We start from the raw sequence: 53,525 nt of genomic DNA, 5'->3' as shown, positions 1-53,525 counted from the left end.
TCAGAAACGCGCGCTGATGAATGATCTGTCGCTGCTGCCGAACGCCGTCGACGAGCTGATCCGCATGATCAGCCCTGTTATCTACATGCGCCGCACGGCAACCGAAGATACCGAGATCGGGGCACAGAAGATCGCGGCCGGCGAGAAAGTCATCATGTATTACGGCGCCGCCAATCGCGACCCCGCGATCTTCCCGGACCCCGACAGGCTCGACATCCGCCGCGCCAATGCCTCAAAGAACATCGCTTTCGGCTTCGGCCCGCATGTCTGCATCGGCAAGCGCGTGGCACAGCTGCAGCTCGAGGAAGTCTATCGCCAGTTGCTGACGCGGCTGCCGGATATCGAGTACGCCGGCGGCATGGAAATGGCGCCGAACAATTTTGTTCATGCCATCCGCAAACTGCCCGTGCGCTTCACTCGGCAGCGCTCGATCTGACCGCTGGCCGTACCGAAGGCTGCGCGTCCGAGGCAAACACGATGTCTTGATAGCCCTTGGCGACGGCATCGTTGATGGCGGCGACGTATTTCGGCGTGCCGCCGTTGTAGACGAAGTAGCGGTACTTGCCGTGCTCGTGGCCCGGAACATTGGAATTATAGCCGGTGAACCACGACTTGGCCTCTCGCATCAGCATGATGGCGTACATCTTTTTCACATGCGCGCTCCAGCGCTCCTGCGCCATCAAGCTCGGGTCGGCGCTGGTGTAGCCGCGGTCCCACATGTGCTCGAGCAACGCCATGCACCAGTTGACGCCGGTCTCGATGCCGCGCGGAAAATTCGTTGACGCCGAGCCGCTCTGCGGTCCCGTCGGCATCAGCAGGTTCGGAAAGCCATGAACCAGCATGCCGAGGAAGGTCGACGGGCCGTCCTTCCATTTGTCGTACAACTTTTCCCCGCCGATGCCTGTGATGTCGATGTGATCATACGCGCCGGTGATGGCGTCGAAGCCGGTGGAGTAGATGATGATGTCGAAATCATAATCCCGCGCCGAGGTGCGGATGCCGGTTTCGGTGACGCGCTGCAGCGGAGTCTCGCTGATATCGACGAGATGCATATTGTCGCGGTTATACGCCTCATAATAATTCGTCTCCAGCGGCACGCGTTGCACGCCAAAGCCGTGATCTTTCGGGATCAGCTTCTCCGCGATGACGGGATCCTTGACGCGGCGGCGGATACGGTCGGCGATGTAGGCGGAGAATTCGGCGTTCGCCACTTCATCGGTGAATATCTCGCGGAAATTGCTGAGCCAGATCCCGAACCCCGGCTCGTCATAGAGCTTGTCCCACAGCGCCAGGCGCTCCTCGCGCGTTACCTCGTAGAAGCCGCGCCGGTCGGGTTCGTGCTCGAAGCCGCCGGGGCTGCGGGCGCAGGCGGCGAAGATATCGTCATAGCGCGAGCGGATGTCGGCCATCTCCGCCTCCGAGATCGGTCCGTTGTTGAGCGGGGCGGCCCAGTTCGGCCGGCGCTGAAACACGGTCAACTCGCCGACCTTGTCGGCGATCTCGCCGATGATCTGAATGGCTGTCGCGCCGGTGCCGATGATCGCGACCTTCTTGCCCTTCATCTCGACCGGCTCATGCGGCCAGTAGAAGGTGTGGAACGAGGGACCCTTGAACGACTCCACGCCTTCCAGCCGCGGCAGGGTCGGTATCGACAGCAAGCCGATCGCCAGGATGACGAACCGGCAGGTCAGCTCGCGACCGTCGTCGACCGTCAGACGCCAGATGTGCTGCGTCTCATCGAACTGCGCCGCCAAAACCTTTGCGTTGAACTGCATGTATTTGCGCAGATCGAACTTGTCGGCAACATGGTTGAGATAGCGGAGGTTCTCAGGCTGGCCCGAAAACCGTTCCTTCCAGTGCCACTCGTTGAGCAATTCCCGCGAGAAGGAATAACCGTAGGTGTAGCTCTCGGAATCGAAACGCGCGCCGGGATAGCGGTTCCGGTACCAGGTCCCGCCAAGATCGGGGGAGCCCTCCAGCACCGCGGCATCCACCCCGAGGTCGGCCAGACGCTTGATCTGATAGATGCCGGCCACACCCGCGCCAATCACGATCACTTCGTAATGCGACTTGTCGCGGGGAGCCTTATCGTGGGGAACGTTGGTCCCTTCGGTCATATTCCACCCGGTCTTTGTTGTTCTTGCCAACCACGGCGCTTGTGCCCACCATACCAACAATCCGCGCATTGCACTTGCGTCAGGATGCCAGGGTTGCGCCTGACGGCTTTACCTGGCGGGGGCCGTTCCGTACCCTAGCGGTTCCTGTGGCAATGAAAGCATCAGCATGCGCGACCAGTTCACCAACACCCAGCAGATCCGCAAACCCGCGGTCACCGCCAAGGGCGGCATCGTCGCCGCGCAATCCGGCAAGGCGGCCAAGGTCGGCGCCGAGGTGCTGGCGGCGGGCGGCGATTGCGTCGATGCCGTGATCGCGACCACGTTTGCTCTGGGCGTGCTGGAACCCTGGATGAGCGGGCTCGGCGGCGGCGGCGCGATGGTGCTCTACCGCGCCCGTGAGGACCGTTATGAAGTGATCGACTACGGCATGCGGGCGCCGCTCAGCCTTCGCCTGGAGGATTATCCGCTGAGCGGCGGCGCGGCATCCGATCTGTTTCCGTGGGCGCGGGTCAAGGACGACCGCAACATCCATGGCCCCGGTTCGATCGCGGTGCCCGGCGTGGTCGCCGGCATGGAGGAAGCACATCGTCGCCACGCCAAAATGCCGTGGCAGGAATTGCTCGCGCCCAGCGTCGCGCTCGCCGGTGAGGGCCTTGCGGTGGACTGGTGGACCACGCTGATGATTGCGAGTGCGGCGCTTGATCTCAGGCGCTATCCCGCCAGCGCCGCCGCCTATCTCGTGGATGGATTGCCGCCGAATGCACCGTGGGGGATCAAGACCAAGGTCCGCCTGCCGCAGGACAAGCTCAAGGCCACGATGGCGCATCTCGCCGCGCAGGGTCCGCGTGATTTCTACGAAGGCGATCTGGCGCGCAGCCTCGCCGCCGATGTGCGAGCAGCCGGCGGCGCGCTGTCGGTCGAAGATCTCATCCCGTTCAAGGCTTTTCTGCGCGAACCGCTGGCGATCCCCTATCGCGGCGGCAAGGTGTTTGCGACGCCGGAACTCACCGCCGGACCAACGCTGGCGCGCACGCTGCACCTGCTGCAGCAAAATCTGCAGCCCGCGAAAAGCGGACCTGACGCCGCGGCCTACACGGCCTATGCCGAAGCGCTGCAAACGGCCTACCGCGAACGCCTCAAGGACATGGGCGACGCCGACGGCCGCCGCGCGCTCGGCGCCGAAACGCTGGCGCCGGCCTGCACCACGCATTTCTCGGCCGTGGACCGCGACGGCAACATGGCCGCGGTGACGCAAACCCTGCTGTCATCGTTCGGCTCCAAATTCGTCTGCCCGCAAACCGGCATCACCATGAACAACGGCATCATGTGGTTCGACCCGACGCCGGGCACGACGAATTCGCTGGCGCCCGGCAAGCGCTGCCTCACCAATTACACGCCGGTGGTGGCGCAGGCGTCTGACGGCCGCCGCACCGCCATCGGCGCCTCCGGCGGCCGGCGCATCCTGCCCGCGGTGACGCAGCTTCTGTCGTTCGTGATGGACTACGGCATGGACCTGGACGCGGCGATCCACCAGCCGCGCATCGACGCCAGCGAAGGCGCCATCGTGATCGGCGACGTGCGCTTGCCGAAATCAACGCGGGAGAGCCTGCGTGCGCAGTTCGATTACGAGGAAGCGCGGATCCAGACCACGCCGATGAAGTTCGCCTGCCCGAGCGTCGTGCTGCGCGACGGCGCCACCAACAGCGGCGCCACCGAGGTGTTCCAGCCGTGGAGCGAGGCGGTCGCGGAAGCATAAGGCCGGCGGTCGCAGCGGATGCGGCACGTTGCAAGCTGACGTGCGCCCTAGCCGCTCAGGACTCAAGCGAGAGCAAGGGAATATCGAGGAAGTACACGAACCCGCTCGGCTCATAGGTCAATCTGACATTGCCTTTGAGTTGCCGGCCGAGCGTCTCGATCAGGCGCGTGCCGAAACTCTGGCGCGTCGGGGCCGCAACCGCCGGGCCATCCTGTTCCTTCCAGGTGAAATGCAGCCGCGATGCCGGCGCATCGATCGCCCAGCTGATGGCCACGTGACCGGCGGGCACCGACAATGCGCCAAATTTCGTGGTGTTGGTGCAGAGCTCGTTGAGCGTCATCGCGATCGCAATAACCGCGCCTGATGCGATCTGCACATCGGACCCGGCAATCGAAAAACGGGGCTTATCCGGATTGTCGAACGGCTCGGTCGCCCCCTGGACGATCTTTCGCAGCTCCGCACCGGTCCAGCGCGCCTGCAACAGCAGATCATGGGCCCGCCCGAGCGCCAGCAGACGGCCTTCGATCGCTTGCTGCGCATGCTGCGTGCTCGGCGCGTTGCGAAGACTTTGCGACGCGATGGCGCCCACGGTTGCCAGCGTGTTCTTGATGCGGTGATGAAGCTCCTCGAGGATCAGTTTTTGGAGCTTGTCGGCGGCTTCGCGCTCCTTGGCGTCGATGCCGGCCTGCTCAAGCAGCGTCTCGGCACTGAGCTTGGCCTGTGTCAGCAACAGCCGGAGACTGACGTTTTCAGCCGCCAGCTCCTCCTGCGGTGACGTCGGATCGGACGCATCGAGGGAGGCATACGGATCAGGGACTGTTCTGAACATCGACAACGAATACCACCATCTGTCCGGCTCCGGACATTTCTTTATGCCAATGATTCAGCCGTCTGACCGTTACGGTGCAGAGCCATCGGATGTCCATCTCCTGCCAAGCTCAGGCCGGGCCAAGCATTTCGCGCATTTCCGCGATGATTTCGTCGGATTGCAGCGGTTTGCCGAAAAATCGGCTGTCCAAGGGAATGTCGCTGCCGGACAGTTTGAGCTGTCCGGACGCCAGGATGATCTTGATGGGCGGCCAATTCTCGCGGACCGCGTGTGCCAGTTGCAGCCCGTTCATGCTACCGGGCATCTGAACATCGGTCAGCATCAGCGCGATATCGGACCGGGAGCGGAGGATGGCCATGGCTTCGTCCGCATCCACGGCCTCGACCGGGACGTAACCGGCGTCTTCCACCATATCGACCACGCGCATGCGCAGCAGCATCTCGTCCTCAACGACGAGCACGACGAGCGGAAGGAGGGAATGATCCAGCGGCATCATATGCGATTCAACGGCGCGCCGTGACCAGGCGCACCTCACGAACGGCCGCACCCGATTCTGTGTCGCGCAGGCAGGATGATGCGATGTTCGGCCAGTTCTGGCTGGCGCAGTCTCCAGCGACGTGGCCGGCCAGCCGGTCCGCCTTAGCGAGCACAACGACTTGCTCGGCTTTCACCGCTGGCGCGAAGCCCGGCAGAGCGATCACAGCCGCTCCCAAGAGCGCGAGTATCGCGAGGGCAGAAATAGATTTGATCATATTGGACTGCTGACTGTGGCGGATCGCCAATCCCGCTGCGCTTGGGGATCGGTTGGCAACGGCGCTACGGAGGCAGAGTTCCTCAACGACGACTTATATTTGTCATCTCCGCTTGCAACTTGAGGCCGGCCCGCGCAGCGGCGCTGCCAGTTATGGCCCGCGCCGCGGCCCCGGCCATCAGCCGCGAAAATCGATGCTGCGCAGGATGATGCCGGGAGGGGTGCCCTCGAACTCCCGCGCCTGGAACTTGCGCGAGGCGCATTGTTCGATCCGGTCGCGCAGCCGGACGAACTGTTCTTCACGCCGTTCCGGCGCCGTCCGCGACACCCGCTCAAGGTCGTCCATCGCCGACGCACTGACGGCGCAGGGGACTTCCCTGCCGTCGTCCATCATGGAGAACTTCAGCACCATGCGATCATATTCGTAACCCCCGATGCTGCCACGCGCGAGCGTCATCGGGCGGTTCTCAAAGGCCGGAACAACCGTACCATCGATTTCTCCCACTTAACCCACCACCATCTTCTTCTTGGCCGGCGGGGGATTGATTTCGGCAATCCTGCGCAGGCAGTCGGCTTCGGAATCATGCGGGCCCGAAACGAAGGTGCCGCTGACCTTGGTCGAGTACCAGCCGGACACGACACCGAGGCGAAGCGATTCTTCTGTCTTGACGTGACGGGGCGAGAGATTCTTCATCAGATAAGATACTTTCAGTTTGGCCGTTCGATCTTGCATCGAACACGCTGGATAAAGTCTTGGTTGGTCGAAGCCGCTTGTTCGTCTTGTTCAGGCATCATCGCCGGCGAGCCGGGTGAGATCCGCAAGCACCGCGCTCACGAGGTCGCGGTGATGCGTGTCCGATGGCGCGAGGCTGGCCGAATAGAGATTGAGCACGTAACGCGCCTTGGCCACCGCCTCGGGCCACGAGGCGGCCGGTACGGCCAGGAGCTGGATTTCGAGCTCGCCCTGCTTGTCGCGCAGCAGTTTCGCGTTGGCCTCGACGTCGGCCAGCACGCGGCGGATATCGGTTGCCTTCTGCGCCGCCATGCCGCGATGCTTGTCGAGCTCGATCGGGGTTTCAGTCACGAGGCGCGCTCGCGTCGATGCGCTGCGCATCGGACAGATCGACCGAACTGATCGAAATCATTTCCATCGAAGATCGGTGCGGCGCCGCTGCTGGGACCATGATCATGGTGGCGACACGCCGGAAGCACGGGAACGACAGCCCTTCGATCATCTCCTCATCGGTGACGACTTCGTAAGCGCCGGGCGCGAGTTCGCGATCGATTCCCTTGATGCGGAACGGGTGCCCGAAATGAATCGTTTCCCGTCGCGAGCGCATCGTCATGGCAACAGACCTCGTCTGTGCACGGAACCATCGGGTTGTTCGGACATCGGCGCAGCGTGCGCGCTTTTGCGGCAATTAGCTATCGTTTTCTCTGTCGAGAGGCGCATTTGGTCGAATAAAGCAGCAAAAGCCTTGTATTCGGTGGTTTCGTAGCCATTTCGAGCAGGTATTCAGCCAAGAAAGTATTTCGAATGAAGCTGCGCGTCGGATTCGAAATGCTCTACGATTTCCCGCAGCCGACCCCCATGATCATGGTGCTGGGCACACATTTCACGCGCGCCTCCGATGTCATCGTGCCGGACTTCCTGACCACCACGCCTGCGGTCGAGATCACGCCCTATCGCGACATGTTCGGCAATTGGTGCAGCCGCATGGTGGCGCCTGCGGGGCGCCTGCGTCTTGCCGCCGATGGCGTCGTTCGCGACTCCGGCCTGCCCGATCCGGTGTTTTCCTCGGCGGTCCAGCACGCGGTCGAGGATCTGCCTGCGGACACACTGGTCTATCTGCTCGGCAGCCGCTATTGCGAAACCGACCGGCTTTCTGACATCGCCTGGCAATTGTTCGAGAAGACGCCGCCGGGCTGGGCGCGGGTGCAGGCGATCTGCGATTTCGTGCATCGCCATATCGCGTTCGGTTACGAGCACGCCCGCGCCACCAAGACGGCGTGGGAGGCCTATAGCGAAGGCAAGGGCGTCTGCCGCGACTATGCTCATCTCGCCATCACGTTCTGCCGCTGCATGAACATTCCGGCGCGCTATTGCACCGGCTATCTCAGCGACATCGGCACGCCAAAACCCTGGGCCGTGGGGGATTTCGCCGGCTGGTTCGAGGCCTATATCGGCGGGCGCTGGCACATGTTCGATCCGCGCAACAACGTGCCGCGGATCGGCCGCGTCCTGATTGCGCAGGGCCGCGATGCCTCCGACGTGCCGATCACCCAGACCTTCGGCCCGAACACGCTGGCGAGCTTCAAGGTGTGGACCGACGAGGTCACCGCATGAGCGAACCACACCCTGCCCTCAGCGCCGACGAATTCGCCTCCTTGCGCGAAGTCAGCAAGGGCGATGCGCAGCGTGAAATTCCACAGCTGCACTGGGAGCGGCTGGTCGGTCTCGGATACGCAGTGCGGCGGCTCGGCGAACTCGGTTTGACCGCGTCCGGCCTGCGGCGCCTGGCGAGCGGCCAGTAGCCACTTCAACCCCAGGAGCCGCTTGCACCGCTGGCGAGATGGATGCAACTTTCGGCCGACTTGGCCGTAACTCGCTGCATCAGCCAGGGAATATCCGCATGCGCGCTCTTGCTCTCCTTGTCGTCTTCCTGATCGGAATTGGATCTCCAGCCTTCGCTGACGACGTCGCCGCCGCGCAAAGCGTGATCCGCGCGCAGGAGCAGGCTTTTGGCCGCGACGATTCTGCCGCCGCCTATTCTCACGCGGCGCCGTCGATCCAGCAGATTTTTCCGGAAGCCGATATCTTCATGCAGATGGTCCGGCAGGCCTATCCGCCGGTCTATCGCCACAAGAGTTTTGAGTTCGGCGAAGCCCGCGCGGCGGGCGGCCAGATCGCCCAGCGCGTCCACATCGTCGATACCAATGGCGAGGCATGGGAGGCGCTGTATACGCTGGAGCAGCAGCCCGACGGCAGCTTCAAGATCACGGGCTGCTCGTTGTTGAAGGCGGGCCAGGCGGTGTGAGACATACGTTGCGACAGAGGGCCGCACCAAGCCTCGGCATCAGAATTCGCACGCAGTCCTTTGCCATTGCAACCGCCCGGAGTTTACGCCTTACTCGCCCCAATGGACGCAACCGCGTCTTGATCCGGGAGGAAACAAAAATGAAAACAGTACAGACGATGCTGGCCGAAGCCGAAGCCGAGGTGCCGCGTATCAGCCCGGATGAAGCGAAGAAACTGGTTGGCCGGGCTGACGTGCTTTTTCTCGACGTCCGTGAACCGGCCGAGGTCGCAACATCGGGCAAGGTCCCCGGCGCGCTCGCCATTCCGCGAGGACTTGTGGAATTTCGTGCCGATCCAGCTTCCGCGCTGCACGACGCGGCGTTCGATCGATCCAAGACGGTGGTCGCCTACTGCGCATCCGGCGGGCGCTCGGCGCTGGTCGGCAAGACCCTGAAGGACATGGGATACGATAACGTCCGCAACCTTGGCGGCTTCAAGGGCTGGCTGGAGGCCGGCGGCGAAGTCGAGAAGGGATAATTGGCGCGAGCATGATCCGGACCCGCAGGGCCGCGTTAGCGCAGCGCGGGTAACGGCTTTCCCTCGCGACAAACGCGGAAAAGCGTTTGCACGGAGATCATGCTCACGCAAGAAGATGGAGCGGGGTGGCGGTTCGAAGAACCGTCACCCCGATCTAGGCCATCGCCATCCGCTGCCGCGCGCGCATCAACAGCAGCACCATGATGGCGATGTTGACCAGGTTCCAGGCGACGCCGTTGGTAAACGCGGCGGCGTAGGAGCCGGTGGCGTCGAAGATGACTCCGGAAATCCACCCCCCGAACGACATGCCGAACACCGAAGCCAGGATCACGAACCCGACGCGTGTCGCAGCCTCCGAAGCCGGCATCGTCTCGCGGACGATGATGGCGTAGCTCGGCACGATGCCGCCCTGGAACAGCCCGAACATCGCGGAGATGAGGTAGAGCGAGGTCAGGCCGTCGAAGAACAGATAGAACAGCAGCGCGGAGCCTTGCGCGACCGAGCCGATCAGGAGCGTCGGGATGCCGCCGATCTTGTCGGCCAGGAAACCAGAGCCGATGCGGCTGATGATGCCGAGGCCCAGCATCAGCGACAGCATTTCGGCGCCGCGCGCCACGCCATAGCCGAGATCGTTGCAATAGGCGACGATATGAACCTGCGGCATCGACATCGCCACGCAGCATGAGATGCTGGCGAGCCCCAGGATCACGGTGAGCGCATTGGTTGACAGCTTCAGGTCGAGCCGCGGCGGCAGCGCGTTGGCGTGGCTGCGGCGCACCCCTGCGCCCATCAGCACGCGCAAGCCGATCAGCGCCAGCGTCATCGCCACGGCAGTGAAGATACCGAGCGCGATATGGGTGGTGCGCCAGCCATAGGTCTGCATGCCCCAGTTCACCAGCGACGGCCAGACCGCACCGCCGATGTAGTTGCCGCTGGCGGCGATCGCGACCGCCAGCCCGCGGTAGCGCTCGAACCAGTGCGAGGCTTCCGCCATCAGCGGCCCGAAGGTTGCCGCCGAAGAAAGCCCGATGGCAAAATGCACGAGAATGTACGGCCAGATCGACCATGAGATGCCGGCGACGATGTAGCCGAGGCCCAGAATACTGATGCCAAGCCCGATCGCGGTGACGATACCGTAGCGGTCGGATATTTTGCCTGTGATCACCTGGCCCAAACCGAAACCGAGCATCATCATGGTGAAGGCCAGTGACGCCGTGCCTCGCGTGGCGCCGAAATCCTGCTGCACCACCGGCAGCGCGACGACCACCGACCACATGCCGACGCTGCCGAGCGAGCCGATCAGCACGGCCACGGCAAGCCGGGCCCAGGCTCGGCGCGAGTCGGGAACGAACAGTTCGGAATCTCGAATGAATTCAGAAGAAATTACCACGGCGGGCGCAACTTCTAGCGCAATTGCCTAGAGGTCAAGCCACAATGGCGCGATATTGGGCATGCAGATGTGGAGGGGGTGCGCGTCATATGACCAGCACCTCCCCCTCAGAGCATTAGCGCCTACTCCTCAGAGCAATGGCACCTGCTCACGCCATCTGCTGCCACAACTTTTGCACCAGCACGCCGGCGCGTTTCTCGATCGACGCCGCGGCATCGAGCGCCAGATCCTCGCGATAACGTCCCGCGATCAGTTGCACGCCGATCGGCTTGCCCTCGTGCAGCGCGACGGGAACCACCGCGGACGGCAGGCCCAGCACGTTGATCGCGGAAATGAACCGCAAATCGTTGAAGAACATCTCGGCCACGCGCTCCAAGCTGGTCGTATCCGCGCGCGGCCCGGGCGTCGGCATGACCGTCGTCGGCGCCAGCACGACCGGATAATCCTCAAAGAAGGCTTGCCAGGCGCGAATATGACCGTTGCGCGCGGCGGTCGCACGCATCCAGCCCGCGAGGTCGAGCGTGTTCGCCTTGAGCTTGATGCCGCCCCAGGCGGTGTGGAAATGCTCCGAGGCCACCGCCAGCATCCCGGCTTCCTGCAGCACGGCAACTTCATTGACGATGATGTCGCACCAGGTCTGCCAGACGCCGTTGATATCGGGAACCTCGACTTCGCTGACGCGATAGCCCCCGCGCTCCAGATGGTCGGCGGCCTGCTTCAGCGCCGCTCGCACCGATGGATCGACGTTCATGTCGGCGGGCAGTTTCGCCAGCGCGACCTTTATCGGCCCCTTCGGTTTCGGACCCGCCAGAGGTGCCGGCACCCACCAGGGATCGCGCGGATCGCGCTGGCACATCACTTCAAGGCCGAGCCTGACGTCGCCGACGCTGCGCGCCAGCGGTCCCTGCGCCGACATCAGGTGCGCGAGCATCGGCCGCTCGGCCGTGGCGCTTTGATTGAAGGCGGGGATACGGCCTTGCGTCGGCTTGATGGTGGCGACACCGTTGCAATGCGCCGGCCAGCGCAGCGAGCCGCCGATGTCGTTGCCATGCGCGATCGTGCCGATGCCGGCCGCCACCGCCGAGCCGGCGCCGCCCGATGACCCGCCGCAGGTGATCTCGGGGTCCCATGGGTTGAGCGTCAGTCCGTGCAGCGGGTTATCCGTGAAGCCGCGGAACGAGAATTCCGGCGTGTTGGTCAGGCCCAACACGATCGCGCCGGCCTTCCTGAGGTTGCGCACCACAGGCGCGTCCGAGGGCGCGATGATGTTCATTTGCGAAGGCACGCCGTTGGGATTGGGCCTGCCTTCGTAATCGACGTTTTCCTTGATCGTGATCGGCACGCCATGCAGCAGGCCGAGTTCACCGCCCTTCGCCCGGGTCTGGTCCGCCGCTTTGGCGGCCTTGAGCGCGTCGTCGGAGAGATCAACCACAATTGCGTTGAGCTTCGGATTGACCGCGCGCATCCGCGCGATGTGAGCCTCCGTCACCTCGACCGAAGAAATCGCGCCGGACCGGATGGCGGCGGCGGTCTCCAGCGCCGACCATTGCCAGACCGGCCCCTTGGGCACGGCCGGCTTGCGCGATGCGGTCTTTTTCCCGGTCTTGCTGGCCGCCTTCGCGGCGTTGCTGGTGCGGACAGCAGTTTTTTTGGTCGATTTCTTCGCAGGCGCCTTTTTCGAAGCGCGCTGCTTCACAACTCTCTTGGCCAAGTCGGTTCTCCCCAATTGCGCAGCGAAGGTTATGGGCCAAGAGGCCGCGTGTCGAGGCTTACACGCCTGACCAACGAGCTTCTTCAATCGATTGATTCAAAAGCGATCAATGCGAGCAGGCGCGCTCCGATCGCAAAAATGCGCCGTGTCTGAACAGCGATCGCATGGGAAAGGCGCATTTGCCATCGGCATTCCGTGATCCGGATCACTTTTTCGAAGGCGGGGATCGTTCAGGCTGCGCGTGGGTTCGGGGCCACCGCCCGGCCGCTTCTAACGGTTTCGTGAGCAGCAATAGTGAAGCAGCTCACGATCGCCGCCGCGCGTCTCGACTTACAAAAGCCAATGCAACGTGGGAGCTGAACATGCCAAGAGACTTAACGAGAGTCCTGCGCCATGATGTCACTCAGCGTACACATAATGACTGGGCGATCGCTATCCCGGTTGGAATGGTGATCGCGGGCCTGCTGGGCTTCGTCGCCTTTTATCCGAAGCCGGCGCATGTATCCAAAGCCGGACAGGCTGAAACCGTGGGCATCGTCGCCACGAAACCGGAGCCAGTCCCGGCTGCAAGGAAGCCGGTCCGCTACGAAGCGACGATCGAAAACTGGAAGCGCTACCGCGCGGCAACCAAACCTGCCGAGCATCCTCCGGCGGATTGAGCCCTCAAGCCATCTTGCACTGCATCCTTCAGCCCCGGGCTGCACCGAAAGGTGCTCGCAACCGAGGTCGGGCCGGCATAGCCTTGCACCCGCCTGGCCGGATCAACCGGCCGGCGCATATCCTGGGAGGAAGTGATGACACGCGACGTGCAGCGCGATGCGCAGTCCATGATTTCACGACGAACGCTGGTCCACGGCCTGGCGCTCGCCGCCGGGGCCACCGTGGCGGGGGCCGGCACCGCGCTGGCCCAGCAGGGCGCGGTGGGACCGCCATCCGTGGTCACCACCCCGCCGCGCGATTTCAGCCCCCGGGGCGCGCCGACCACCTATTTCTGGGACCCCGATATCATCGCGGTCGATCCGTCGTTCAACGACCTCGCCCAGCCCAACGCGCCAATCCAGCGTCTCCATACCGGACTATTGTGGGCCGAAGGCCCGGCCTGGAGCTCGCAGGGCCGCTATCTCCTGTGGAGCGACATTCCCAATAACCGCCAGATGCGGTGGACCGAGGATGACGGCCGCGTCAGCGTGTTCCGCACCCCGTCCAACAATTCCAACGGCAACTCGTTCGACTTCCAGGGCCGGCAGCTTTCCTGCGAACATCTCACCCGCCGGGTGGTGCGCTACGAGCACGACGGCACCGCGACCGTGCTCGCCGATAATTTCGGCGGCAAGAAGCTCAACTCGCCGAACGACGTCGTCGCCCATCCCGATGGCAGCTACTGGTTCACCGACCCGCCCTATGGCGGCCAGCTCTATGAGGGCGAACCGGACGTTGCGGGCGGCCCCAGCAATCCCGGCGGCAAGCTCAACCCGCGGATCGGGCAGCCGGCCGGCTTCGTGCCGGGCAAGCGCGAGCTGCCGACCAATTGCTACCGCATCGATCCCTCGGGCCGCGTCGACCTGGTCGTGACCGAGGAGCAGGTGCCCGACCCCAACGGCCTGTGTTTCTCGCCGGATTACAAGAAGCTTTACGTCGCCAGCACCGGCAAGGGGCCCGGCGATACCGGGCCGGGCGGCAAGGGCGACATGTTCGTGTTCGATGTCGGCACCGACAACAAGCTGTCGAACCACAAGCGGTTCAGCGACTTCATGGTCGACGGCGTCAAATGCGGACCGGACGGCGTGCGCTGTGACGTCAACGGCAATGTCTGGGCTTCCAGCAATGCCGGCCGCGCCGTCGGCTATAGCGGCGTGACGATATGGTCACCGGACGGCAAGCTGATCGGCCGGATCCGCCTGCCCGAAGTGTGCGGCAACGTCTGTTTCGGCGGGCCGAAGCGGAACCGCCTGTTCATGGCCGCGAGCCAGTCGCTCTACGCCGTGTACACCGCAACCCAGGGTGCCGCCCCGGGCTGAGCCCACCGCGCGAAACAGCGAAAGGAGAAGCCGGCGCAACCCGCCGGCTTCTTCATGCCGCACAGCCCTCGATGCAGTCTGGTCTCGAGAAGTCCTGTCTCGAAAAACTTCGGGCATGCGCACGGTTGTGCGCGACCATGCGCATGCGTGGGGTCTCCGCAGTCATACGGAGCCAAATCGCGGCGCCTGTGTGCTAGATTGAACAGACGCTTTACCACTGTTCGATATTAATCTCGGCGTTTCATTACCAAACAATATTTCGACGAGGGCCCGGCCGGTGTGCCGGGCTTTTGTTTTTCGGCCGTGTTCGGATGGCAGGTCAGCGGAGTGTCTCAACGCGCGCAGGACGGATCGAACCCAACGGTCCTCAATAGTCGCGGCGGGGCTTTTTATTGCGTCGCTTTCCGCCCTCGTAATAGGGATTGACGACGCATTGTGCGGCGCGGCCCGATGCCGACATATTGCACTGTGGGATCGAGGTGTAGCCGCATTCGAAGTAAAAATCGTTCCGGCCCGTGTAGACCTGCAGGCAGACGGGATACTTCGGATCATAGGTCTGGGCGTGAGCCGACGGCGCAGCCACCACCGCCGCAATCGCCAATGCAGCTAACGTCAGAATGCGCATCAGAACTCCTTCGACGGCAGAATTGCCCGCTGCCGCCGGGATAACCCCGCGCGGGTGCCGGTAGTTCCTCTCGGACAAACCGCGCATGCCCGATCCGGAAACCCGACGCTAGGCGCTCCGTCGATAGCAGCCAGCCTGCAGCCGTTTGAACCCGACGGCTGCGGCCAAGCTTACTCGCGATCACTTGCCGATATTTCCAGCGATTGTGCTGGTCGCGTCGTTCATGGCCCGGAGCATGTTGGTGGTCAGCTGGATGGCCATTTGCCGCTGAGACAGCAGGCTTTGCAGACGGATCATGTACAGTTCGCCACCGCAAACCCGGTCGAGTTCTGTTTCTGCCAATTCGTGCGCAAGGTTATTCATGTCGTTTGTCCCCTGGTGGATGTTTCGCTCGATGCCGAACGTTCGATCAGCGGATCGGGAAAACGACTTTCGGCAGCGGCTGCTTCGGGAACAGCAGCTTCAGGATGTCAAGGATGCAGCCGCCTTCGGTGACGCCGCCGGCCACGATCTCCAGTTCCTCGATCGCCAGTTCACGGTTTTCGGTATTGGGCTTGGTCATGACATTTCTCCATCGGTTGAACATGAGGTGAGGAGCGATTGCTCGTCATGACGCAACACTACGCTTGCCGATTTGCGGATCACCGTGACGATCATCACACGATCCGGAATGAACGATACGGATGGGGCCGATGCTACAAACCGTGACTTACCTCACGGCACGTCGCTCGCGCGAACCTAGCCTGCCCTGTCTGACGATGCGGATGGTCCCTTCGTCCCACGACAGGAGACAGACATGGAATCCGGGCAAATCGAACCCAACCCGCTCCGGGAAACCGAACTCGATACCATCTCGGGCGGCCGCACGTGTAACCACGCTCCGCCCAGGATGGAAGTAAGCATACCGTTCGGCGGCCAGGTGCTGGTGATCTGGGCGACCCCCACCTGCTCCGGCACCTATTGGTACGTGAAGTAATGCGCAGGCCGGCCCCTTTGAAGGAGGCGTTGGTGGCTGCAGGTCTGCTCGATGAATCCGGAAAGCGGCGCGAAGCTGCCTGACGTGGCTTACTGTTTGCCGGCGGTTGCGACCGGTTCGACCACCTGCTGATCGACGACGCCCAGGCGCCCCGGCAGCGCTCCCGAACGTACCAGCATCGCGACGTTGTTGGCGTCTTCGATCGTAAAGTTGCCCGAAATGATCGCCGAGCCGCCCGTGATCGGCTCGCTGATAATCGACTCCGACAGCACCTGGTCGTCAACGACGATCGCGAACGGCTTTGTGATATTCTCCTGCGTGATGGTGGCGAAGCGCCGGGCGCCGCGCGCATTCAAGCGGAACGACGCGATCGGCTGCTGGGTTCGCGGGTCGATCAATGGCGACGCGTCGATGATATCGTCGCCCTCCATTGCGATCTCCTTCAGGACCACAGAAGGCTCCCTGGTCTTGAAGTGGTAAAGAACTTCGGATGTCGGCGGCACCGGACCTTTCAGAGCCAGCGCGGCGATCACGGACACGTCCACCAGTCGGAACGTCACCCGCCCTCGCTTGCCGAGCATCGCGCTCACGCGCTCCGGATCCCTGACGCCCGGCAACAGCACGCGAAGCCGGTCGGCCCCATCGGGCTGCTGGCTGGCGTCCCTGATGCCGGCGTTGCGCAGGCGTTGATCGATCATCTCGCCGGATTGCCTGACCAGTTCGCGAAGGCGCTCGGCGAACCCTGCCTCTGTCGGCATCAGCCGGATCAGCCCGTCACCGCTGTCGGCAACGCTGATCGTCTGTGCGCCGGAAGGCGAGTCTTTCGTGGATGGCACCAGCTTGGCCAGCACGCGCTGCCGGTCCTTGGGTTCGGCAATCCGGACCTCGACGCCGCCGTCGCGCATCGCCAGACCGGAGAACGGAATGCGCCCTTCCCGCACGGTCCGATACACATCATCGCGCAGCTCCGTCACGACGGCTTCGCGCAACGCGGCGCTATCGACCTTGAACAGAATCTTGGAGCCGCCTTGCTTGGCCAGCGCCTGCTCGGCTTTGGCTGCGATCGCCGCGCGCGCCTTGTCGACCGCTTGCGCGTCATCGGACGTGCCGCGCGGGGCGGCTATGGCCGAACACGCGGCAGACACCAGCATGAAGGCGACGATAAACCCTGCCGTCTTGCCCCGCACGTTCATGGTCACAGCGTCCTCTCATCCGGCGGCACGGATGTGCCAGTCCTTTAGTGCCGGAGGCGCGCGCCGAGGTTCAAAGCCCTTGCCAAAGGCCCAGGGCCAATATGAACTCCCGTAGCACCTCAGGCTGGGAGACGTCGCGTGAGCCCGATCGATATGCTGTTCACCAACGCAAGATTCGCTGACGGTTCGCTCAATGATGTCGCCGTCGCGAACGGACGCATCAGCTCCGTTTCGAGAACCGGAACCCAAATCTCCGCCGGTGCGCCGACACGCGATCTCGGCGGCGCGCTGATCGTTCCCGGATTTGTCGAAGGACACATCCACCTCGACACCAGCTTCTATGGCGACGACTGGAAGCCCCACAAGCCCTATACCAACGGCTTCAATGTCCATGAACGCGTCGCCCTTCAGGCGCAAAATTTCGCCGAAGCGGCTCCCGTGGAAGTCCGCGCCCGAAATCAGCTCGAGCTTTGCATCGGCCATGGTTCGACGCATATGCGCAGCCATGTCACGGTAGACGGCACCATCGGACTCCAATCGCTGGAGAAGATTCTGGCGGTGCGCGAGGCCTACCGGGGTATCATCGATATCCAGCTCGTCGCGTTCCCGCAGAGCGGTATCCTGCAAAGCCCCGGGACAGCTGAACTGCTCGATGCAGCGGTGGCGATGGGCGCTGATCTCGTCGGCGGCATCGATCCCGCGAGCTTTGATCGCGATGTCGAAAAACATCTGGATGTCGTGTTCGGCGTTGCCGAGAAACGTGGCGTCGGCGTCGACATTCATCTGCACGATAGCGGAACGCTCGGAATCTTCGAGATCGAACAGATTGCGGCGCGGTCGCGCGCGCTCGGCATGGGCGGCCTTGTCGCGATCAGCCACGCCTATGCGCTCGGCGATGTCGCCCTCGACCTCGCCAAACGCACGGCCGACGTTCTGGCCGAAAGCGACGTTGCGATCATGACCAACGCGCCCGGACGCCGGCCCTTTCCACCTGTCGCCCTTCTGCGCGAGGCCGGCGTCACCGTATTCGGCGGCAGCGACAATATCCGGGACTCCTGGTGGCCTTATGGCGACGGCGACATGCTGGGCCGCGCCAACATGATCGGCTACCGCTCCGGCTTCAACACCGACGACGAATTGGGGATTGCCTTTGACGTCGTGACCAGGGCCGGCGCGAAAGCGCTGCGGCTTGAAGGCTACGGGCTTGAGGTCGGCGACAAGGCCGATTTCGTGACCTTGAATGCGCAACATGTGCCGGAGGCGGTGGTGGCGATACCTCGCGGGCGATCGGTCTACAAAAATGGAAAACCCGTGGCGCACGATGGACAGTTGGTCCGATCGTAAGTTTGCCGGGCTCCCGATCCTGACCGACTAGCTACCATTCAACGCTTGTTCAGGCGCCAGCCCATTTCCCAGAAGTCGGCTTCGAGCCGGGTTGCTTCCTTGAAGGTTGCGATCAACTCGGCCTCGCGGGCCGGCGTCGCGTAGCGATCGGCAAGCGATTCCAGATGCGCCCGCGCGTTGGCCGCGACCTCCTGATAGGGTGCGCCGGCATATTCGGCGATCCAGACGCGATAAGGGTTGGTTGCGACTAGCGCGTTCGGGTGCGCGGCGAGCCTAGTTGCGATCTCGGCGTAGCCGATCACGCAAGGCGCCAGCGCCACCTTGAGCGACAGCAGGTCACCGCGCATTCCGGCGTCGAGCACGTAGCGGGTATAGGCCAGCATCTCGACCGCCGGAGGGGCTTTTTCGAGATCGCCGGGCGACAGCCCCCAGCCGGCGCAGAGTTTGACGTGCAGGTCCATCTCGACGTCGAGAATGGCCGAGAGGCCGGCGGCCGCCTCGCGCATGTCCGCGAGCTGAGGCGACTTGTAGACCGCGAGCGCGTAGGCGCGCGCAAACTCGATGAGGAACAGATAGTCCTGAACGAGATAGTGACGAAACGCCGCCTCGGCGAGCGAGCCGTCCGCCATGGCGTTCGTAAAGGCATGCCCGGTGTAGGCGCGCCACTCGGCGGATGCTTCGGTCTTCAATCGCTCGAAGAAACTCATGATCTTTCGCTGGGCTGGCTTTTCAACGGGTGGCCTGTCCGGTGATAACAGACCACTGCGGCACCGGACAATGCCGCTCTGCCCAGAAGCATTTCACAGCCCGACGGAGCACGACGTGCTGCGACGTTTTGCGCCTCGGCCAGCTTTCCGGCGCCGGAACTCCGCGGCACAGGCGGCCGTTGACGTGTATGGCAACCGTTCTGCGAAAACCCGTGATTATTGCCGTGATTGTCGCGGCAATCTCGATTACCACCATCATCCTGGTAGATCACACCAACCTGATCGTTGACCGACGGGCGCCCCAGACGCCTCCCGGAACGACATTCAACACGGTGAACGACGCCGGCGCGACGGTCACTCCGACCCGTCCTGAATCGGCGATCAAGCCGACGCCGCCCGGCCCGGCACCGGTTCAGCCGGCCATTCCGGCCAAGTAGCCGACGGCCTCGCTGGCGCTGAATCTCGGATATCGGGCCGCGCCTTGCGCGGGATCCCCGGCCCTACCGGGTCACTTGGCGTAGCCCTGCGATCGGAGCCACGCGACCTTGCGGTTTCCGTTCATCCAGTCGTCGGCATCTGCCTTGCTGGTCAGCCCGGTGATCACGCGTTGTTCGCTGCCCGGATAGTCTGCCTGGATAGTCCAGTCGTCATCTGCGATCCTGACGGTCTTGAAGGTCACTTTTGCTTTTGCCATGAGACCTTATGCACCATCCCGAGGCGACTGTGTGAGGTTTTCTCACGATTGGAACCAGCGCGGAGGCAACGAAAAAAGGCCGAACCGAGGCAGCCTTATCGTTCCAGCACATAGCGGACTCGTTATGCTCAGTTCTTCCGCTAATGACCGACCCAAAGCGGACTTCGGGCCAGTGCCTGCGTTCCTAGTGGCCTAGTTTAAAACGTGGCCTGATTTGAGTTGTTAACGATTTCGCGATGTGAGCAATTTTGACCACTATGTCGACCTGCGGACATGCCAGATTATCCCATCACCGCCCCGCCATCGGCTTCCATCGGTGATGAGAACGCGAGTTGCGCTCCCGCCTCCTCAAGAATGGAGCAGCGCCATGCAGCGACGCCACTTCAAACAATCCGCTCCACTAGATCAACGACTAACGCTCGAGGCGGAACGCCTCCGTAAAGAAGCCCAAGGCACCCCGCCGGGGGTTATTCGCGACAAGCTCATTCGCCAAGCCAGACAGGCCGAAACAGCTTCGCACATGCATGAATGGCTCACGTCTCCCGGCCTGCAAGCGCCACTCTGATGCCGGAGTATCGCGCTTACATCGTAGGCGAGGACGGGCACTTCATCGGATACGAGCCGCTGGTCTGCGCCAATGACAGTGAGGCCATGGAAAAGGCCAAACGCCTTTCAAACCGTGGCCCGGTGGAGCTTTGGAGCGGGCCCCACCAAGTCGCTCGGCTGGGGGCGGCAGAGACTAGCGACTATGCCATAACGCACGAAATACGCGATGGCCACAGGGCCCCTAAACCCGCAGAGCACCCTAAGTAGGGCCGCCTCATTTGGCGAAACCCAACTATCCTGTAATCTTCGCCGACATGTCCGACGACGCCGCCAGATTTCGCGGGCAAGCTGGCGATTGCCGAGACCAGGCCGAGCGTGCGGTGGCCTTCGCGAAAGGCGTTGCTCTTCTATCGAGGAGGGCAGTGATAAGATAGGAAGGGGGCAACCCAAAGGAGTTGCCATGAAAAAGCCTCTGACGATACCGGACGAGCCGCAACCCCGCAACATCACACGCGCTGACCTTGTGATGACCGAGGGCTTTGGCTTGGAAGTCGATGGGCGGATGAAGACAGTATTTCCAACGCTTCAAGCCGCGCAGAAAAGGGCGAGGGATCTCAAAGCCCAGTTTCCGATGCTCCAAGTCAAGGTGTACGACGCTGCGGAAAAGAAGATGCTGGAGTTGTCGCCGACTGAGTGATGCTATGAGACCATGAAAATTGACCAGATTATCCGACCAGCGGAAGCGAACGTCGTCGGCTTTTGGGCTGCGCGACGGTGAGACGAGACCTTGCCGATACGCGTGCTGACTTCCAAAATTGACCCGGAACCTCATAACCATCGTTCGTACTAAGGAACGACGTTCTCATAGGGATTAGTGGCCTGTTGGGTGATGACCGGATCAAACTATCTGGTGCATTATCGGCGTCATGTCAGACGACGCAGCCAGGCCGTAAGCTAGCTGACGAATGCCGAGAGTAAGGCGAGCGGGCCCTTAACCCGCTCGATAAGGAATCGTGGCTGCGGCTCGCGGGCGAATGGACGAAATGGCGCAAACCGCCGAACTCAGGCTCAAGAGAGAGTAAGGCAGCTCGTAAGTACCCTAGTCGGCGGCATTTTTCTCGGTCTCGCGCGGTAACTCGCCACGATTTTCGGCAGTCTCTTCCGGATCGCCGGGCGTTTTGCCGGCCATATTTCCCGGGTTGTAGTGAAACTTGCCCTCCGGGTTTTCGCCGGGCTGCTTTTTGTTTGGGTTTCTTGTGTTGTCGTCGGCCATCAGGCGTTCCTTTGGAAGGAGGAACAACGTTTAACAGAACTGCGCTGGTTACGTTCCTGTACGAGTGGCCTGCGGTGGCCTAATTTGAGTGTTTAACTAGTTCGCGATGTGAGCTGTATTGACCAGTATCTCGGCTGCCGGATATGCCAGATTGCCCCGGTCACCGCACCGCCCCGTTTGGCCCTTATCGGTGATGCGAACGCCCGGTTGCGCTCCCGCCTTCCTCGATGGAACGGAGCAGCCCTATGCAGCAAAGACAGCACTACACACCACCTGAAATCCTCGAGCAACGTCTTGCCGAAGAAGCACACTGCCTGCGCGAGCAAGCCAAATTGCTTCCACCTGGCGCGGTTCGGGAGGCCACGATCCGCAAGGCCCGACAGGCCGAAACCGGATCGCACCTGAGCGACTGGCTGCGATCTCCCGGCCTGAAGGTTCCGAACTAATGCACGCATTCAGCGATAACTACACCTTGGGCAAGTTCAACCGCCCTCATACGCGAACTGGCTCGCCGAACTTCGCGCCCTGTTTCCTGTCCCGGATGAATTCCTTCTAGCGGAAGCGATCTTCAGCTTCCCAAACGCATTCAAGGAAGGAAAGACGCCGCAACAGGCTTACGAGGCGTTCGATATTTTCGTCAGCGCGGAGGCTTGAACATGAACGGCAACAGCCGTAGGCCGCTGCTGACCGCTCCATCCGCCCCCGCATGCTCTTCGGCTGCTTCAATCTGACGTGCATTTCCCTGAAGGCGCGAGATAGCTCAGGGCGAGGCTGCCTCGTTCATCCCGGCTGTGAAACCTTCATCGTGCGGCACTTTTACTTCAGGACGTCGGCGGCGTGAATGGTATGGTAGGCGTCCCACCGCGGGGAACGGAACCGGACATGCCAAACAATACCGATCAAGCAAAATTTGATCCAAAGGAGTTTCTCGCCAAGGTGGGCGAAGGGAAGACTATCCTTGAGTTTCGTAAGGATGAGGTCGTCTTCGCGCAGGGCGATGCGGCAAACGCGGTGTTCTACATTCAGAAAGGCCGAGTTAAGGTCGTTGTCCTATCCGAGCAAGGCAAGGAAGCCGTGGTCGGCATTTTAGGACCCGGCCAGTTCTTTGGCGAAGGCTGCATGAACGGCCATTCGCTGCGGATCGCGACGACGACAGCGATGGAGGAATGCCTGGTGACCGCGATAACGAAGAGCGCCATGGTCGCGGCACTGCACGATCAACCCAAGTTTTCCGAGCTGTTCATGGCCTATCTGCTGACCCGCAACAGCCGGATAGAAGAGGACCTGATCGACCAGCTCTTCAACTCCAGTGAAAAACGGTTGGCGCGCCTGCTGCTCCTGCTGGCGAATTTCGGCAAGGAGGGAAGCCCTCAACCGATCACTCCGAATATCAGCCAGGAGACATTGGCCGAAATGATTGGAACGACACGATCCCGCGTCAGCTTCTTCATGAACCGATTCCGCAAGCTCGGCTTCATAAGCTACAACGGAAAAATAGAGGTCAACAGTTCATTGCTGAACGCGGTCTTGTACGACAAGCCCGAGATCAAGCGCGAATTGTAAAACGATAAGGAATTGTTCCCAGGCGTCACAAGCCAACCCGCCGGGCGCGTCGCTAGGGCTTCGCCAGCAAATCCGCGATCTGGAAAGCGCTACGCTACAATGCCAATCAATGTTGGTAGTCGAGTGCGGAAGCCGCCAGCCGATCCTTCATCCGGCTGATCGAACGGAACTATTGCGCCGATATAAACTGGAAATGGCCGAGCGCCTGAATACCGTGTCGATTGCTCGGAATTGACTCGCTATTGGACCGTTAAAAGGCGCACGGTGATTTATCACCGTTTCGCGCTTTCGGCTGTTGTCTATGCGATTTGTGCTCGTGAAGACGGGAGGACGCAAATTCCGCTGCGTCGATTGCGATGTAACGGACCTCCTTAAGTTGCCGGAGGTCAGCCAGCTTCTCACGGACGAATTAAGACATCCGGGCTAAATTACCTCCGTTGGCTTTGATGCCGAAACTTACTGAGAGGCTGGCATTCATCCGACAGGCATCGGTCTTTGGAGGTCATCATGAATGACGCATTCTCGCTCTCAATCTCGGTAGGTATCATTGCCTTTGGATTTTGCATTGCTGCTAGCGCGATCGGCGCTGGCTCGTCTTGGGCCTGGATGCTCATAGGACTACTTCCCGTCATTGTAGGTACGATCAGCCTTTATCTGGCGATTCGCGAAGTCAATGTTGCGCAGCGGAATTGAGATTCAGTGAGTGTGGAGGACGGCAAGCGCCTGCCTCAATGGGGGTGTTCTCAAAGAAGGAGGACTTCCACGAAACTTCGCGCAACATTGTTCTTTGCGGCCGCACTTGGCGGCGTCGCTGCCGTGGTTGCCCCTGCTACAACGGCCGCGGCTGAGCCTAACAGCCAGATCACCATCCTCTATGACGCTTTCGGCACCTGCCGCAATGAAGAAGGATTGGGGCTTCTCCGCGCTCGTGGAGGTCGCCGGTAAACCGATCTTGTTCGACACTGGCAACGATCCAGACATCTTCGCAGCCAACGTCAAGGCGAAGGGTATTGACCTCACCAACATTGGCAAGGGGCTAGGTCAGCATCCCTCACTTGATCTTCCTTGAGCCGCGCCCAGCTTTAAGGAAGGTTAGGTTTGATCGATAGGTTCTCGCACCGGCTAGCACCAACAAGAGACATAAGAGACCCATAGCGGCCACTGTCTAAGGCTAGAGCAAAGTCGAGCGCATCAATCCCAACTGTAAACGAAAGGACCGCCGGTCTCCGGCGGTCTTTTTGTTTGGGTGAGCCGGGGCGATCAAGGTCCTCGTGATATGCTTAAGCCAAAGCAAGGAGGGCTGGCATCATGCCTACCGGATTATTCAAAACACCCGATCAGTCGGCTCAGGTTGAATACGACGGCGTTTCCATCCCGATACCTAGGTCGACATACGAGAAGAACGGCTACAAGCCCGATTTCGACAAACTGCCCCTCGAAGACGAATATAAGGCGGCCCAGGAGAAGTTGCGTAATGCCCCAAGAAGCGGACATCTCGCATTTATGAGTACGCGTCCTAGCGCTCAAGGCGGATGAGCTGGAGCGCCATCCGCCCTTCGAACCCAAGACAGGATGGCGGACTGAGCCGCCGCCTGTTCATCGGGCGCGCCTTGCGCGACACGTCGCGCTCACTCCGCTGCGGCGCTGACCGAAACAGGCCGCGCGCAGATCAGTACCGGTCGTAGTAGCGGCCGCGCGGATAGTAGGCGTGGGCGTGCATGGGGTTGATGCCACAATAGGCGTCGGTCCCGTACGCGGTCGCCATGCACTGCTGATAGCTGGAGAACTGGCAATTGCCGGGATAGCCCCACTGGCGGCCTTGCAGGCAATAGCGATCCTGGATGCGCTCGGCTGCGGGCGCCGGCGACATCGATCCGACGACGGTCAAGGCGGAAACGGCTGCCAGAATGGCAAGGGAAACATTGCGGCGCATGGTCGAAGCTCCTTGAATTGCTATCAATTGCTTTCGATAGATAGACGGACTAGCCCCTCGAAAAGTTCAACCCGGGCGGATTAATTCCTGGTGATGTTCAGGGGGTTGATCACGTGGCTGGTCGCTGCCGGCGGATGATATCTGTTGTTGGGGTGCATCGCCGCCGCAACGAGCAGGGCGAGAATCACGAAGCCGGCTATCTTGCGCATCGTCCCGCTCGGTGCTTGGCGAGGGCTCGCCGTTGATCCGGAGCGAGTGTGCCGAGGCTGTTCTTGCGGGAATGTGATGGGAATCACAAAAGCCGTCCAACTGAAGCGGCCGTGTTGATGCTGAAGCCTAATAACGAAGCCTTGACCGAGGCGGCTAAATTCGAGGGCGTGCAGCGGGAGAAGGCGCGCTAGTATCAGTGATTGTGTTGCGCGTCCGTGCCGAAGCTTTGCGGCAGACGTTACGCTCCAGCAAGCGGCCTCGACAATAAACCCGCGAGGCAGTTCTGGTTGGCGATTGCGAGGGATGTTCCGATGCGCATTTTGGCTTTGACGTTTCTAACGATTGGTCTGGTTGCCGCAGCCGAACAAGCTCCGGCGCAGACCTATGACCCGGCGTTTCCAGTTTGTGCGCATGTCGTTCCGTGGGGCGGCGGTTCGTTTGAAGATTGCACCTACCATACGATGGCCCAATGCGCGGCATCGGCTTCCGGCCGCGCTGCGCAGTGCCAGCTCAACCCGTTTTACGCTGGTGCGGCAGCGCCGAGACAAGGCGAGCGGCGTTATCGCCGGGGCTACTGAGCTGGTCTAGCAGGCCCCCGTTGGCGGCCCTATTCATCGGCTGCCCGATTTCGAAAGGGCCCGGTCGACCGCCAGTACCACCTGCGTAATGGCCTCGCTGCGCGTTTTCGTTTCACCGCTTTTGGTGGTGTGGTCGTCAAGCGTCACCGCCCATCGCCACGAATTGGGCTGGTCGCCTTCGAAAATCAGATAATTCTTGCCGCGGTATTCCATCGGAAAAAATCGATACTTGTCTGCAATCAATGCCGGTCGCGCTAATCTCCCAACATACCACGGTTCTGCATCCGGCCGCACGGTGAAATTTGTGCCGCCGCAGCCGAACCGGTCGCCGCGCTGGCGGGCCCGAAGCTTCCAAGGCCATCAGGCTGGCCCCTGCCCTCCCTGGCAATGATGACGGGCCTGACAAGGCTTAATGAAAAGGCCGCAATGAGATACTGGTTCTATTTCTCCTTCAGCCCTCGCGGCAGCGCGTCGCGCAAATGGACGGTATCCAGCACGTTTCCTGCCTCGTCCGCGATCAGAATCCTCATCGGCATGCCGTCGATGGCGAGGACGATCCACTCGGCAAGCATTTCGCGCGCCGCCAGCAGCGCTTCCCGGCGCGCGGCTTCGAGGTCGGGCAGTTCGGTGCCGTCGGGATCGGTGTCCAACTCATCGATGTGAAAGTAATATCGCGGCATGCTGGTTCTCGACTACCAACGCTACTCAACATGCACATTTGCAATAAGTTGCTCTGTCAGTCGGCGAAGAGGTGCCAGGGGTCGCCAAGTTTTTCGTCCCGACGTCGCCTAGCGAGCAGACGAATGGCAAAGGGACGGTTAGCGTGGAACATCATCGCCCGATTCCCCAGGTATTTATCGGTGACAGAGAGACTCTCCTGGACGGCCCCGACGGCACCGGGCGAACGATCCTCACCGTCGAACTCACGACCGGGTAACGTCGCATCGCCACGCGCCACGCCTGCCGGGCACAGCCGGCCGGGCCGCCCGTCGCCTGCTATGCCGGCGGCTCTGTTACGCTGCATGGGTCGCCGAAGCGCTCCAGCCTGATCACGAGGCGCGTGCCACTCCAAAGCTCGATATCGCAACCGCCGAGCAGTCGCCTGGCCCGGACGATGGCGTCGGCATACCGGGACAGGTAAAGGCGCGTGAGCCGGTCATATGCCGTCCTGGCCGACCGTATACGCGCGGTACTTGATCACTTGCGCGATGCCAGCCCCGACGATGCCAACCCTGGCGGCGACAGCCACCGGTTCATGCGTGAAGCTGTCTCAGCCTGTTGCGCCCGGCGCAAAAGCAGCTCCCGGGCTGTGCTGCCGGCAGGTTGCTCTTCAGCCGCTTCCTTGAACCGCAGGGCCTCTTCCGCCAGCCGCTCCTCGAAAGTGGCCGTGTGCTTGATCCGTCTTCTGGTCTGGACCATGGCCTTGTCCTCACCCAAAACGCCCTTGTCCGATTTTAATCCGCCGTCGTCCGGATCGTCTGTCCGCTGCCCGACATTTCAAACCCTCGCCATGCCCGGCCCGATGCTGGTGGCATGCGTTCGCCTGCGCGCGAAACTTGCGGCGTGTTGCGCTGGCATGGCATCGGGAAAATCGCACGCCCGGGCGGCGGCTTTCAGCCGTCGAAGATGCGCGCGTAGTGAGAATTGACGGCCGCATCGCACTCGCAAGCGCGCTGTTGAATCCTGGCAATGTCGATGATGTGAACCCGGCCTCGCGCATAGGAGATCAATCCGGCGTCCTGCAATTTCCCCGCCACTGCCGTGACGCTGGTTCGGCGCACGCCGATCATCTGGGCGAGAAATTCCTGCGTCAGCGGTATGTCGTCGCCGACGAGTTGCTGCATCCTCAGGAGCCATTTGCAGGTGCGGGAATAGACGTCATGAACCGCGTTGCACGCACAGGTCTGTTGCACCTGCGCGAGGAAGAACTGTTCATAGTGCATCAGCATCTGCCGGAGTTTAGGATTCTCCCGGGTGAGATCGCGCAGCCGGTCGGCATCGACAACCGAAGCGGACCCCGCAACCAGCATCACGACATGGTTCAGGGAGATCTTGTGATCCATCGCGGGGCCTGCGCCGTACTGACCGTCCCTGCCGATCATGCCGGTTTCGATCCGGCCTCCGTTGGACAACTCGACGACACAGGAAATGATGCCGCCATGGGGGAAGTATACCCTCTGGACATGCGCATGGGTTTCCGCGATCGCAAAACCCTGACGCAGTTCTGCGATGATGAGGTGCGGCTCGAGGTGCGCGAAGGTGGCGCGATCGAGCCGGGACAAAAGTTGATTTTCTCGATGACCGCGCATGGCGCTCTCTTTGGAGAAGGCGGGAGCGCGACGAACTCTCAGTCACCGAAAGAAGCCCCGGACGGCGCGGTGATAATGTCATCTAGCAGACATTTGCGGCCTTCGTCTGTCTTGTAGGCAACTTATGGGGGCGACGCTGCCAGGGAGGCTGCCAGGCTGGAATTCGACCACTCAGGCCGAACGAGGCGCGCGGCGCTAGAGCAACGCAAGCGCGATACCAAAGCACGTTATCAGCGTCGCGGTGCTCAGTGACACCACGACCAAAGCCTCTTCCTTGCGCTTTTCCAAATTGTCCATCCGGACTTACGTCGACGGAGCGGCTTTGTTCCGCTACTCGTCGATCTCGCGGAGTTTCATTTCCGGAACTATTGGAGCGGATGGACGAACGCGCAATTCGCCGTCCGTCCCCCGAACACCAAAGGGCGGATGACGCCGGAACCAGGACGACTTCGCAGGACCTGAATCGGCCTAACCGAACGATCTTGCCATCTGAGAAATGACGGCTTTCGCACTGCGCGAATAGTACGAGCCATGGAAATGCTCGTCCACAAAATGGAGCACAAGGAGAGCAACGATCGTGGCCGCCAGCACCCTCATTCGAATATCGTCGCGCCGGGGACTTAACGGCAAGTAAACAGCCAAACCCGCGCGTGGGGGATCAGCGACAGCCCAAACGTCGGTAACGAAAAATTAACCCTGCCCGCGCCACCCTTTCATCAGATGGAGGGCGCCCAAGAATGCAGGTTTTCAGAATGACGCTGAGTGACGGTGCGAGGAAATTCCACATCGCCATTCAGGCACCGGATGCCGCCGCCGCGGAGGCGAAGGCCGCCGATTGCTTCGATACCTCGAAGTGGCAGATTCTGAATATCCGCCGCGCCGGCGTGGTGGCCGCCAGGCCGGAACCGCAATCCGTCGCGGCTTGATCCCCAGGGGAATGTGAGCCACGCTTCGGCCCTGCCCGCCACGTTCGCTCAACCTGCCGCTGCCTTGTCTTCCTTGTCGATACCACGCGCCACGATCCTGAGCGCGTCATCCGCTAGCGGCCGCTGCAGCCCCCTGGCCTCATCCCATGGCGCGCGCATCCAGACGTCGCGTTCCTCGTCGGTCGTCAGGATCACCGGCATCGCCTTGGGGTGAACGGGCTCGACGACCGCATTCGGCGTCGTCGTGAGAAAGCCGTAGACATTGTGCGGACCGGGGATCGGCTTCGACTTGGTGCCGCGATCGCCCTTGAACTCGGTCCAGATGCCGCCGAAGGCGAACAGCGGCCGATCGTCATGGAGGGCGAACCAGACCACGTCCTTCTTTTTCGTCTCCGGATCGGGCTCCGGCGCGTATTCCGCAAAACTGTTCACCGGCACCAGGCAGCGGTTTTCCGGCTTCAGCCAGCCGCGCCAGTGCGGCGAGGAGGTGTTGCGGATGTTGGTGACCGGCGGGCCGCCGGTGCGCGGTGGCGGCGGCATGCCCCAGCGCATCGTCACCAACTCAGTGCCGTGATCGGTGTTGCGCACGACAGGCGCGGGATAGTCGGGGAATACGCCGGGCATCGGGGCGAGGTTGCCGACGTACCGGTTGACGACGCGAAACAGCCGGCTGATCGCTTCCTGGTTGGTCGTGATCGAATAGAGGTTGCACATGTTGCGATCGACGGTACCGGCCGATTAAGCCACTCGCAATTTCAATAAGCGCCGGTCCGTACAGATGCGCAGCTTCCGTGGCACATCGCCTATGTCGGCGGCGTGCCGGTATTGAGCAGATTGGAAATGGCGGTCACAAGCTGCGCCGGGGCAAAGGGTTTGGCGAGCAGAACACTGTTGGGGACGCCCTTGGAAGCCCACTCCCCTTCGTGAGTGCCGGTCATATAGATAACGGGCATCGCCGGATCGGTCTCTCTGGCCGCGCGAGCGACTTGCCATCCGTTCAGGCTTCCGAGCAGATTGATGTCGGTCACGACCGCCCGGTATTGCGCTTCATCACCCTGGAGCAGCGCAATGGCTTCCTCGCCGGATGTTGTGATGGCTGATTTGAAGCCGCCGTCTGCAAGCGCATCTTCGACCATGGCCTGGATGAGATGGTCGTCCTCGACGACCAGTATGGTAACCGCATGATCCACTTCAACCGCTCCCTGCAGCAGTGTTGCAGTCCTCCGGGAGAGTAAGTGACGCTGGAAAGGATTGGTTCCGAAATAATGTTCAAAAGTGAACATTTGGCGCAGGGTGCTGCGTCAGGCACGCAGGATCGGCGTCGGCTTCTGCGTGACAGGCCGTGGCTTGATCGACGCAGGCTTCGGCGTTACCGCGGGGCCTGCAGGCCCGCTGAGGCCAGCCATTCCTGCATGTGCGAAGCCGTCTCGGCCTGCCGCGCCCGGCGAATGAGCTCGTCGCGCGCAACGCCCGGCGGGGTGCCGCGCGCTTCCTTGCGCAGGCGTTCTGCCTCTTCCGTCAAACGTTGATCTAGCGGGGCGGTCTGTTTGAAAATGCGTCGCTGCATGGCGCTGCTCATTCCCTGGGGGAGGCGGGCCACGACCGGTGGTCCATCACCGATGGAAGCCACTGGCCGGGCGGTGATGCCAGGACAATACGCCACCGGTACTGCCGGTCTGTCCACTTGTGCACACACAGCGCAAATCGCGGCTCGGCTGGCCCTCAAATTCCGTTTCTTGATCTGGCCACAAATTTCTTATGGTCTACCCTACTGCCTGTTGCTCCCTCGGGAGGCTTGGGAAAATGAAGGCTGGAGAACCGGCGCATTGCCCTACCTGTCACAGCGACCTGACCCTCGTTCGTACGCAGCCAGATCAACCCGGATTCGAGTTGCAAACCTTGCACTGCCCGAGGTGCGATATCACGCATCGCTGGATGGTCAGGAAGCAAGCATCGCCGCCAAGCGGGTCCAGACTTGCCAGCAAGCGACCCAGGCCCAAAATCCTCGCGCGGTTCTGGAAGAAAAAATAGCAGCGCGTCGGGCGGATTAGCGACAGCGTCATCCGCCATCCGGGCTCGCAGCAACATGGTCCCGGCGCTAGTCTAGTTCTTCAGAGCATCGTCGCTTGTCGCTGCGTCAAGCGAGTCGACAGCGGCCATTGCTCCTTCGGCTTCTTCACTTTGAACCTGCCGGAAGAGAGTCGTAAAGCTCTCGGCGATCCGTCGCCAGGCAGCCCTGTCCGTCTCATTCGTGGCCCGTCGCGCTTGGTCGTGGGCCGCTAGCGCCCGCCGCCAATATTCGGCGCTGTTATCCATGTCGGTATCTGCAATCGGGAAAAATACGTTCGATCAATGCCAGCAAATTGTCGCATCGGCGACCGCCGGTCAATCCGGCTCTCGGGAAACTCCGGGGTAGACCAGGACTAGGCGTCCGGTACCGACCGAGGACATCAGTCAATCTGAATCAGGACAGTCTTTTTGCAGGGACTTGGGGGACGCTCGGCATGCCCGGTTTTGGTTTGCGGTGGCAGGCCGGAGCCGAGTTCGAAAAGCGCCGCGAGAAGGTGGCAGATTGCTTCCAGGACGAGTTCGGCCATCTAACCCTCGCAGAGGGGAATTCGGACGCCTTTGGATAGGTCGGAGGGCCGGGGAAGCAAGTTCAGTCACTTTTGGAGGTGGTCCTGATCACGGAATCAGGAAGCGCGACGTGACCCGCAAGGAGCGCGGTCTGTCAGAAATGGAACTTGATCAAAAGAGCGGGCACGACCGGCGTATTGACGACGGGCGGTCTGGGTTCCTTGTGGGGCACCGTCTGCCCCTTGGCGTTCTTGTCACCGCCGCTCACGAAGTCGAGTTCGGCATCGCTCAAGATCGAGGTCTGGCTGTGCATGGTCCCGCTCCGTGTTTGGCGATATGTCGCCGTTGATCTGGAGCGAGTATGCCGCGGCGCTATCCCGTGGACTGTGACCGCTGTCACGCAGCGTCGCGATCCCGGACAAGCCGCTCCGAGTGAGCGGGCCGCGACGCTTCGCCAGTGCAGGGCGGATGAGCGACAGCGCAATCCGGCGTTACGGCCCTAGCCGGTGCGATAGGCGTCCAACGCGTGCGCCACGAAAACGCCGATGCTGAGGAAGGCCAACAGGGCTGCTATGAGCTCGGTCATCGCCGCCTCCCCTGGGTCATGGCCATACCAACGATGGCAGCCGTGAGGAAATGGCGGTAAATCGAATTGAGGATGGCGACTAACATGACCGTTCCCCTTGTGTTGAGCTTCCCCTTGTTTGACCTGACATAGGCTACCGGCGCTCTGTTTCAGGACGACTTCGCGACCCGGGAAAACGGTTTCGTCGCGGCCGATCTATTAGGGCGAATTTGCGACAGCGTGATCGGCCGTTCGAACCGACTACAAAATGGCTGTCTTCGCCCCTTGGGCGACAGCGGACAACCGGCTCGATCCGCCCTGCGGACCGACACCTTGGTATGGCTCGCCCTCTTCCTCGGCCCAATCGACCGCAAACACGCCGCAACGTAGCGTCGTCGATGCCGCGGCCGCCAACCCAAGGAGTCCTTTCCATCATGTCGTCGCAACAACAACGCCTGAACTGCGCCCGGCAGACCCCCGAGCTGTTGCTGCCTGAGTATCCACGCAAGGAAGCTTCCGGCTTCACGGACCAAACCACTGCGCACGGCGGTCGCGCTTCGAAGCCGCGCGACGGGAGGGTGTGATGAACGTCGTTGTCTTTGGTGCGACGGGGTCGACGGGACGGCTCGTCGTTGAGTCCGCTCTATCCGCAGGCCACGTCGTCACGGCCTTTGTCCGTGATATCAAGCGCATGCCCTTGACGCATCCGAAACTCGGAGTCGTCAAGGGCGATGCAATGGATCCAGCCTTGGTGGCATCTGCGGTCCAGGGTATGGATGCGATCATCTGCACCTTGGGGGCGATACCTCAGGCGAAGGACGATCGGGGTCGACGCCAGCCCGGCGTCCCGGTTTGCTCGGTGGGCACCATGAACATTCTGGCCGCCATGCCACGAGGCCGCGGCCGGCTCATCGTCGAAAGTTCGGTGAGTGTCGGTGAGAGCTACCGCGCCGGCAGTTTCGGCGCAGGCTTCCTGGTCAAGCTCGCACTCAAGGAAGTGATGGCAGACAAGGAGAAGCAGGAGGCCGCCGTCCGGGAGAGTGACTGCGATTGGACGATCGTTCGACCGGCAACGCTGACATTCAAGCCTGCTCGCGGAAACCTGAAGGCCGGCACCGACCTGCGCTGGAACATCACCTCCACAGCCACCCGCGCTGATGTGGCTGAGTATCTGGTCAAGATCCTCGATGACCCCGCGACCTTCAGGAAGGCCATAACGGTACGCAACCAGGGCACTTGCTGATAAATCTTCGGCGCTGTCCGCTTCGCTCCGATGCCGACCACCCTTGTGCAACAGCAGCAATGTTGCGATGGGCCATTTGCAGACTTTCAGCGTCGTGGGTGGTAGCGCTCAGCGCGGACTATGCGGGCGGCAAATCGAGGCCGTGGGGTAGCCTGATCCAAAGAACGGTTTGCTGGAGTGACGGGACAGATGGCCCTTTCCGTGTGTGTCCTCCACCAGCACGAACTCGCCCGCAGAGACCTGCCGCACCCGCGCCGGAACGGTGTGCCAATCAACCTGTCGCATGCCGGCAGGAATTTGCGTGAACTCCATGCTTGACGCGGGATAGCGCCTGGACACGTGAAACGGCTTGGCACCAGGAGCGACGGTCACCCTTGCCGCCATGGGGATTTCCACTTCACCGAAGTGAGATTCACCGTCCGGGGTTGCGTATATCCGAAGACACTTCATCGGCTGTCACCCGTCGGCTCGCCAGCGGCTCGATCTGCCCTGCGGGCCGTTTTTCCTCCTCCTCAGCCCCGGCTACCAGATCAGGTTTTTCTTCAACTGGACTCGGGAGATGAGGTCGCTCCGTCGGAGCAGGGAGAACGGCATTTCCACCGCGCGCGTAGTGGATGATGTTTTCAGCCTGCGTAAAAATAATACCCAGAATAAGCCTGGCGATCGGACGCGCAACAAGGCCCAACGCGGCCGCTAAAACGCCACCGACGAACGGAACGTTTTCGATCGGTTTCATCAAACCCTTGATCAGGGCATCCACCGATACATGACGGTAGTTCTGCGCAAGATTTTCCTTGTTCATGAGCATCTGGATGGCAGGGCGGCCTTCCTGCCCCGCGGCCAGCACCGTGGCGCTGAACTTGGCTGACCCGACCAGCGCATCGGCCTCCGCAGCGGCTAGCGGCATCATGCGCAAAATCTCGATATCCGTCGATTTCGGGCCGGTGCAGGTAACGACGAGAGACAGTTCGCCCATTTGAAAGGCAGCCATCATCGTTGCGAGGTAAGCGGCATCCGGCTCCCGTCTTTGGAAATCGACGCCCGGGATTTTATCGAGAATGTCGAGCAGCTTGCCAAGATCGGCGGCCTCTGCCGCGCGCCTGGCCATGCTGTCAGCCAGCGCCTTCAAGGCGGCGGCAGCTTCCGGTCACGCCTTTCGTAGCTTCACTGACAGCGCCTCGCGCGCCTTCCTTGAGCCACTCAAACATCGCCGCTGCCTCTTGTCGATTCCGGGGAAGCATATGGTGGGCATTTGCTTCATGTCAAAATGCGCCGGTCGCGCTTTCGTCAGCGCTGGGACGATCTGGAGCGCGTTGCGCGTAGGATGAGCGACAGCGTAATCCGCCGTTCGATCGAAAACCAAAGCGGCGGATTACGCCTTCGGCTCACTCACGTTTCCAGCCATGGCGGTTCATGACAACGCACTGCGGCATTTGTATAGCCAGGGGCTGGGCTTCCCAAACCGCGAGTCAATGCCGTCCTTTACGACGATTTTGCCCTCAGTTGTTATGGATTGGAAAAACCGAATGCGGAAAGCCTTTTCGGTCTGAGGATCGTTCTCCTTTAAAAACACAGTCCAGAAGGTCTTCCCATTGAATTCCGCAAATTTCGGATCAGCGTTACGGACAGTAATTTTCAGCATTGAAGATGAGATTATTTCTGCGCCGTCAACAATGGTCGCATAAATCGATTTCGCGCCGAAATCCAGCTCGCGCCTTGCAAGCCCATCAGCATCCCTGGAGAAGATCGTATGAAAGCCGCTGACCGTCGCGGGCTGACCGCAGTTGGCCGACCATGTGCCGGTTAAGCCAAAGCGTTCCAGGACGTCCCATGCAGAGTCGGCCGCAATCGCACAGCATGTCGAGAGAAGAAATATGAGGGCTGCCAGTTTCCGTGTCATGCCGCAGCCCGATCTTCCTTAGTCCGCGCGCCAAGCCTATTGGTGAGTGATGGATTTCAACCGCCGAATGGATAGGGTCGGCAAAGGGGAATTCGATGCGATCGTCGAACATATGTTAATAGCAGCAAACTTGGCTCGTGATTAGAGCCGCCAACCGAGGCGGCCCAAAAGTGTGAAAGCATGAAATTCCCGATTGAAAATGGCACCCGCAAGCCACTGACGATATTCGTTGAACTCGAAACGTTGGAAAAAGTCATCCCATCGGGAGGCAAGGCCGTCGTCACGTTGCCCGATAATCCAACATCCTTCCTCGAAGTGCGGGATGGGCTGGTGGTCGTTTGGAACAACGGGCCGGGTGAGGCGACTATTGAGACATGGGACGATTGCTAAAGTCGCCGGGTTGGAAACTCCGTTCACGGACGGAGAACTACGGAGCGGATTAGCGACAGCGCAATCCGCCGTCCGAACCACGACAAATGGCGGATTACGCCTTCCGCCTTCGCACTTTGAGCTACGGCGGACAGGTCGGCTCAATTCGCCCTACGGCCCTGATGAAATTGAGCGATTGCAAAATTCGGGTTCCAAGAAAGAGGCCACCAGAGGCGGCCCTACGCTTTGGTCAGAGCCTTCTGGCGGGGTGCCGCAACCCTCTTGCTAGAGGCCGGTTCTGCTAGTGGCGCTTCGCGAGCAAGCCTGTCGCGCTCCACCACACCGGGCAGAGCCATTCGAGCCTCTCTCCAGCGCCGCTCGGCTTCCTTCAACAGGCCTTTGTCGAGCGGGTCGATTTGCTTGAAACGTCGCCCTTCGGTCATAGACCTTCCTTTGCAGGAACGGGTCGTGACCGACATAGGCCACTCGCAGGTTCAAAATAGGCCACTAACGCAACAGCGCCCCAAAGCCGAATGATGCTTAGTGGCGCTGTGCTAGCCCCGGAAAGTGCAATCCCCCGGTAGCTATCTGTCTGCAGGGACGGGCAAAGGTTCAAAGGATTGTTTTGGAACCGGGGCCGGGGTGCTCGGTCAAGGTGGCAGTTCAACGTCGCGGCCGACGGCACACCAAGTGCCCAGGAGTTATTTTCTGATTTACGGAAATTCCTCTTGACAGCCACCCCAACTCACCTGGCATATCTCTCCCGTCTCATCCCTCTACGAGGGGCGTATCGCGATCGTCCGGACGCGGGGTGGGATGCGGTGGACGCTGAGGTTGCGATTGACGGTCGCGGCTGAAGCGTACGGCGAAAGCGTGTGGTCCTGGCGCCCGTAACGGCGTCAAGTCTTTCGGGAGCCAACGCTTCCGAGGGGCGACGGTGGCAATAGAGGCCGTCTCGCCGGGGAGAGCGCGATATAAGCCGTAAAGCCATTGCGCAGGGAATGTCGGATGCTCTCCGCTGCCCTGTATGCTCGTGTGCACCATCTTGTTGCACAATCGCACACGAGACCGCGGGTGCAGCGCGCACCCGGCATTCCCTGCTCCCTTGTTTTGGGAGAAACGGATTGAATCACTCGGGCGCTTGGCGTCGCGGGATCGCGGAGGTGTGTCTGTTCGTCATTGCGAGAAGCGAAGCGACGAAGCAATCCATGTCTCCGCATGCGGCGCGATGGATTGCTTCACTACGCTCGCAATGACGTCGATAGGCCGCGGCGTACTGGATACCCGCCTGCGCGGGTATGACACGGGTGTGTGAGGGGTGCTCCGGCGGCCAAACGACGGCCCAAAGCCCGGAAATTAACCCTTTACTAACCATACACCGGGCAAAATTTGCCCAGTGAAGTCGAGTGTCGTCAGCCGCGTAGAACGGGAGGACCCCCGTGGACGCCAGTGCGGTGCCTCACTTACGGAGCGGCGGCCCTTCGGCCGCCGCGAAGACGTCTGGCGGCCGCGGCCGCCATTCGCGAGGAGCTGCAAGCATGGTCGACGTCACGGCAGGTCAGGGCACAGGGGCAAGCGGAGGCTTTCCCAGCTTCAGTGAAATCGGCACCATGCTCCGGCGCGGCGATCTTGCGCTGGCCTTCGGCGTCCTCACCATCCTGGTGGTGCTGATCCTCCCGCTGCCCGCGATCGTGCTCGACCTGTTCCTGGCGATCTCGATCACGGTGTCGATCCTGATCCTGATGACGGCGCTGTTCATCCAGGCGCCGCTGGAATTCTCGTCGTTTCCGACCGTCCTGCTGATCTCGACCATGCTGCGGCTGTCGCTGAACATGGCCTCGACCCGGCTGATCCTGAGCCACGGCCATGAGGGCACGGCGGCGGCCGGCCACGTCATCGAGGCGTTCGGCAATTTCGTGATGGGCGGTAATTTCGTGATCGGAATTATCGTGTTCGCGATCCTGGTGATCGTGAACTTCATCGTCATCACCAAGGGGTCGGGCCGCATCGCCGAAGTCGCGGCCCGCTTCCAGCTCGACTCGATGCCCGGCAAGCAGATGGCGATCGACGCTGATCTGTCCGCCGGCCTGATCGACGAAGCCACCGCCAAGCGGCGCCGCAAGGAACTGGAAGACGAAAGCGGCTTCTTCGGCGCCATGGACGGTGCCTCGAAATTCGTGCGCGGCGACGCCATCGCCGGCCTCCTGATCGTCTTCATCAACGTCATCGGCGGCATCATCATCGGCGTCGCCCAGCAGGGCATGAGCTTCGGCGATGCCGCCCGCACCTACACGATCCTGACCGTCGGCGACGGCCTGGTCACCCAGGTGCCAGCGCTGATCGTCTCGACCGCGGCGGGCCTGCTCGTCTCCAAGGCCGGCATCACCGGCGCCGCCGACAAGGCGCTGATGAAGCAGCTCTCCGGCTATCCGCAGGCGCTCGGCATGTCCGCCGGCGTGATGCTGGTGCTGGCCTTGCTGCCGGGTATTCCGATGCTGCCGTTCGTGGCGCTCGGCGGCGGCGCCGCTTACCTGGCCTGGAAGGCGCGCAACCACAACCGCGTCACCAAGGCCGCTGAAGCTGCCGAACTCGCAGCGCCCGACATTGCCGCGGCGGCTGCCAGCGCGGCGGCGGAAGAGCCGATCGCCAACTCGCTCAAGATCGACGATCTCAAGATCGAGCTCGGCTATGCGCTGCTGCCGCTGGTCAACGGCCCCGACGGCACCGACCGCCTCACCGAACAGATCAAGGCGCTGCGGCGTTCGCTGGCGGTCGAAATGGGCTTCGTGATGCCCGCGGTGCGCATCCTCGACAACGTCCAGCTCGAGGCCAACACCTACATGATCAAGATCAAGGAAGTCGACGCCGGCAGCGGCAAGATCTGGCCGAACCAGTTCATGGTCATGGACCCCGCCGGCAACCAGGTCGGCGTGCCCGGCATCCACACCGTCGAACCGACTTTTGGATTGCCCGCCACCTGGGTCGATGCCAGCCTGAAGGAAGAGGCGTCGCTGAAGGGCTATACCGTCGTCGACGCCGCGACCGTGCTGTCGACGCATCTGACCGAGCTGTTGAAGAACAACATGTCGGACCTGCTGTCCTATGGCGAGGTGCAGAAGCTGATCAAGGACCTGCCGAAGGAACAGGGCGAACTGGTCAAGGACATCGTGCCGAGCCAGGTCACCATGTCGGGCATTCAACGCGTGTTGCAGCTGCTCTTGTCCGAGCGGATCTCGATCCGCGACCTCTCCACCATCCTGGAGGGCATTGCCGACGCGCTGGCGTTCTCGCGCAACCCCGCCACCATGGTCGAGCACGTCCGCGCCCGGCTGGCGCGCCAGATCTGCGCCCAGAATACCTCCTACAACGGCTATCTGCCGCTGATCGCGCTGTCGGCGCGCTGGGAGCAGGCGTTCGCCGAATCGATCGTCGGCAGCGGCGAAGACCGCAGCCTCGCCATGCAGCCGTCAAAACTGTCGGAGTTCATGACCGCGGTGCGCGTCAGCTTCGAGCGCGCCGCCCAGGAAGGCGAGGCGCCGGTGCTGGTGACGTCGGCGGCGATCCGCCCGTTCGTGCGTTCGCTGGTGGAGCGGTTCCGCGCCCAGACCACCGTGCTGTCGCAGGCCGAAATCCACCCTCGCGCCCGGCTGAAAACGGTCGGCAGCGTTTAGTTCCGCCGCGAAAATCGATAAGGGGGCCGCGAGGCATTTTCGCCACAGGCAAACGGTTTGTTACAATCCGGCAAGGTGGTCGATTTTGCGTCCCGACAGGCCAGTGCACGGCTAACAATCTGTAATTGTTTTGTTATTTGTCATTTTAGGCAGCCATCATCGCTCAGCGATCGCGGCCGTTCAAGTCTTTTCACTGGCTTGTGATCGCATCTGTGGAACGAAACCGCGAATTCCTACGTTTCCTGTGCCGAGACGTTGAACCTGTTTGTCGAGTTGGTTGTCTAATTCGACACAGGGGAAGGCGGGCAGGAGACTTCCATGAACCACTCGATCTACAGCGCAGACCGCACGACCCATCTCAAGATTGTGGTCGTAGCTTTGGTCGTGGGCATCCTGGTCGCCGGCTTCGGCATCTCGGCACGCACCACGTCGGAGGAAGGTTTCCAGCAGACCGCGAGCACCGGCGTGATGAAGGCCGGCAAGCCGGTCGTGGTCACGAGCTCGGGCAATTCGGTCGTACGCTAACAAAAGGAATTCACGAATTCACGCGGCTCTTTACAGCCCCCCAAAGTCGCCACGTGAAGTACTAGAAGACCCCAACTACCCCCAAGTTGACTACGAAAACGCCCGCTCCCCACGGGCGTTTTCTCTTTATGGGGGTCCCCAATTACAGGGGTCCAAAGTCAGCGCGTCGGAGAGGCCGGCACCGTCTCGATCAGCTTGCCGGCGAAGACCGGCGGCAAGTTCGGCTTGCCGTCACGCGATCCGCCGGCCTGCTCGACCGTCACCGCGTAGGTCGCGGCGTTGATCGTGCCGGCGTCGTAGGACGCCAGCACGTTGCGCGCGGTGAACTCGCTGCCGCCGATCACGCCGAGCGAGCGCGGCTGCGGCAGCTTGTCGGAGACCAGCCAGAGCTCGAAGCTCTTGCCGGCCTCCGCATCGGCGTTGACCTTGCGGACGGTGAAATTCTTGGTGGCGGCGTCGACCGTGAGGATGAACGCTGGCGAACCGCCGTTCCGCTGCAATATCGCAACGTACTGCGCCGACGGCGGCGCCGGCAGCGGCGGCGTCTTGACCTCGACCACCTGCGTGCGGATCTTGGGACGCAGCGCGTTGGGCAGCGAGTCCGGCGAATAGACCTGCAGGCCGAGCATCGCGATCAGCGCCGCGGCGGCTGCCGTCGCGAACGACGCCAGATTGCGCCAGCGCTTCACCCGGCCGGACAACTGGACGACGTTGGAATTATCAGCGGCCTGGGTCATTTCGGCCATCAGGGGATCCACCGGCGGCGGAGGCGCGGCGGCTTCCGGCGGCGGAGCAGCGGCGGCTTCCGGCAGCGCCAGCGGCACCTGCGGTCCGGCATGTCCGATCGCGCGTTGAATATTCTCCCAGACGATCGGCCGCGGCTCGACCGAGCCGACCATCTGGTTGAGGACGCCGAGCCTGTACTCCCACGCCTGGACCACGGCGGTGAATTCCGTGTCGACGGCCATCATGGCTTCGACCTGCGCGCGCTCGTCGGCGTCGAGGGTGCCGAGCGCATATTCCGCGGCGAGCGCGATATGGTCTTCGCTATAGGCCATCATCTAACGTCCAGGACACCTTTCAAATAGCTCATTTCAAAACTCAAAGCCCGAGACACTCCCGGATATCCATCATGCTGCGGCGCAGCCACGTCTTCACCGTATTCACCGGCGTCTCGAACTTGGCGGCCAGCTGCTCGCGGCTCCAGCCGTTGTAATAGGCCAGCAGCACCAGCTTCTGCCGATCCGGCTCCAGACGGCCGACGCATTCCAAGAGCCGCTTCAGCTCTTCCGTCATCTCGCGCCGCGCCAGCGGATCGGGTGAATCGGCGGCCACTTCCATCGCGGTCGGCTCCTCCTCGATCGAGGCCTCGGTCTTCTTGCGCACGACATCGATCGCCCGGTTGCGCGCGATCGCCGCCATCCACGTTATCGGTGAAGCAAGCGCCGGATTGAATTGTCCGGCGCTGTTCCAGATCTTGACGTAGGCCTCCTGAATGACCTCCTCGGCGAGATCCTGTCGGCGCAAGATACGGAGGACGACACCGAAGAGTTTCGCGCGCGTGGCGGCGTAAAGCCGCTCGAAAGCAGCTTCATCCCCCTTCGCAACAGCGGCAATCAGCCAAACCAGCTCGGCTGGCGTCAGCATTCAGCGTCCCCCAAAATCGCGATCCCCCATCGCGCTTTACGCCGGGAGCATCGAGAACCCTCCTAGCATACCTTGCAGCAAACCAGCCACCAAGACGGCTGTCTGTGGACATTATCAAAGAAAAACCCGGACCTTGCGGCCCGGGTTGTCGATGATCGGATGAGAGAAGGTCAGGCGTCAGGCGATGGCGCCGAGCCGGGCGCGCATCAGACCGATGGAGTCCATGTCGGCCTGCTCGCGGGCGTTCTCCTCGGCGCGTTCGCGCGCCTGGTCACGCTCGTCCAGCAGTTCGACCTTCTTGAGCTCCTCGAAGGCCTCTCCAAGCAGAGCCTTGGCATCCTCGAGCTGGATGCGCAGTTCGTCGGCCGAACGGGTCAGGTTCTCGCGCCGCTGGATCGCCGCCTTGGCATAGGTCGGATAGGCGAAATGGGTCGGATCGTTGATGCCGGCCCGGTCCTGCTCGGTCTGGATTTCGCGCTCGAGGTCAACAGACATGCGCTGGAAATCAGCGATCATGCCTTCGATCTGGGTAACCCTTCGGCGCTTCTCATCGACCTGAAACTTCTTCAGGCGGATCAGCGTTTCACGTGACTTCATCGACTCATACTCCCCAGAAGTCCCAATCTTAACGCGGGACAAAGCCGGCTTCCCCCGGGGGCCCCGCCAGCAAGACTATTCATGTGCCGGGGATGATGGCCTGACAAAGTTAGCGTTCCGTTTCCAAACTAGTCAGGATCTGCGCCAATTGCTGGTAGCCGTCGGCGAGGCTTGCTTTTTCGCCCTTGCCCTGCCGCAAAAACCCTTCCAGTGGCTCGTGCAGCCGGATCGCCTCGTCGACCTCCGGGCTCGACCCCGCCCGGTACGCGCCGAGCCGGATCAGTTCCTCCATATCGGCGTAGGTCGCCATCACCTGGCGCCCCCGCATGATCACGGGCAGATAGGCCGGATCGGCCGATTTCGGCATGGTGCGGGAGACCGATTTGAGGACGTTGATCGCGGGAAAACGCCCGCGCTCGGCGATCGATCGCTGCATCACGACGTGACCGTCGAGGATGCCGCGCACCGCGTCCGCAATCGGCTCGTTATGATCGTCGCCGTCGACCAGCACGGTGAAAATGCCGGTGATGGTACCGGTGCTGGTGCCCGGCCCTGCCCGCTCCAGGAGCTTCGGTAGTTCAGTGAACACCGTCGGCGTATAGCCCTTGGCGGTCGGCGGCTCACCCGCCGACAGCCCGATCTCGCGCTGCGCCATCGCAAAGCGCGTCACCGAATCCATCAGGCACAGCACGTCCTTGCCTTCATCGCGAAAATATTCGGAGATCGCGAGCGTCAGATAGGCCGCCTGCCGGCGCATCAAGGCCGGCTCGTCTGAGGTCGCCACCACCACGACCGAACGCGCCAGGCCCTCGTCGCCAAGGTCGTCCTGCAGGAATTCCTGCACCTCGCGGCCGCGTTCGCCGATCAGCCCGATGACCGTGATATCGGCATCGACATTACGCGCCAGCATCGACAGCAGCACCGACTTGCCGACGCCGGATCCGGCGAAGATGCCGAGCCGTTGGCCGCGGCAGCAGGTCAGGAACGTATTCAAGGCGCGCACGCCAAGATCGAGCGGGGCGCCGACCCGCTGGCGCGAATGCGCTGGCGGCGGCGAGTTCCGATACGGCATCGGCGATGGCCCCTGCGTCAGCGGCCCCTTGCCGTCGATCGGTTCCCCCATCGCGTTGAGCACGCGGCCGAGCCAGGATGGCGAGGGCCGCACCTGCCCGGCGGCATTGGCGATCACGGCGCGGCAGCCGCGCCTGACGCCCTCGAGGCCGGCGAACGGCATCACCACCGCATTGTTCCCGGAGAAGCCGATCACCTCGGCCGGAATGAAGCTGCCGCCGGTCTCGATCACGATCCGGGCGCCGACCGACATCGCATGGATCGGCCCCGCGATCTCGACCATCAGCCCGCGCACGCCGATCACACGGCCATATATATTGACGCCGTCGACGTCGCCGATCTGTTCCGCGAGTGCCTTCATTGCGAAAACCTTAAGTTTCCGCGTGTTTGAAAGGGGCGCTTAACCTCGTGTTTACCCGCATCGTTAATCATTGCGTCACTGTCTTTGGTGACTGAGAGCGCTCGCCCATCAGAAGAAGGATGAGTCGCGGGAGTCGGTTAGGCCCGTCTCTTAATGTGGAACTTGAACGAGAACGGTAAAGAAAAGCTGCTTCGACGCAACATCTTACGGCGATTCGATAAAAATTGCACGGTTAGAGCTTGCGAACACGAATCAGTATTTGTTAACCATATGTCGTCAGGATCCGAATCAGTTGTTCAAAGGCGTTTTGAGTGCCGCAAGTGCGGCCGACCTGACGCCCGGAGCGGCGACTATAGGGGACTGGCATGCGCGTTTTGCTGATAGAAGATGACAGCGCCGTCGCGCAGTCGATCGAGCTGATGCTTAAATCCGAGAGTTTCAACGTCTATACGACGGATCTCGGAGAAGAAGGCGTCGATCTCGGTAAGCTTTACGATTACGACATTATCCTTCTCGACCTCAATCTGCCCGACATGTCCGGTTACGACGTGCTCAAGCAGCTTCGGGTGTCGAAGATCAAGACCCCCATTCTGATCCTCTCCGGCCTCGCCGGCATCGAGGACAAGGTCAAGGGTCTCGGCGTTGGCGCCGACGACTACATGACCAAACCCTTCCACAAGGACGAACTGGTCGCCCGCATCCACGCGATCGTGCGCCGTTCCAAGGGTCATGCGCAATCGGTGATCCAGACCGGCGATCTCGTCGTCAACCTCGACACCAAGACCGTCGAAGTCGGTGGCCAGCGCGTCCATCTGACGGGCAAGGAATACCAGATGCTGGAGCTGCTCTCGCTCCGCAAGGGTACCACGCTCACCAAGGAAATGTTCCTCAACCACCTCTACGGCGGCATGGACGAGCCCGAGCTGAAGATCATCGACGTCTTCATCTGCAAGCTGCGCAAGAAGCTGGCGAACGCTTCCGAAGGCCGCAACTTCATCGAGACCGTGTGGGGCCGCGGCTACGTGCTGCGCGAGCCGCACGAGCAGGAAGAACGCATTCCCGCCTGACCAGGGTTTACGGCGAGCCGCAAGGCTCACTCCTCCCGACTGGACCCCGCCGCGAATGGCGGGGTTTTTGTTTGGGCGGAATGTTGTTTGGCAGATTCTTTGGGATTGAACCGACACCTCCGATGCACCGACCAATGGGTCGTGCGAACGTGGGAATGGGTCGAGTCGGGGCGTCATCAATGATCTTGCAATCCCTCGCCGGGCTGCCGGCGTTTCTGGTCTATTTCTGTACGGCGCTGGTCGCCGTGGCCGCCTACCTCTTCGCCTATACCCGTGTCACGCCGCATGACGAGTTCCTGCTGATCCGCGACAACAATCCGGCAGCGGCGATCGCGTTGGGGCTCAGCCTGCTCGGCTTCGCGCTGCCTTTGGTCAGCGCCATCGCCCATTCCGCCAATGTCTGGGATTGCCTGATCTGGGCTGTCGTCGCGCTGATCGTGCAGATCATCGTCTTTTACCTCGTCAAGATACCGGTGCCGAACCTGTCGCAGCGCATCGCAGGCGGCGAACTTGCCGCCGCCATCTGGCTTGGCCTAGCCTCGCTGGCCGCGGGCGCACTCAACGCCGCCAGCATGATCTACTGACCATGGCGAACAAGCCCCCCAAACGCACAAGCGAATTCGGGACGCGCAAACCATCGGTGCCGCCTGTGCCGCAGTCGTCGGGCCCGCCGGCCAAGCGTTCCGGCCACGTCGCGCTGTTTCTGATGGGCACGCTTGCGGTCGGCAGCGTCGCCTACACGCTGATGCCGCGCAACAAATGCGAGCCTTCGCCGAACACACCGCAGCCGTCGCTGCTGCAAAACAGCGCCGCCGAATGCCAGCAGCGCGGATCTTCATCCAGCAGCTCCGGCGGCTCCGGTGGTGGATGGTCCTCATCCTCACGCAGCAGCTATTACGGCAGCGATTCGTCCACGAGCCATTCATCCTCTTCATCCTCGGGCATCTCCGACTCCGGCTCGCACAGCGCGCAGCGCGGCGGCTTCGGTTCGTTCGGGCACGCCGTCGGCTTCTCGGGTGGCTGAATTCCATGCAGCGCATCTCCTGCCCCGAACGTGACGACTGGCGTGCCACCGCCGAAAGCGCCGGCTTCACTTTTCACACTATCGACGGCGAGCGTTATTGGGACGAACGGGCCTATTACGCGTTCACGCTGAACGAAATTGAACGGCGGATCGAGGCGCCCACCGGCGAGATCGAGGCGATGTGCCTCGAGGTGGTCGGCCGCGCGATCAACGACGAAAGACATCTCCGCCGGCTGAAAATACCAGAAGCCTTTTGGCCGCTGCTGTCGGCGAGCTGGCACCGCCGCGACGCAAGTCTCTATGGCCGGCTGGACCTCAGCTACGACGGCTGGAGCCCGGCGAAACTGCTGGAGTACAACGCGGATACGCCGACCTCGATCTTCGAAGCGGCGGTTTTCCAGTGGACCTGGCTCGAACAGGCGATGGAGCGCAACATCATCCCGAAGCGCGCCGACCAGTTCAACTCGATCCATGAACGGCTGATCGACGCCTGGAGAAAACACGGCGGCGCAAAGCACCTGCATCTGACCGGGATGACCGACAATGCCGAGGACGCCGGCACGCTGGCCTATCTGCAGGACACCGCGAGTCAGGCCGGATTGAAGACCACGCTGATGGACATCAAGGACGTTGGCCTCGGGGGCGATGGCCGGTTCGTCGATCTCGAGGATCGCGGCATTGAGCTTGCCTTCAAGCTCTACCCCTGGGAATGGATGTTTCAAGACACGTTCGGCGCAAATCTGTCGAGCGCGCCGACGCGCTGGATCGAGCCGCCGTGGAAAGCGATCCTGTCCAACAAGGGCATTCTTCCGCTGCTCTGGGAGATGTTCCCAAAACACCCCAATTTGCTGCCGGCCTATTTCGAGGACGATCCGAAGGCGGCAATGCTCGGCTCCTCCTTCGTGCGCAAGCCGCTTTATTCGCGCGAAGGCGCCAATGTTACGCTCGTCAGCGCCGGCTCGACGCTGATGGAACAGCAAGGCCCGTATGGGGCGGAAGGATTCATCCTGCAGGGTTTCGCGTCGCTGCCAAGCTTTTCCGACCAATACCCGGTGCTTGGAAGCTGGCTGATCAATCACACACCGTGCGGACTATCGATCCGCGAGGACGAGAATCCGATCACCGGCAACACGTCACGGTTCGTGCCGCACGCGATCCTCTAGCTGATGTCGATAGACCGATAGATCAGCGCGCCGAAGCAATCGACCTCGGCGCCTGCGGCACCAGGGTCGCTATTCCGGGGCGCACAACAGTTGGTGCTGCGCTTGGACGATAGAGCCCGCGGCGATCCGGATAGGGCTTGAAGGCATTGGTGATTCCGACCACGGATTCGGCAGCCCCCAGCGCCAGCACGCCGTCGGGCTCGAGCATCCGCGAGATGCGTTCGAAGATCTTGGCCTTGGTGTCCTGGTCGAAATAGATCAGGACGTTGCGGCAGAAGATCACGTCGAACGTGCCGAGGTGAGAAAAATCCTGCAGCAGGTTCAACTGACGGTGCTGCACCATGCTGCGGATGTCGGCGTTGAGCTGCCACAGCTCGCCATTCTGCGCGAAATATTTCACCAGCATCTGGATCGGCAGGCCGCGCTGCACCTCGAACTGGCTGAAGATGCCGGCCTTGGATTTTTCCAGCACGGCGAGCGAAAGGTCGGTCGCGACAATCTCGGTGCGCCAGCCCGCCAGCATGGCGCCGGCCTCCTTCAGGCACATCGCAATCGAATATGGCTCCTGCCCGGTGGAGGAAGCCGCGCACCAGATGCGCAGGGAACGACGCGCCGCGCGCGCCTGCGCCAGCGCCGGAAGAACCGCCTCTTTCAGATGATCGAACGGAAGCTTGTCCCGAAAGAAGAAGGTCTCGTTGGTGGTCATCGCTTCGACCACCTCGGCCGTCAGCGCCTCGGCGCCGACCTTCATCTTCTGAACGAGCTCGGGGATACCGGCAAGGCTCGCCTTGCGTGCCAGCGGCACCAGACGGCTCTCGACCAGATATTGCTTGTCGGCGGACAGGTCCAGCCCGGAACGCTCTTTCAGAAGCTTACGCAGATACTCATAGTCCTGAGGCGTCACGAACGATCTCCCGAAAACAACCGAACCAGTTTCGGCGCGATCTGATTAAGCGGCAATATCGCGGCGCAAATGCCGGCATTCGCGGCCGCACCCGGCATGCCCCACACCACACTCGTCGCCTCGTCCTGGGCAATCACGCTGCCGCCGGCCGCGACGATATCCTTGCCGCCGCGCATGCCGTCGGAGCCCATGCCGGTCAGGATCACAGACATGATGCCGCCCTGCCAGACATCGATCGCGGAGGTGAACAGCGGATCGACCGCAGGCTTGCAGAAATTCACTGGCGGTCCGTCGTCGAGCGCGATCGCCGCCTCGGCGCCATGACGCACTACTTTCATGTGACGGCCGCCCGGCGCGAGATAGATCCGGCCGGCCTTGACGATTTCGCCATCGACCGCCTCATGCGCCGGCCGCCGGCTCGAACGCGCCAGATGCTCGGCGAGAATCGTGGTGAAGGTCGGCGGCATATGCTGCGTGATCAGAACCGGGAAACGGTCGATCACCGGCCCGATTTCGGTGACCAGCGACATCAGCGCCTGCGGGCCACCGGTCGACGAGCCGATCAGGAGCACGCGCGGCGCCAGCATGCTGAACGGACGGCGTGCCGGCGCCGGATGTGCAGCCGGTGCCGGCGAAGCCAACGGCGCACGGGCTGCGGTTTCCCGCAGCTTGTCGTGGTGAGCCGGCGCCAGCGGCGGACTCGCCGGCGCGTGTGCATGCGCACAGCGGCGGATCTTGGCGCCGAGGTGACGGATCTTCTGAATCAGATCGTGGCGAAAAGTTTCGGCGGCGGAAGCCTCGCGCGTGCTTTCGGGCTTTGGAATGTAGTCGGAGGCGCCGAGCGAGAGCGCCTTGAAGCTGATCTCCGCATTGCGGCGGGTCAGCGTCGAGGCCATGATGATGATGAGATCGCGCTTCTTCGCCAGCAGTTTCGGCAGCGCGGAAATGCCGTCGAGCTCCGGCATTTCGATATCGAGCACGGCGACGTCGGGATTGATGCGTTCGAGCTGGTTGACGGCGTCGAGGCCGGTCCGCAGGGAGGCGACGACCTCCATATCCGGCTCAGCTCCGATCCAGCGCGAGATCATCCCGCGGATGACGACGCTGTCGTCGACCACCATAACACGCAGCTTGTCCTGCCGTGTCGAAGTCGGAGCCGGGGCACTTGTCAACGCAGTACTCATTACTTCACCAGGAACGACTCGAACGGCACACTTAGCAAGGAAAGGCCGAGGGCCGTTGAGCCGCCGGATCGAAGCACTTCTTATTTGAGCATGATCATTTCGAAAAACCGGTTTCCACTTTTCCGGATCATGCTGCGCAGATCAGATCAGGCCGACTTCCTGGAACTTCGCGGTGACGATGTCCTTGTCGAACGGCTTCATGATGTATTCGTTGGCGCCGGCATGCAGCGCACGTGCGATGTGCGCGACATCATTTTCGGTGGTACAGAACACCACCTTGGGCGCATCACCGCCGGGCATGCGGCGCAGATTGCCGAGGAATTCATAACCGTCCATCACGGGCATGTTCCAGTCGAGCAGGACGGCCTCGGGCATGGCGCGCTTGCAGGCGTCCAGCGCTTTCGCGCCGTCCTCGGCTTCGATGATCTGGAAATCAAGACCTTCCAGGATACGGCGTGCGACCTTTCGAATGACGCTTGAGTCATCGACGACGAGACATGTTCTCATTTTCGGCCTCTACTTCCATTCCCCAAAGGGGGACGTTTCCAAACGTTACGTACGCTTCGCCTTGCTTCTGCTTCTTATGCCGCCATCAGATCCGGCACGATTTCGAGGACGCGATCGACATCGAGGACGACCATGAGCTGGCCGTCGAGGCGGTGGACGCCGCCGGCGAGCTTGGCCATGCGGGGATCGAGATTGACGGGGTTTTCCTCGCGGCTATCGTCCGGCAGCCGGAGCACCTCGCCGATCTGGTCGATCAAGAGGCCGTAGGACTCGCCGCGCAGGTCGACGCCAACCGCCATCGGCGGCTTGCCGTCGTCGTTTTTGGGCAGCCCGAGCCGGGCGCGCATGTCGACGACCGTGACGATGCGGCCGCGCAGGTTGAGCACGCCGGCGATCTCGGCCGAGGACAGGGGAACGCGGGTCAGCCGTTCCGGCATGAACACGTCCTGGACGCGGGAGATCGGCAGGCCGAACAATTGCCCGCCGATCACGGCGGTGACGTATTCGACCACGGTGCCCTCGATGGTGTCGGTCTTGGTTGTCATGATGTCTTGCCTTTAGCCTTATGCCGCGCGCCTGGTCTCGCCGGCGGTCTGTTCCTTCAGCGCCGCGATCAGGCCGGGACGGTCGAACTTGGCGACGTAATCGTGGAAGCCGGCCTGCCGCCCGCGCTCGATCGCCGCCGGAGAGACCATCGAGGACAGCGCGATGATCGGCATCGCACTTAAGTGCTGGTCGGCCCGGATCGTCTCGGCAAACTCGAACCCGTTCATGTCGGGCATCTCGATGTCGGTCAGCACCACGTCAAAGGTCTGGCCCGAGCGCAGCGCGGTGAGGCCTTCCTGCGCATTGGGGGCGACCCGCACCCGGTAGCCGGCGGCTTTGAGCACCGGCGCCAGCATGTTGCGGAAGAAGGCTGAGTCGTCGACCAGGAGCACCGATTGCGCCGATACCGAGGGGCGCATCTCCTTGCGGGAGAACCAGTCGGCAAATGCCATGGGCAGGAAATGGCCGACGTCGATCACTTCGGTGGCCTGGCCCTTGATCACGGCCGAACCCAGAATGCCTTCGCTGGAACCGGCGACCTCGATGTGCAGCCGCTCCTCGACGATGTCGATGATCTCGTCGACCACCAGCCCCATCGAGCGGCCGTCGTCGGCGAACACCAGGATCGGCTGCGCGCCCGAGGTCTGGACGTTGACCCCGTTCATCTGCACCAGCGGCATCAGCTGCTCGCGGTACTGCACCATGTAGCGGCCGTTACTGAGTTCGATCTTGTCGGTGGCGATCTCCTCCAGCCGGGTGACGAGGCCGAGCGGCACCGCCTTGGGCTGGCTGGAACCGGCGCGGAACACCAGCAGCGAGGTCAGCTGTTCGCCGGTGTTGGCATGGGCCGCCGCGTTCTCGTCCGCCATCCCCTGGGCGGAGGAGCCGGCGGCGCCGAGCGCCTTGGCAAAGCCGTTGGGGTCGATGATCATGATCACGGCGCCATCGCCCAGAATGGTGTTGCCGGAGAACATGTCGATGTGACGCAGTTTTGTCGACATCGGCTTGACCACGATTTCTTCGGTGTGGAACACGCCGTCGACCACGATGCCGAAGGTCTGGCTGCCGACTTGCGTGACCACGATGAAACCGTTCTCGGGGTCGGAGGAGGAACCGTCGTCGATCTTGAGCAGCTTCTTCAGGTGCATCAGCGGCAGCAGCTTGTTGCGCAGTCTGAGCACGGCCGTGTCCTTGATGCGCTCGATGCGGTGTTCGGAATTGGCGCGGGCGCGGACCAGCTCGACCACAGACAATTGCGGGATCGCAAAGCGATCGCCGCCGGCTTCGACGATCAGGGCCGAGACGATGGCGAGCGTCAGCGGGATCTTGATGGTGACGCTTGAGCCCTCGCCGGCCACCGACTTGATGTCGATGGTGCCGCCGATCTGGTCGATATTGGTGCGCACCACATCCATGCCGACGCCGCGGCCGGAGACGCTAGTGACGGTGGCGGCGGTGGAGAAGCCCGGCGCGAAGATGAACTTGTGGATCTGGGCTTCGGTCATCTTCTCCAGTTCGGCCTCGGAGACGAGCCCGTTCTGCAGCGCCTTGGCCTTGATCCGCTCGGTGTTCAGCCCGCGGCCATTGTCGGCGATGCAGATGATGATGTGGCCGCCCTCGTGATAGGCGGAGAGGCGAATGGTGCCCTGCTCGGGCTTGCCGGAGGCGGCCCGCTCGGCCGGGGTCTCGAGGCCATGATCGGCGGAGTTGCACCATATGGGTGAGCGGGTCCTTGATCAGGTCGAGAACTTGACGATCAAGCTCGGTGTCGGCGCCGTGCATCTCGAGTTCGATCTGCTTGCCGAGTTCGCCGCTTAGGTCGCGGACGATCCTTGGCAGCTTCTGCCAGGCATTGCCGATCGGCTGCATCCGCGTCTTCATGACGCCTTCCTGCAGTTCGGCGGTGACGTTGGAGAGGCGCTGCAGCGGCACCTTGAACTCGGTGTCCTCGTTGCGGCGGGAGATCTCCAGCAGCTGGTTGCGGGTCAGCACCAGCTCGGAGACCATGGTCATCAGATGTTCCAGCGTGTCCACGTTGACGCGGATCGACTGGTTGGCGATCTTGTCGGCCTCCTGGACGTCACCGACATCGGCGGCGGCGGCCGCCTTGGGCTTGGTTTCCTTCTTGGCTTCCTGTGCGGGCGCAGTAGCCTTGGGAGCAGGCGCAGCAGCGGGCGCCGGTTCGACTTCGATCGCGGTCTCGCGGAAGGCGCGCTCGAGTTCATCGAGCGAGACTTCGCCGGGACGCAGCGGCCGTTCCAGCACCTGCTCCACCAATGTGCCGTGAGCCACTTGAGTCTCCTTGGGTGCAGCGGGTTGAACCGCGGGTGAAATGGTCACTGGGGCAGGTTGGATCGGCGCCGCATGCGCGCCGCCCTCGGCCATTTCGTGCAGCTTTTCGATCAGGTCCTCGTCGCTGCCTTCCGGCTCGTTCTCGGTGGCTTCAAGGCCAGCGAGAATCTCCTTGATGCGATCGATGCTGCTCAAGATCAGCGTGACGGCGCCGGCGGTGACCGGCATGCCATCGCGGAATTTGCCCATCAGGGTCTCGCCGGCATGGGCCAGCGCTTCCAGCCTCGGCAGGCCGAGGAAGCCGCAGGTGCCCTTGATCGTGTGCACCAGGCGAAAGATGTTATCCAGAATCTTCGCGTCGCTCGGATCCTGCTCGAACCGCACCAGCTGATTGTCGACCGTATCCAGGCTCTCGTTGGTCTCTGTCAGGAATTCCCGCAAAAGATCATCCATCAGAGCCTGCCCCTCAACTATCGATGCAACGGTCGTCTGTCAGGCATACCCTTTTGGATTTCACGACCACGTTAATTTCAGTGTCCGTGCAACTACGGATAACCCCAATAAATTGTCGTAAAATGCGGCGCAGATAGCGCGATGGCGTCGGCCAACGCCGTTAGCCGACGCTTCAAAATCCGAGCCGAGATTTTCGCAAAAAATTTGACTGATGATTTCTTCGATGAGCAAACGGACGCATCTTGCGTCGCGCGGCAAAACCGACGCGGATCAAGCGGCCAGCAAGGCGTCTTCGCGCTTCATCAGTTTGCGAATTTCCTTGAGCGCCTTGTAGAGCGCGCCGCTCGAAACGTGCGCGCTAATGGCATCGATCGCCAGGCGATCGCCGGGACTGCTGTTGCGCAGATCGCGCAGGAAGCCCTGATATGCAGGCAGGTATTTCGCAATATCGCTCTTCAGATACATGGTCTGGACGCAGAGATAGAGCCGCCTGGCCGGCGTATTGGCGGTCTCGGCGGTGACGGTGTCGCGCTCGCGAAGTATCGGCGCCTCGCCGTCGACCAGGAACGACGTACGGGTACCGGAATTGATGAGAACGGTTTCGCCGATCACGATCCGCTCAAATGGCTTCAATTCGACGCGTAGCGGCACAATTGTCTCCAGCTCGAAGACCTCGCGAGCGTAATCGCCCGCGACGTTTGCGAAACATCTCTCGAGAAGATACGCGGCAAACACGCCGCCATCCGGCATTCAGGAATTTGGGATCGATGGTGGCGACGGGGTTTCCCCCGCCGCCTTGATCGTTGTCTTCGCAGCCGAACTTAGCGGAGCAGCTGGAGCACGCTCTGCTGGCT

Annotated in this window: 65 protein-coding genes and 1 pseudogene (1 of these 66 running past the window's edge); 26 read left to right on the top strand and 40 right to left on the bottom strand. The window is 61.9% G+C overall.

Annotated features, from left to right (window positions below; translation table 11 throughout):
* On the top strand, positions 1-436 hold the end of the coding sequence (locus JQ558_RS24030; RefSeq protein WP_212295395.1) for a cytochrome P450. The gene continues 902 nt to the left of window position 1, outside the view; only the last 436 of its 1,338 coding nucleotides appear in the window; its start codon lies off the left edge, out of view; it ends in the stop codon at positions 434-436.
* Here JQ558_RS24030 and JQ558_RS24025 read toward each other — a convergent pair.
* A complete protein-coding gene (locus JQ558_RS24025) occupies positions 414-2,117 on the bottom strand; it encodes an NAD(P)/FAD-dependent oxidoreductase (RefSeq protein ID WP_212295394.1) in 1,704 nt (567 codons plus the stop codon). The two genes, JQ558_RS24030 and JQ558_RS24025, sit on opposite strands and share 23 nt — an antisense overlap.
* 166 nt (positions 2,118-2,283) lie before the next feature.
* On the opposite strand from JQ558_RS24025, the gene JQ558_RS24020 reads away from it, so the two are divergent.
* On the top strand, positions 2,284-3,873 hold the full coding sequence (locus JQ558_RS24020) for a gamma-glutamyltransferase family protein (RefSeq protein ID WP_212295393.1): 1,590 nt from the start codon (positions 2,284-2,286) through the stop codon (positions 3,871-3,873).
* Positions 3,874-3,928: 55 nt separating this feature from the next.
* Here the strand turns inward: JQ558_RS24020 and JQ558_RS24015 are convergent, their stop codons facing one another.
* The 7 genes from JQ558_RS24015 to JQ558_RS23985 all read right to left on the bottom strand — a co-directional run bounded on the left by JQ558_RS24015 (position 3,929) and on the right by JQ558_RS23985 (position 6,799).
* The gene (locus tag JQ558_RS24015) at positions 3,929-4,702 is read right to left on the bottom strand and encodes a sensor histidine kinase (RefSeq protein WP_212210189.1); all 774 of its coding nucleotides are present in this window, start codon (positions 4,700-4,702) and stop codon (positions 3,929-3,931) included.
* Between the two features lie 109 nt (positions 4,703-4,811).
* Positions 4,812-5,198, bottom strand: a complete 387-nt coding sequence (locus tag JQ558_RS24010; protein WP_212210188.1) for a response regulator — start codon at positions 5,196-5,198, stop codon at positions 4,812-4,814.
* 7 nt (positions 5,199-5,205) lie between these two features.
* Positions 5,206-5,454, bottom strand: coding sequence for a hypothetical protein (locus tag JQ558_RS24005; protein WP_212210187.1), 249 nt, complete (start codon positions 5,452-5,454; stop codon positions 5,206-5,208).
* A 177-nt stretch (positions 5,455-5,631) separates the two neighbouring features.
* A complete protein-coding gene (locus JQ558_RS24000; protein WP_192740012.1) occupies positions 5,632-5,910 on the bottom strand; it encodes a DUF1488 domain-containing protein in 279 nt (92 codons plus the stop codon).
* Between the two features lie 48 nt (positions 5,911-5,958).
* Positions 5,959-6,186 (bottom strand): hypothetical protein, encoded by a 228-nt coding sequence (locus tag JQ558_RS23995; protein ID WP_249119491.1) that lies wholly within the window; start codon positions 6,184-6,186, stop codon positions 5,959-5,961.
* 51 nt (positions 6,187-6,237) lie between these two features.
* Positions 6,238-6,537, bottom strand: coding sequence for a hypothetical protein (locus JQ558_RS23990; RefSeq protein ID WP_212210186.1), 300 nt, complete (start codon positions 6,535-6,537; stop codon positions 6,238-6,240).
* A complete protein-coding gene (locus JQ558_RS23985; protein ID WP_212295470.1) occupies positions 6,530-6,799 on the bottom strand; it encodes a hypothetical protein in 270 nt (89 codons plus the stop codon). Before JQ558_RS23985 ends, JQ558_RS23990 begins: the two co-directional genes overlap by 8 nt.
* A gap of 191 nt (positions 6,800-6,990) precedes the next feature.
* On the opposite strand from JQ558_RS23985, the gene JQ558_RS23980 reads away from it, so the two are divergent.
* The 4 genes from JQ558_RS23980 (at position 6,991) to JQ558_RS23965 (ending at position 9,009) form a co-directional block, all read left to right on the top strand.
* Positions 6,991-7,800: a transglutaminase family protein gene (locus JQ558_RS23980; RefSeq protein WP_212210185.1), complete on the top strand. Its 810-nt coding sequence runs from the start codon at positions 6,991-6,993 to the stop codon at positions 7,798-7,800.
* Positions 7,797-7,988: a hypothetical protein gene (locus tag JQ558_RS23975; RefSeq protein WP_192739931.1), complete on the top strand. Its 192-nt coding sequence runs from the start codon at positions 7,797-7,799 to the stop codon at positions 7,986-7,988. The genes JQ558_RS23980 and JQ558_RS23975 overlap by 4 nt, the downstream gene beginning before the upstream one ends.
* Before the next feature lie 98 nt (positions 7,989-8,086).
* Positions 8,087-8,491, top strand: coding sequence for a DUF4864 domain-containing protein (locus JQ558_RS23970; RefSeq protein ID WP_212271732.1), 405 nt, complete (start codon positions 8,087-8,089; stop codon positions 8,489-8,491).
* A gap of 140 nt (positions 8,492-8,631) precedes the next feature.
* On the top strand, positions 8,632-9,009 hold the full coding sequence (locus tag JQ558_RS23965) for a rhodanese-like domain-containing protein (protein WP_212210183.1): 378 nt from the start codon (positions 8,632-8,634) through the stop codon (positions 9,007-9,009).
* A gap of 154 nt (positions 9,010-9,163) precedes the next feature.
* On the opposite strand, the gene JQ558_RS23960 is transcribed toward JQ558_RS23965, so the two are convergent.
* Positions 9,164-10,399 (bottom strand): MFS transporter, encoded by a 1,236-nt coding sequence (locus JQ558_RS23960; protein ID WP_312015024.1) that lies wholly within the window; start codon positions 10,397-10,399, stop codon positions 9,164-9,166.
* Between the two features lie 148 nt (positions 10,400-10,547).
* On the bottom strand, positions 10,548-12,110 hold the full coding sequence (locus JQ558_RS23955; protein ID WP_212295392.1) for an amidase family protein: 1,563 nt from the start codon (positions 12,108-12,110) through the stop codon (positions 10,548-10,550).
* A 164-nt stretch (positions 12,111-12,274) separates the two neighbouring features.
* Here JQ558_RS23955 and JQ558_RS23950 point away from each other — a divergent pair, with 164 nt between their 5' ends.
* Positions 12,275-12,769 (top strand): hypothetical protein, encoded by a 495-nt coding sequence (locus JQ558_RS23950; protein ID WP_212295391.1) that lies wholly within the window; start codon positions 12,275-12,277, stop codon positions 12,767-12,769.
* 135 nt (positions 12,770-12,904) lie between these two features.
* Complete coding sequence (locus JQ558_RS23945) at positions 12,905-14,128, top strand: SMP-30/gluconolactonase/LRE family protein (RefSeq protein WP_212295390.1); 1,224 nt, start codon at positions 12,905-12,907, stop codon at positions 14,126-14,128.
* A 367-nt stretch (positions 14,129-14,495) separates the two neighbouring features.
* Here JQ558_RS23945 and JQ558_RS23940 read toward each other — a convergent pair whose 3' ends face one another.
* From JQ558_RS23940 to JQ558_RS23930, 3 genes are all read right to left on the bottom strand, one after another.
* Positions 14,496-14,840: a DUF3551 domain-containing protein gene (locus JQ558_RS23940; protein ID WP_312015023.1), complete on the bottom strand. Its 345-nt coding sequence runs from the start codon at positions 14,838-14,840 to the stop codon at positions 14,496-14,498.
* A gap of 93 nt (positions 14,841-14,933) precedes the next feature.
* Entirely contained in the window at positions 14,934-15,116 is a 183-nt protein-coding gene (locus JQ558_RS23935; RefSeq protein WP_212210178.1) for a hypothetical protein, read from the bottom strand.
* A gap of 46 nt (positions 15,117-15,162) precedes the next feature.
* A complete protein-coding gene (locus JQ558_RS23930; RefSeq protein ID WP_212210177.1) occupies positions 15,163-15,315 on the bottom strand; it encodes a hypothetical protein in 153 nt (50 codons plus the stop codon).
* 234 nt (positions 15,316-15,549) lie between these two features.
* Here JQ558_RS23930 and JQ558_RS23925 point away from each other — a divergent pair, with 234 nt between their 5' ends.
* Positions 15,550-15,729 (top strand): hypothetical protein, encoded by a 180-nt coding sequence (locus JQ558_RS23925; protein ID WP_212210176.1) that lies wholly within the window; start codon positions 15,550-15,552, stop codon positions 15,727-15,729.
* 89 nt (positions 15,730-15,818) lie between these two features.
* Here the strand turns inward: JQ558_RS23925 and JQ558_RS23920 are convergent, their stop codons facing one another.
* Positions 15,819-16,922 (bottom strand): SecDF P1 head subdomain-containing protein, encoded by a 1,104-nt coding sequence (locus JQ558_RS23920; protein ID WP_249142616.1) that lies wholly within the window; start codon positions 16,920-16,922, stop codon positions 15,819-15,821.
* Between the two features lie 138 nt (positions 16,923-17,060).
* Between JQ558_RS23920 and JQ558_RS23915 the strand changes: the two genes are divergently transcribed.
* On the top strand, positions 17,061-18,266 hold the full coding sequence (locus tag JQ558_RS23915; protein ID WP_312015022.1) for an amidohydrolase family protein: 1,206 nt from the start codon (positions 17,061-17,063) through the stop codon (positions 18,264-18,266).
* A gap of 38 nt (positions 18,267-18,304) precedes the next feature.
* Here the strand turns inward: JQ558_RS23915 and tenA are convergent, their stop codons facing one another.
* Positions 18,305-18,973 carry a thiaminase II gene (gene tenA, locus JQ558_RS23910; protein ID WP_212271725.1) on the bottom strand — a complete coding sequence of 223 codons (669 nt, stop codon included), beginning with the start codon at positions 18,971-18,973 and terminating at the stop codon, positions 18,305-18,307.
* A gap of 212 nt (positions 18,974-19,185) precedes the next feature.
* Between tenA and JQ558_RS23905 the strand changes: the two genes are divergently transcribed.
* Complete coding sequence (locus JQ558_RS23905) at positions 19,186-19,410, top strand: hypothetical protein (protein WP_212271724.1); 225 nt, start codon at positions 19,186-19,188, stop codon at positions 19,408-19,410.
* 71 nt (positions 19,411-19,481) lie between these two features.
* On the opposite strand, the gene JQ558_RS23900 is transcribed toward JQ558_RS23905, so the two are convergent.
* Positions 19,482-19,667, bottom strand: a complete 186-nt coding sequence (locus tag JQ558_RS23900; RefSeq protein WP_212000504.1) for a hypothetical protein — start codon at positions 19,665-19,667, stop codon at positions 19,482-19,484.
* A gap of 1,006 nt (positions 19,668-20,673) precedes the next feature.
* On the opposite strand from JQ558_RS23900, the gene JQ558_RS23895 reads away from it, so the two are divergent.
* Positions 20,674-20,910, top strand: a complete 237-nt coding sequence (locus tag JQ558_RS23895; RefSeq protein ID WP_212002261.1) for a hypothetical protein — start codon at positions 20,674-20,676, stop codon at positions 20,908-20,910.
* A 402-nt stretch (positions 20,911-21,312) separates the two neighbouring features.
* On the opposite strand, the gene JQ558_RS23890 is transcribed toward JQ558_RS23895, so the two are convergent.
* Positions 21,313-21,486 (bottom strand): hypothetical protein, encoded by a 174-nt coding sequence (locus JQ558_RS23890; protein WP_212295389.1) that lies wholly within the window; start codon positions 21,484-21,486, stop codon positions 21,313-21,315.
* Positions 21,487-21,731: 245 nt separating this feature from the next.
* Here JQ558_RS23890 and JQ558_RS23885 point away from each other — a divergent pair, with 245 nt between their 5' ends.
* The 4 genes from JQ558_RS23885 to JQ558_RS37385 all read left to right on the top strand — a co-directional run bounded on the left by JQ558_RS23885 (position 21,732) and on the right by JQ558_RS37385 (position 24,118).
* Entirely contained in the window at positions 21,732-21,932 is a 201-nt protein-coding gene (locus tag JQ558_RS23885) for a hypothetical protein (RefSeq protein ID WP_212002266.1), read from the top strand.
* Positions 21,933-22,368: 436 nt separating this feature from the next.
* Positions 22,369-23,049: a Crp/Fnr family transcriptional regulator gene (locus tag JQ558_RS23880; RefSeq protein ID WP_212210170.1), complete on the top strand. Its 681-nt coding sequence runs from the start codon at positions 22,369-22,371 to the stop codon at positions 23,047-23,049.
* A 507-nt stretch (positions 23,050-23,556) separates the two neighbouring features.
* Positions 23,557-23,742: a hypothetical protein gene (locus JQ558_RS23875; protein ID WP_192739913.1), complete on the top strand. Its 186-nt coding sequence runs from the start codon at positions 23,557-23,559 to the stop codon at positions 23,740-23,742.
* A 205-nt stretch (positions 23,743-23,947) separates the two neighbouring features.
* Positions 23,948-24,118, top strand: a complete 171-nt coding sequence (locus tag JQ558_RS37385; RefSeq protein WP_212210169.1) for a hypothetical protein — start codon at positions 23,948-23,950, stop codon at positions 24,116-24,118.
* 600 nt (positions 24,119-24,718) lie between these two features.
* Here the strand turns inward: JQ558_RS37385 and JQ558_RS23865 are convergent.
* Positions 24,719-24,982 (bottom strand): DUF3551 domain-containing protein, encoded by a 264-nt coding sequence (locus JQ558_RS23865; protein ID WP_212210168.1) that lies wholly within the window; start codon positions 24,980-24,982, stop codon positions 24,719-24,721.
* An 80-nt stretch (positions 24,983-25,062) separates the two neighbouring features.
* Positions 25,063-25,191: a hypothetical protein gene (locus tag JQ558_RS37925; protein WP_283813755.1), complete on the bottom strand. Its 129-nt coding sequence runs from the start codon at positions 25,189-25,191 to the stop codon at positions 25,063-25,065.
* A gap of 312 nt (positions 25,192-25,503) precedes the next feature.
* Here JQ558_RS37925 and JQ558_RS23860 point away from each other — a divergent pair, with 312 nt between their 5' ends.
* Positions 25,504-25,770, top strand: coding sequence for a DUF3551 domain-containing protein (locus tag JQ558_RS23860; protein ID WP_212295388.1), 267 nt, complete (start codon positions 25,504-25,506; stop codon positions 25,768-25,770).
* 33 nt (positions 25,771-25,803) lie between these two features.
* Here the strand turns inward: JQ558_RS23860 and JQ558_RS23855 are convergent, their stop codons facing one another.
* The 4 genes from JQ558_RS23855 to JQ558_RS23840 form a co-directional block, all read right to left on the bottom strand.
* Positions 25,804-25,983 carry a hypothetical protein gene (locus JQ558_RS23855; protein WP_212210166.1) on the bottom strand — a complete coding sequence of 60 codons (180 nt, stop codon included), beginning with the start codon at positions 25,981-25,983 and terminating at the stop codon, positions 25,804-25,806.
* Positions 25,984-26,210: 227 nt separating this feature from the next.
* Positions 26,211-26,450 carry a DUF6894 family protein gene (locus JQ558_RS23850; RefSeq protein ID WP_212210165.1) on the bottom strand — a complete coding sequence of 80 codons (240 nt, stop codon included), beginning with the start codon at positions 26,448-26,450 and terminating at the stop codon, positions 26,211-26,213.
* Positions 26,451-26,967: 517 nt separating this feature from the next.
* A complete protein-coding gene (locus JQ558_RS23845) occupies positions 26,968-27,189 on the bottom strand; it encodes a hypothetical protein (protein ID WP_212210164.1) in 222 nt (73 codons plus the stop codon).
* A 194-nt stretch (positions 27,190-27,383) separates the two neighbouring features.
* Positions 27,384-28,079: a Crp/Fnr family transcriptional regulator gene (locus JQ558_RS23840; RefSeq protein ID WP_212210163.1), complete on the bottom strand. Its 696-nt coding sequence runs from the start codon at positions 28,077-28,079 to the stop codon at positions 27,384-27,386.
* Positions 28,080-28,816: 737 nt separating this feature from the next.
* Here JQ558_RS23840 and JQ558_RS23835 point away from each other — a divergent pair.
* A complete protein-coding gene (locus tag JQ558_RS23835) occupies positions 28,817-29,005 on the top strand; it encodes a hypothetical protein (RefSeq protein WP_212295387.1) in 189 nt (62 codons plus the stop codon).
* 48 nt (positions 29,006-29,053) lie between these two features.
* On the opposite strand, the gene JQ558_RS23830 is transcribed toward JQ558_RS23835, so the two are convergent.
* The 5 genes from JQ558_RS23830 to JQ558_RS23810 form a co-directional block, all read right to left on the bottom strand.
* On the bottom strand, positions 29,054-29,719 hold the full coding sequence (locus JQ558_RS23830; RefSeq protein ID WP_212295386.1) for an SOS response-associated peptidase: 666 nt from the start codon (positions 29,717-29,719) through the stop codon (positions 29,054-29,056).
* Between the two features lie 89 nt (positions 29,720-29,808).
* Positions 29,809-30,288 carry a response regulator transcription factor gene (locus tag JQ558_RS23825; RefSeq protein WP_212271718.1) on the bottom strand — a complete coding sequence of 160 codons (480 nt, stop codon included), beginning with the start codon at positions 30,286-30,288 and terminating at the stop codon, positions 29,809-29,811.
* Positions 30,289-30,374: 86 nt separating this feature from the next.
* Positions 30,375-30,572: a hypothetical protein gene (locus JQ558_RS23820; RefSeq protein WP_212210160.1), complete on the bottom strand. Its 198-nt coding sequence runs from the start codon at positions 30,570-30,572 to the stop codon at positions 30,375-30,377.
* A gap of 883 nt (positions 30,573-31,455) precedes the next feature.
* Positions 31,456-31,602, bottom strand: a complete 147-nt coding sequence (locus JQ558_RS23815) for a hypothetical protein (protein WP_212295385.1) — start codon at positions 31,600-31,602, stop codon at positions 31,456-31,458.
* 134 nt (positions 31,603-31,736) lie between these two features.
* Positions 31,737-31,895, bottom strand: a complete 159-nt coding sequence (locus JQ558_RS23810; protein ID WP_212295384.1) for a hypothetical protein — start codon at positions 31,893-31,895, stop codon at positions 31,737-31,739.
* 835 nt (positions 31,896-32,730) lie between these two features.
* On the opposite strand from JQ558_RS23810, the gene JQ558_RS23805 reads away from it, so the two are divergent.
* Positions 32,731-33,390: an NAD(P)-dependent oxidoreductase gene (locus JQ558_RS23805; protein WP_212295383.1), complete on the top strand. Its 660-nt coding sequence runs from the start codon at positions 32,731-32,733 to the stop codon at positions 33,388-33,390.
* Between the two features lie 412 nt (positions 33,391-33,802).
* On the opposite strand, the gene JQ558_RS23800 is transcribed toward JQ558_RS23805, so the two are convergent.
* Complete coding sequence (locus JQ558_RS23800; protein ID WP_212295382.1) at positions 33,803-34,519, bottom strand: hypothetical protein; 717 nt, start codon at positions 34,517-34,519, stop codon at positions 33,803-33,805.
* Between the two features lie 282 nt (positions 34,520-34,801).
* Positions 34,802-35,290, bottom strand: a complete 489-nt coding sequence (locus JQ558_RS23795) for a hypothetical protein (protein WP_212295381.1) — start codon at positions 35,288-35,290, stop codon at positions 34,802-34,804.
* A gap of 180 nt (positions 35,291-35,470) precedes the next feature.
* Here JQ558_RS23795 and JQ558_RS23790 point away from each other — a divergent pair, with 180 nt between their 5' ends.
* The 3 genes from JQ558_RS23790 (at position 35,471) to JQ558_RS23780 (ending at position 39,855) form a co-directional block, all read left to right on the top strand.
* The gene (locus JQ558_RS23790; protein WP_212271713.1) at positions 35,471-35,680 is read left to right on the top strand and encodes a hypothetical protein; all 210 of its coding nucleotides are present in this window, start codon (positions 35,471-35,473) and stop codon (positions 35,678-35,680) included.
* A gap of 1,517 nt (positions 35,681-37,197) precedes the next feature.
* Complete coding sequence (gene flhA, locus JQ558_RS23785) at positions 37,198-39,330, top strand: flagellar biosynthesis protein FlhA (RefSeq protein WP_212210154.1); 2,133 nt, start codon at positions 37,198-37,200, stop codon at positions 39,328-39,330.
* Positions 39,331-39,648: 318 nt separating this feature from the next.
* Positions 39,649-39,855, top strand: coding sequence for a hypothetical protein (locus tag JQ558_RS23780; protein WP_212295380.1), 207 nt, complete (start codon positions 39,649-39,651; stop codon positions 39,853-39,855).
* Positions 39,856-40,013: 158 nt separating this feature from the next.
* Here the strand turns inward: JQ558_RS23780 and JQ558_RS23775 are convergent, their stop codons facing one another.
* The 4 genes from JQ558_RS23775 to fliI form a co-directional block, all read right to left on the bottom strand.
* Positions 40,014-40,913, bottom strand: coding sequence for an anti-sigma factor domain-containing protein (locus JQ558_RS23775; RefSeq protein WP_212295379.1), 900 nt, complete (start codon positions 40,911-40,913; stop codon positions 40,014-40,016).
* A 43-nt stretch (positions 40,914-40,956) separates the two neighbouring features.
* Positions 40,957-41,502: a sigma-70 family RNA polymerase sigma factor gene (locus JQ558_RS23770; RefSeq protein WP_192739890.1), complete on the bottom strand. Its 546-nt coding sequence runs from the start codon at positions 41,500-41,502 to the stop codon at positions 40,957-40,959.
* 177 nt (positions 41,503-41,679) lie between these two features.
* Complete coding sequence (fliJ, locus tag JQ558_RS23765) at positions 41,680-42,099, bottom strand: flagellar export protein FliJ (protein WP_212271710.1); 420 nt, start codon at positions 42,097-42,099, stop codon at positions 41,680-41,682.
* 109 nt (positions 42,100-42,208) lie between these two features.
* Positions 42,209-43,531 (bottom strand): flagellar protein export ATPase FliI, encoded by a 1,323-nt coding sequence (fliI, locus tag JQ558_RS23760; protein WP_212210151.1) that lies wholly within the window; start codon positions 43,529-43,531, stop codon positions 42,209-42,211.
* A gap of 365 nt (positions 43,532-43,896) precedes the next feature.
* On the opposite strand from fliI, the gene ctrA reads away from it, so the two are divergent.
* The 4 genes from ctrA (at position 43,897) to JQ558_RS23740 (ending at position 46,785) form a co-directional block, all read left to right on the top strand.
* Positions 43,897-44,598 carry a response regulator transcription factor CtrA gene (gene ctrA, locus JQ558_RS23755; RefSeq protein ID WP_015688285.1) on the top strand — a complete coding sequence of 234 codons (702 nt, stop codon included), beginning with the start codon at positions 43,897-43,899 and terminating at the stop codon, positions 44,596-44,598.
* 179 nt (positions 44,599-44,777) lie between these two features.
* On the top strand, positions 44,778-45,182 hold the full coding sequence (locus JQ558_RS23750; RefSeq protein WP_212210150.1) for a DUF350 domain-containing protein: 405 nt from the start codon (positions 44,778-44,780) through the stop codon (positions 45,180-45,182).
* A 2-nt stretch (positions 45,183-45,184) separates the two neighbouring features.
* Positions 45,185-45,622, top strand: a complete 438-nt coding sequence (locus tag JQ558_RS23745) for a hypothetical protein (RefSeq protein ID WP_212210149.1) — start codon at positions 45,185-45,187, stop codon at positions 45,620-45,622.
* A 5-nt stretch (positions 45,623-45,627) separates the two neighbouring features.
* Positions 45,628-46,785 (top strand): glutathionylspermidine synthase family protein, encoded by a 1,158-nt coding sequence (locus tag JQ558_RS23740; protein WP_212271709.1) that lies wholly within the window; start codon positions 45,628-45,630, stop codon positions 46,783-46,785.
* Between the two features lie 22 nt (positions 46,786-46,807).
* On the opposite strand, the gene JQ558_RS23735 is transcribed toward JQ558_RS23740, so the two are convergent.
* The 6 genes and pseudogenes from JQ558_RS23735 to flbT all read right to left on the bottom strand — a co-directional run bounded on the left by JQ558_RS23735 (position 46,808) and on the right by flbT (position 53,322).
* On the bottom strand, positions 46,808-47,689 hold the full coding sequence (locus tag JQ558_RS23735; protein ID WP_212295378.1) for a protein-glutamate O-methyltransferase CheR: 882 nt from the start codon (positions 47,687-47,689) through the stop codon (positions 46,808-46,810).
* Positions 47,686-48,873 carry a chemotaxis response regulator protein-glutamate methylesterase gene (locus JQ558_RS23730; protein ID WP_212295377.1) on the bottom strand — a complete coding sequence of 396 codons (1,188 nt, stop codon included), beginning with the start codon at positions 48,871-48,873 and terminating at the stop codon, positions 47,686-47,688. The genes JQ558_RS23735 and JQ558_RS23730 overlap by 4 nt, the downstream gene beginning before the upstream one ends.
* 141 nt (positions 48,874-49,014) lie before the next feature.
* Positions 49,015-49,380, bottom strand: coding sequence for a PleD family two-component system response regulator (locus JQ558_RS23725; RefSeq protein ID WP_192739881.1), 366 nt, complete (start codon positions 49,378-49,380; stop codon positions 49,015-49,017).
* Positions 49,381-49,454: 74 nt separating this feature from the next.
* A complete protein-coding gene (locus tag JQ558_RS23720; protein WP_192739880.1) occupies positions 49,455-49,925 on the bottom strand; it encodes a chemotaxis protein CheW in 471 nt (156 codons plus the stop codon).
* Between the two features lie 18 nt (positions 49,926-49,943).
* Positions 49,944-52,671: pseudogene (locus JQ558_RS23715) on the bottom strand (chemotaxis protein CheW).
* 270 nt (positions 52,672-52,941) lie between these two features.
* On the bottom strand, positions 52,942-53,322 hold the full coding sequence (gene flbT, locus JQ558_RS23710; RefSeq protein ID WP_212295376.1) for a flagellar biosynthesis repressor FlbT: 381 nt from the start codon (positions 53,320-53,322) through the stop codon (positions 52,942-52,944).
* Positions 53,323-53,525: the final 203 nt, after the last annotated feature.

The sequence above is a fragment of the Bradyrhizobium sp. AUGA SZCCT0160 genome (assembly GCF_018130105.1).
Classification (GTDB): Bacteria; Pseudomonadota; Alphaproteobacteria; order Rhizobiales; family Xanthobacteraceae; genus Bradyrhizobium.
The sequence above is the reverse complement of the archived record's forward strand: the minus strand, read 5'-3'. Positions and strand labels throughout refer to the sequence as shown.

Excerpts from the sequence above, each read along its gene's own strand:
- JQ558_RS24025 (WP_212295394.1), bottom strand. The coding sequence starts at position 2,117 with ATGACCGAAGGGACCAACGTTCCCCACGATAAGGCTCCCCGCGACAAG.
- JQ558_RS24020 (WP_212295393.1), top strand. The coding sequence starts at position 2,284 with ATGCGCGACCAGTTCACCAACACCCAGCAGATCCGCAAACCCGCGGTC.
- JQ558_RS24015 (WP_212210189.1), bottom strand. The coding sequence starts at position 4,702 with ATGTTCAGAACAGTCCCTGATCCGTATGCCTCCCTCGATGCGTCCGAT.
- JQ558_RS24010 (WP_212210188.1), bottom strand. The coding sequence starts at position 5,198 with ATGATGCCGCTGGATCATTCCCTCCTTCCGCTCGTCGTGCTCGTCGTT.
- JQ558_RS24005 (WP_212210187.1), bottom strand. The coding sequence starts at position 5,454 with ATGATCAAATCTATTTCTGCCCTCGCGATACTCGCGCTCTTGGGAGCG.
- JQ558_RS24000 (WP_192740012.1), bottom strand. The coding sequence starts at position 5,910 with ATGACGCTCGCGCGTGGCAGCATCGGGGGTTACGAATATGATCGCATG.
- JQ558_RS23995 (WP_249119491.1), bottom strand. The coding sequence starts at position 6,186 with ATGCAAGATCGAACGGCCAAACTGAAAGTATCTTATCTGATGAAGAAT.
- JQ558_RS23985 (WP_212295470.1), bottom strand. The coding sequence starts at position 6,799 with ATGACGATGCGCTCGCGACGGGAAACGATTCATTTCGGGCACCCGTTC.
- JQ558_RS23980 (WP_212210185.1), top strand. The coding sequence starts at position 6,991 with ATGAAGCTGCGCGTCGGATTCGAAATGCTCTACGATTTCCCGCAGCCG.
- JQ558_RS23975 (WP_192739931.1), top strand. The coding sequence starts at position 7,797 with ATGAGCGAACCACACCCTGCCCTCAGCGCCGACGAATTCGCCTCCTTG.
- JQ558_RS23970 (WP_212271732.1), top strand. The coding sequence starts at position 8,087 with ATGCGCGCTCTTGCTCTCCTTGTCGTCTTCCTGATCGGAATTGGATCT.
- JQ558_RS23965 (WP_212210183.1), top strand. The coding sequence starts at position 8,632 with ATGAAAACAGTACAGACGATGCTGGCCGAAGCCGAAGCCGAGGTGCCG.
- JQ558_RS23950 (WP_212295391.1), top strand. The coding sequence starts at position 12,275 with ATGGGAAAGGCGCATTTGCCATCGGCATTCCGTGATCCGGATCACTTT.
- JQ558_RS23945 (WP_212295390.1), top strand. The coding sequence starts at position 12,905 with ATGACACGCGACGTGCAGCGCGATGCGCAGTCCATGATTTCACGACGA.
- JQ558_RS23940 (WP_312015023.1), bottom strand. The coding sequence starts at position 14,840 with ATGCGCGGTTTGTCCGAGAGGAACTACCGGCACCCGCGCGGGGTTATC.
- JQ558_RS23935 (WP_212210178.1), bottom strand. The coding sequence starts at position 15,116 with ATGAATAACCTTGCGCACGAATTGGCAGAAACAGAACTCGACCGGGTT.
- JQ558_RS23930 (WP_212210177.1), bottom strand. The coding sequence starts at position 15,315 with ATGACCAAGCCCAATACCGAAAACCGTGAACTGGCGATCGAGGAACTG.
- JQ558_RS23925 (WP_212210176.1), top strand. The coding sequence starts at position 15,550 with ATGGAATCCGGGCAAATCGAACCCAACCCGCTCCGGGAAACCGAACTC.
- JQ558_RS23920 (WP_249142616.1), bottom strand. The coding sequence starts at position 16,922 with ATGAACGTGCGGGGCAAGACGGCAGGGTTTATCGTCGCCTTCATGCTG.
- tenA (WP_212271725.1), bottom strand. The coding sequence starts at position 18,973 with ATGAGTTTCTTCGAGCGATTGAAGACCGAAGCATCCGCCGAGTGGCGC.
- JQ558_RS23900 (WP_212000504.1), bottom strand. The coding sequence starts at position 19,667 with ATGGCAAAAGCAAAAGTGACCTTCAAGACCGTCAGGATCGCAGATGAC.
- JQ558_RS23895 (WP_212002261.1), top strand. The coding sequence starts at position 20,674 with ATGAAAAAGCCTCTGACGATACCGGACGAGCCGCAACCCCGCAACATC.
- JQ558_RS23890 (WP_212295389.1), bottom strand. The coding sequence starts at position 21,486 with ATGGCCGACGACAACACAAGAAACCCAAACAAAAAGCAGCCCGGCGAA.
- JQ558_RS23885 (WP_212002266.1), top strand. The coding sequence starts at position 21,732 with ATGCAGCAAAGACAGCACTACACACCACCTGAAATCCTCGAGCAACGT.
- JQ558_RS23880 (WP_212210170.1), top strand. The coding sequence starts at position 22,369 with ATGCCAAACAATACCGATCAAGCAAAATTTGATCCAAAGGAGTTTCTC.
- JQ558_RS23875 (WP_192739913.1), top strand. The coding sequence starts at position 23,557 with ATGAATGACGCATTCTCGCTCTCAATCTCGGTAGGTATCATTGCCTTT.
- JQ558_RS37385 (WP_212210169.1), top strand. The coding sequence starts at position 23,948 with ATGAAGAAGGATTGGGGCTTCTCCGCGCTCGTGGAGGTCGCCGGTAAA.
- JQ558_RS23865 (WP_212210168.1), bottom strand. The coding sequence starts at position 24,982 with ATGCGCCGCAATGTTTCCCTTGCCATTCTGGCAGCCGTTTCCGCCTTG.
- JQ558_RS37925 (WP_283813755.1), bottom strand. The coding sequence starts at position 25,191 with ATGCGCAAGATAGCCGGCTTCGTGATTCTCGCCCTGCTCGTTGCGGCG.
- JQ558_RS23860 (WP_212295388.1), top strand. The coding sequence starts at position 25,504 with ATGCGCATTTTGGCTTTGACGTTTCTAACGATTGGTCTGGTTGCCGCA.
- JQ558_RS23855 (WP_212210166.1), bottom strand. The coding sequence starts at position 25,983 with ATGGAATACCGCGGCAAGAATTATCTGATTTTCGAAGGCGACCAGCCC.
- JQ558_RS23850 (WP_212210165.1), bottom strand. The coding sequence starts at position 26,450 with ATGCCGCGATATTACTTTCACATCGATGAGTTGGACACCGATCCCGAC.
- JQ558_RS23845 (WP_212210164.1), bottom strand. The coding sequence starts at position 27,189 with ATGGTCCAGACCAGAAGACGGATCAAGCACACGGCCACTTTCGAGGAG.
- JQ558_RS23840 (WP_212210163.1), bottom strand. The coding sequence starts at position 28,079 with ATGCGCGGTCATCGAGAAAATCAACTTTTGTCCCGGCTCGATCGCGCC.
- JQ558_RS23835 (WP_212295387.1), top strand. The coding sequence starts at position 28,817 with ATGCAGGTTTTCAGAATGACGCTGAGTGACGGTGCGAGGAAATTCCAC.
- JQ558_RS23830 (WP_212295386.1), bottom strand. The coding sequence starts at position 29,719 with ATGTGCAACCTCTATTCGATCACGACCAACCAGGAAGCGATCAGCCGG.
- JQ558_RS23825 (WP_212271718.1), bottom strand. The coding sequence starts at position 30,288 with ATGTTCACTTTTGAACATTATTTCGGAACCAATCCTTTCCAGCGTCAC.
- JQ558_RS23820 (WP_212210160.1), bottom strand. The coding sequence starts at position 30,572 with ATGCAGCGACGCATTTTCAAACAGACCGCCCCGCTAGATCAACGTTTG.
- JQ558_RS23815 (WP_212295385.1), bottom strand. The coding sequence starts at position 31,602 with ATGGCCGAACTCGTCCTGGAAGCAATCTGCCACCTTCTCGCGGCGCTT.
- JQ558_RS23810 (WP_212295384.1), bottom strand. The coding sequence starts at position 31,895 with ATGCACAGCCAGACCTCGATCTTGAGCGATGCCGAACTCGACTTCGTG.
- JQ558_RS23805 (WP_212295383.1), top strand. The coding sequence starts at position 32,731 with ATGAACGTCGTTGTCTTTGGTGCGACGGGGTCGACGGGACGGCTCGTC.
- JQ558_RS23795 (WP_212295381.1), bottom strand. The coding sequence starts at position 35,290 with ATGACACGGAAACTGGCAGCCCTCATATTTCTTCTCTCGACATGCTGT.
- JQ558_RS23790 (WP_212271713.1), top strand. The coding sequence starts at position 35,471 with ATGAAATTCCCGATTGAAAATGGCACCCGCAAGCCACTGACGATATTC.
- flhA (WP_212210154.1), top strand. The coding sequence starts at position 37,198 with ATGGTCGACGTCACGGCAGGTCAGGGCACAGGGGCAAGCGGAGGCTTT.
- JQ558_RS23780 (WP_212295380.1), top strand. The coding sequence starts at position 39,649 with ATGAACCACTCGATCTACAGCGCAGACCGCACGACCCATCTCAAGATT.
- JQ558_RS23775 (WP_212295379.1), bottom strand. The coding sequence starts at position 40,913 with ATGGCCTATAGCGAAGACCATATCGCGCTCGCCGCGGAATATGCGCTC.
- JQ558_RS23770 (WP_192739890.1), bottom strand. The coding sequence starts at position 41,502 with ATGCTGACGCCAGCCGAGCTGGTTTGGCTGATTGCCGCTGTTGCGAAG.
- fliJ (WP_212271710.1), bottom strand. The coding sequence starts at position 42,099 with ATGAAGTCACGTGAAACGCTGATCCGCCTGAAGAAGTTTCAGGTCGAT.
- fliI (WP_212210151.1), bottom strand. The coding sequence starts at position 43,531 with ATGAAGGCACTCGCGGAACAGATCGGCGACGTCGACGGCGTCAATATA.
- ctrA (WP_015688285.1), top strand. The coding sequence starts at position 43,897 with ATGCGCGTTTTGCTGATAGAAGATGACAGCGCCGTCGCGCAGTCGATC.
- JQ558_RS23750 (WP_212210150.1), top strand. The coding sequence starts at position 44,778 with ATGATCTTGCAATCCCTCGCCGGGCTGCCGGCGTTTCTGGTCTATTTC.
- JQ558_RS23745 (WP_212210149.1), top strand. The coding sequence starts at position 45,185 with ATGGCGAACAAGCCCCCCAAACGCACAAGCGAATTCGGGACGCGCAAA.
- JQ558_RS23740 (WP_212271709.1), top strand. The coding sequence starts at position 45,628 with ATGCAGCGCATCTCCTGCCCCGAACGTGACGACTGGCGTGCCACCGCC.
- JQ558_RS23730 (WP_212295377.1), bottom strand. The coding sequence starts at position 48,873 with ATGAGTACTGCGTTGACAAGTGCCCCGGCTCCGACTTCGACACGGCAG.
- JQ558_RS23725 (WP_192739881.1), bottom strand. The coding sequence starts at position 49,380 with ATGAGAACATGTCTCGTCGTCGATGACTCAAGCGTCATTCGAAAGGTC.
- JQ558_RS23720 (WP_192739880.1), bottom strand. The coding sequence starts at position 49,925 with ATGACAACCAAGACCGACACCATCGAGGGCACCGTGGTCGAATACGTC.